Source organism: Methylosinus sp. DMC45, assembly GCF_056313885.1.
Genome location: NZ_JBQUZK010000046.1, coordinates 55,781 through 112,101, shown reverse-complemented (window position 1 = coordinate 112,101; position 56,321 = coordinate 55,781). Strand labels below are relative to the sequence as shown.

Below are 56,321 nucleotides of genomic sequence, written 5' to 3'. Positions count from 1 at the left end.
AGCGCCGCTTTCGCCGCATGGCGTGACGAACATGTGACGATGATGCGCTATCATGCCGAATGGGACTTCGCCCGCGCCCGCGTCGCAGCGGCGGATTTGAGAGCGTCGGTCGAGCCGCATTGGGGTGGTTGCTATATGGCTATGGAACAGCGATTTGCGGCTTTCGAGGCGGCTCCGCCGGCGAGGACTGGAGGCGCGCCCATTTGGAAGATGGACAGCAAATGACGGGCGCGACAGTGGAAAATGCAGATGAAGCGCGCAGGCTGCGCTATTGGCGGCGAATCGCGGAAGCGCATGAGCCGGGCGCCTATCAGGCGCTCGACGACGCCTATCGCCAGCCGCATCGCGCCTATCACAGCTGGGCGCATATAGACGAGCTGCTCACAGGGCTCGAGCGTTTCGATTCGCTCGCCACGCGGCCCGATCTCATCGCCGCCGCCATCTTCTGGCACGACGCCGTGCATCTGGCGCGCGACCCGGATGGCAAGACGCGGCTGGACCGGCAGAATGTGCGCGACAGCGTCGCCGCCTTCCGCCGCCACACAATTCTCGCGGGAAGCGAGGCGCAGGCCGTCGAAGATCTGGTGATGGCGACCTCCGATCACGCCGGCGCGCGCGCGACGACGGAGCATTACGCGGGCTTCTCCGGCGATCTCGATCTCTTCGTCGATCTCGATCTCAGCCCGCTCGCCGCGCCTTGGGAAATCTTCGCCGCCAACACGCAGAAAATTCGCTCGGAATCCATCGGCGTCGAGGAGGCCGAATTCGCCGCCAATCAAGCGAAGATGCTGGAGGGACTGGCGCAAGGCGACAGGCCGGTGTTTCGCCGCGCGGAGACGCGCGCCGCATGGGACGCGATCGCGCGCGTCAATCTCGCGCGCTGCATCGCCGGGCTGCGCGCGGCGGGACGCTGACGCGAGAGCCCCGTCGAGAGGCGCAAAAAAGAAAGCCCGGCTCGCGCCGGGCTTTCTTTTTTGCTTTCGAGGACACCCATCACACCGGATGCGGCTCCAGACCGTCGGCGTCCGGCTCTGGCGAGGGACGCGCGCCGGCCGTCGGCACGGGCGAGGGACGCGCGGGCGGCGCCGCCGGCGGCACATCCTCGCGCACGGGCGTCTTGCCTTGCAGCAGGCCGATCAGCTCGTCGCCGGTCAGCGTCTCGAACTCGAGCAGGCCATTGGCCAGAACGTCGAGATCGCCACGCTTCTCGGTGAGGATGCGCTTGGCGTCGTCATAGCCTTCCTGCACCAGGCGGCGCACTTCGGCGTCGATCGTCTGCTGCGTCGCCTCGGAGAGCGTCTGCGTGCGGCCCATGGAATAGCCGAGGAACTGCTCCTGCTGCGGCTCGGCGTACGCCACTGTGCCGAGCTTGTCGGAGAAGCCGAGCTGCGTCACCATCGCCCGCGCGATGCGCGTGCATTGCTGAATGTCGCTCGCCGCGCCCGACGTCACCTTATCGTGGCCGAAGACGAGCTCCTCCGCGACGCGTCCGCCCATCGCCAATGCGAGCATGGCTTTGAGCTGCTCATAGCTCTGCGAGATCTGATCGCGCTCCGGCAGGCCCTGCACCATGCCCAGCGCGCGGCCGCGCGGGATGATCGTCGCCTTATGGATCGGGATGGAGCCCGGCATGTTGAGCTGCACCAGCGCATGGCCGCCCTCGTGGAAGGCGGTGAGGCGCTTCTCCTCCTCCGTCATCACCAGAGTGCGACGCTCGGCGCCCATCATGATCTTGTCGCGCGAGTCCTCGAACTCCTGCCGCGTGACGATGCGCTTGCTGCGACGGGCCGCGAGCAGAGCCGCCTCGTTCACCAAGTTCATCAGATCGGCGCCGGAGAAGCCCGGGGTGCCGCGCGCGACGACCTTGAGGTCCACATCCGGCGCCAGCGGCACCTTGCGGGCGTGAACCTTGAGGATCTTCTCGCGGCCGATGAAGTCCGGGTTCGGCACGTTGATCTGACGATCGAAGCGGCCGGGACGCATCAGCGCCGGATCGAGCACGTCGGGACGGTTGGTCGCGGCGATGAGGATGATGCCCTCATTGGCCTCGAAGCCGTCCATCTCGACGAGAAGCTGGTTGAGCGTCTGCTCGCGCTCGTCATTGCCGCCCCCGAGCCCAGCGCCGCGGTGACGACCGACGGCGTCGATCTCATCGACGAAGATGATGCAGGGCGCGTTCTTCTTCGCCTGCTCGAACATGTCGCGCACGCGGGAGGCGCCGACGCCGACGAACATTTCGACGAAGTCCGAGCCCGATATGGTGAAGAAGGGGACGTTCGCCTCGCCGGCGATGGCGCGGGCGAGCAGCGTCTTGCCCGTGCCAGGCGGGCCGACGAGCAGCACGCCGCGCGGAATGCGGCCGCCGAGGCGCTGGAACTTCTGCGGATCGCGCAGAAACTCGACGATCTCCTGCAAATCTTCCTTGGCCTCGTCGACGCCGGCGACATCCTCGAAAGTGACGCGGCCTTGCGTTTCCGTCAGCAGCTTGGCCTTGGACTTGCCGAAGCCGAGCGCGCGGCCGCCGGCGCCGCCCTGCATCTGGCGGGCGAGGAAAATCCACACGCCGAGAAAGGCGATGAGCGGCAGCGCATTCAAGAACAAGGTCATCCACCAGCCGCCGCCGTCGCTCGCGGGACGCGCGCTGATGGCGACATTCTTCGCGGTCAGCCGCTGCACCAGCGACGGATCATTCGGCGCATAAGTGGTGAAGGAGCGATTATCCGCGAAATGCCCGCTGATCTCGTTGCCGGCGATGGTCACGTCATGGACGCGGCCGAGATCGATCTGCGCCAGCAATTCGCTGAAGTTGATGTCGCGTCCGGCGCTGCGCTGGTTGCGCTGATCGAACAGCATGGCCAGAGCGACGGCGAGCAGCGCGACTATCGCGAATATCATGAAGGGCTTGTAATTCACTTTCATCGACGACCTCCGACGGACCGTCAGCCGGCCGCGGGAGACACATTTCCCGCGTCGACGGCGCGTGTCGCTTTTATGACCTTACGACAGCATTCCCAAGTCGCCAAATTAAATGCAGTCATGCGCCATGGCGAGAAAACATGAGCGCGGCCCGATGGCCCGGCCACGCCTTCGCTGCAGCCGCTCCGCCCGCTCCCGAGACAAAAAGTCGCAGCGCCGCTCCGTCGCAGGCGCCTTTTCCCGAGCCTGCGCTCGGACAGATATGATTTGAAAAGGAGAGCGGCGGATGGAGGAGGCGAGCGTCGGCTCTGCGACACTCGGCTTTCGCGCGCGCGGGATGCATTGCCACGGCTGCGAGCGGGCCATCGAGCGCGCCGTCGGCGAGCTTCCCGGCGTCGCGAACGCGAAGGCCGATTATCCGACCGAGCGCGTGAGCGTGGCCTATGACCCCGCCGCGGTCACGCCGAAGGCGATCCGCGCGGCGGTCGAGCGCCAGGGCTATCGCGTTGTCCCCATGGAGGAGCCCGGCGGCGGCCGCCTCGGCAAGATTCTCGGCGTGCTGCTCGGCCTCGCCGGCGTCGCTCTGCTGATCTTCATCGACACGCATTGGATCGGCGAGGCCGGCGCGCCGGACATCGGCCGCCATATGAGCCTCGATCTGATTTTCCTGCTCGGCCTGCTCACCGGCTTTCATTGCATCGGCATGTGCGGCGGCTTGGTGCTGAGCTATGCGGCCGATGACGCGCGCCTGGGGCGTCCGTCCTATCGCTCGCATCTGCTCTATGGCGCGGGCAAGACGATCTCCTACACGGCGATCGGCGCCTTGTTCGGCCTCGTCGGCGCCTTCATCGCCTTCACGCCCATGCTGCGCGGCGTCGCCGGCGTCGCGGCCGGCGCTTTTCTGATCGTCTTCGGCCTCAACATGCTCGGCCTGTTCGCGCCGCTGCGGCGCTTTCGCTTCGCGCTCCCCGCGCCCTTGCAGCGCTCTGTCGATCGGCGCGCGGCGGGCTCGCATCGGCCTTTCGTCATCGGCCTCTTCAACGGGCTGATGATCGCCTGCGGGCCGCTGCAGGCGATGTATGTGATGGCGGCGGGAACCGGCAGCGCGCTCGAGGGCGCGAAAATGCTGCTCGCCTTCGGGCTCGGCACGCTGCCCGTCATGCTGAGCTTCGGCGCGCTGTCGACTCTCGTCTCCGCCTCGCTGACGCATCGCCTGCTGATGGCCTCGGGCGCGATCGTCGTCGCGCTCGGCGCGGTGATGATCAATCGCGGCATGATCCTCACCGGCTGGGGCTATGATCTGCAATCCATGATCGGAACATTGCGCGGCGCGGCCGAGCGCTCGATTCTCTCGCCCGCGCCTGCGCCCTCCCCTGCGCCGGCAGCCGCGCCCGCCGTGGGGCCGCAGGCTTCGGCGCCGCAGCCGCGCGGCGCCTATCAGACGATCGAGATGGATGTCGTGGCCACGGGCTTCTCGCCCAATCGCTTCTCGCTCATCGCGGGCGTCCCCGTGCATTGGGTGATCGACGGAAAAGAGATCACCAGCTGCAATCGCCGCATCGTCGTTCCCAGCCTCGATCTCCAATTCGACGTGAAGCCCGGCGTGCAGACGATCGAGTTCACGCCGCGCGCGGCCGGCGTCATTCATTGGAGCTGCTGGATGGGCATGCTGCGCGGCGAGTTCGACGTGCGGGACGCGCCCGCTCCGGCCGTCGCCGAGACGACGCCGTCGCCGCAAACGCCGGCGGGCGAAAGGCCGAGCGCGCGCTCCATCGCGCATGACGACCTCTATCGCATCGCCGCGGGCGACACGCTGCACGACATCGCCGTGAAGCTCTATGGCGACGGCGCGCGCTGGAAGGCGATTCTCGCCGCCAATCCGGGGCTCGATCCGCGGCGGCTGAAGCCCGGCGAGACGATAAGGGCGCCGCGCGACGCGCGCTGACCGCTCACGCCAAATATTTGGGCAGCTCGCGCTCGAATTCGGGAAAATACAGCGAGATCACGCTCACATCGAATTGCCCGAGAATCTGCTCCTTGGGCTCGCGTTCGAGCAGAAAGCGGAAGGCCGCGTCGAGACATTGCTCGGCGCTGGAGACGCCCCCGCCCAATCGCTCGGCGAGCACGCGCGACATGGTCACGCGATGGCGCGACTTGCTCGCGGCGTCGCGCACCACGACATCGAAGGTGAGGGTATTGGGAGCGCCATTGTCGCGGCGCGCAATATCGATCGCGATGGTCATGCAGCCTCCGCCAGAAGCGTCTCTATATCCGCTGCGATCGCCTGCGGCCGATCGGTCGGCGCATAGCGCTTCACGACGCGGCCCTTTCGATCGACGAGAAATTTGGTGAAATTCCATTTGATCGCCTGCGTGCCGAAAACTCCGGGCGCCTGCGCCTTCAAGAAACGATAGAGCGGATGCGCATTTTCGCCATTCACGTCGATCTTGGCGAAGAGCGGAAAGGTGACGTCATAGCTCGCCGAGCAGAAGGCGCCGATGGCGGCCTCATCGCCGGGCTCCTGATGGCCGAACTGGTTGCAGGGAAAGCCGAGCACGGCGAAGCCGCGGTCGCGATAGGCGCGCCACAGCGCCTCGAGCCCCTGATATTGCGGGGTGAAGCCGCATTTGCTCGCGACATTGACGATCAGCAGCGCCTGGCCGGCCCAATCGGCGAGGCTCGCGCTTTCGCCGTTCAGGCGACGCGCTTCGAAATCATGGACGCGATTCTCGCAGTCAGGGCTCATGGCCGAGGCGACCTCTGGACATATTCGCCTCGATCGCGGCGCGCGAGGGGCTCCCCGAAACCGCCGCTGAACGGCGGATCGGCGGAGCCACTCGGCCAATATGGCGCAGACTCGCGCTTTCGTCACCGCGCCCGCCGGCATCTAGAGCCGATTGCGGGCGCTTTCCGTCTCTCAGGCCTCGGCGAGCAGGGCGTGAATGTCGGGCTCCATCTGGCGCGGCGTGTTGGTGGCCTGGAAGCGCTTCACCACATTGCCCTTGCGGTCGATGAGGAATTTGGTGAAGTTCCACTTCACGTCTTCCGCCGGACCCGGGTCCTTCTCCTTCAGCAGCTTGTAGAGCGGGTGCTGATTCTCGCCATTCACCTCGATCTTGCTGAACAGCGGGAAGGTCACGATGAAGCGGGTGGAGCAGAAGGTCTTGATCTCCTCGTCCGTCCCCGGCTCCTGATTGCTGAACTGGTTGCAAGGGAAGCCGAGAATGACGAACCCCTTGTCGCGGTTCTCGTTCCAGATGGCCTCGAGGCCATTGTATTGCAGCGTGAAGCCGCATCGGCTCGCCACATTGACGATCAGGATCACCTTGCCGGCGTAGTCGCCGATCTTGACGGTTTCGCCGTCGATCGTGCGCGCTTCGATATCATAGAGCTCGGACATGACTGAGAAGGTCTCCGTTCTTCGCGCGGCGCCCGAGAGCGCGCGGCGCATTCTGGGGGGCAGAATGGCCGCGCGCGCTTTTTTGGGCAAGCCGGGAAACGCCTAAATTCGCGGCGCCTTCGCCTCTTCAGGCGGCGTCGACATTCTCGTCCATCTCCTCGCCGAGCCCGTACTCCTTCATTTTGCGGTAGAGCGTCGAGCGGCCTATGCCCAGACGACGCGCAATCTCCGACATCTGCCCGCGATAATGGACGAGGGCGAATTTGATGACCTCGGCCTCCAGCTCCTCGAGACGGCGCATGTCGCCGTGCGGACCGAGCAGCGCCATCACATTGGGATCGCGAATCTCGACGCGCACGATCTCCCGCTCCGGCGCGGGACCGGCCGAGACGGGCGCGGGCGCCGGCGGCACGCGGGCGGAAAACCCGTCCACATGGGCTGCGATCTGCGGGAACTCGTTGACCGTCAGCTCGTCGCCATCGGCCAGCACCACTGCGCGGAAGACGGCGTTCTCGAGCTGGCGGACATTGCCCGGCCAGTCGTAGCTGGCCAGCAGCGTCGTCGCCTCATGCGATATGCCGCGCAGGCGCTTGTTCTCCTCCGCCGCGAAGCGGATGGCGAAGCGGCGCGCCAGATCGCCGATATCGTCGCGGCGCGCGCGCAGCGGCGGAATGGTGATGGGGAAGACGTTGAGCCGGTAGAACAGATCCTCGCGGAACTGGCCGCGCTTCACCTGCTCGATCAGATTTTGATTCGTCGCCGAGATGAGGCGAATGTCGACCCGCACCGGACGCTTGGCGCCGACGGGATCGATCTCTCCCTCCTGCAGGGCGCGCAGCAGCTTCACCTGCGTCTCCAGCGGCAATTCGCCGATCTCGTCGAGGAAGAGCGTGCCGCCATTGGCCTCGAGGAATTTGCCCGCATGCTTCTCGGTCGCGCCGGTGAAGGCTCCCTTCTCATGGCCGAAGAGAATGGATTCGACGAGATTGGCCGGCAGCGCCCCGCAATTGACCGTGACGAAGGCCTTGCCGCGGCGATCCGAGCCGCCCTGAATGGCGCGCGCGACGATCTCCTTGCCGACGCCCGACTCGCCCTCGATGAGCACGGGAATGTTGGAATGGGCGGCGCGCTCGCCGAGGCGAATGACACGCGCCATCTCCTCGCTGCGCGAAACCAGATCGCGGAAGGTCAGCGCGCCGTCCCTGCGGCGATTGACGCGGCGCAATTCGCCCGCCAGCGCGTCGGCCGACAGCGCATTCTTGATGGAGACCTGCAGACGCTCGGCGCCGACCGGCTTCACGACGAAATCATGCGCGCCGGCGCGCATGGCCGAGATCACCGTCTCTATGGAGCCATTCGCCGTCTGCACGATGACGGGCACGTCGATCTTGAGGTCGCGCAGGCGCGTCAGCACGCCCATGCCGTCGAGATCGGGCATGACGAGATCGAGAATCAGCAGATCGACCGGCGTCGCGCCATTCTGCGTCAGCCGCGCCAGCGCCTGCTCGCCGCCCTCGACAGTCTCCACCTCATAGCCGAAGCGCCGCGCCGAAGCCTCGAGCAAGCGGCGCTGGACCGGATCGTCGTCGGCGATCAGAATCGTAGAAGTCATTGATCCTCTTGAAATCTCTTAGGCCTGCGCGGCGTGGGCTCGGGCGGATCGCGACGATCCGCGGCGTGCAATAGAGGATGTGGACGACGCCACCTTCCGGCCATGCTCGGAGATCAGGGTAAAGGCGTCGTTAACGTGAGCCTCGCCGTCGGGACGAATCCAAAGGCCGGGGACGAGAAAAGCTCCTGCGCGGCCTGCGACCAGGCGGCCTGCGACTTGCATTTTTTCCGTCCCGTGCCCGATATTCGGCGAAGCGCCCTTCATCCTCAACTCCCGGTTCGAACCATGCCGCATCTTCACGCCCGCGTCCAAGCCCCTCTTCGCGACGCCGTCTCCGAGGCACAGGCCGGCGGCCCCGGCCCCGCGCTCCCCGAATGGAATCTCGCCGATCTCTACGCCGCGCCGGATTCGCCGGCGCTGGCCGCCGACATTGCGGCGGCGGAGAAGGAGGCCTCGGCCTTCGCGGCCGCCTATCGCGGCCGCCTGAGCGAGATCGCGAGCGGCGCGACGGCGAGCGAGACGCTCGGCGAGGCCGTGCGGCGCTATGAGGCGCTACAGGACCTGTTGGGCCGAATCATGTCCTATGCGGGTCTGGTCTACGCCGGCGACACCACCGACCCCGCGCGCGCCAAATTCTATGGCGACATTCAGGACAAGATCACCGAAATTTCCACGCAGCTGCTGTTCTTCCAGCTCGAGCTGAACCGTATCGACGACGCAATTCTCGACGCCGCTGCGGCGAAGGCGCCGCTGGCGCATTGGAAGCCCTGGCTCGAAGATATTCGCATGGAGAAGCCCTATGAGCTCTCCGACGAGCTGGAGCGTCTCTTCCACGAGAAATCCGTCACCGGCCGCGCCGCCTGGAACCGCCTTTTCGACGAGACCATCGCCTCGCTGCGCTTTTCGATCGGCGGCAAGGAGCTGACGATCGAGCCTGCGCTCAATCTCATGCAGGATACGCGCGAGGAGGTGCGGCGCGAAGCCGCGCTCGCCGTCGGCGCGACGCTGAAGGCCAATCTGCGCACCTTCGCGCTCATCACCAACACGCTCGCCAAGGACAAGGAGATCGGCGATCGTTGGCGCGGCTTCGAGGATGTCGCCGACTCGCGCCATCTCTCCAACCGCGTCGAGCCGGAGGTGGTCGCGGCGCTGGTGGAGAGCGTGACGAAAGCGCATCCCAAGCTGTCGCATCGCTATTACAAGCTCAAGGCCAAATGGTTCGGCAAGGAGGCGCTGGACTATTGGGACCGCAACGCGCCGCTGCCCTCCGTCCCCTCGCATAATTACAGCTGGGACGAGGCGCGCGACATCGTTCTCACCGCCTATTCGGGCTTCGCGCCGCAAATGGCGGAGATCGCCGCGCGCTTCTTCGATAAGAGCTGGATCGACGCGCCGGTGCGGCCCGGCAAGGCGCCGGGCGCCTTCGCGCATCCGACCGTGCCGTCCGCGCATCCTTATGTGCTGGTCAATTTCCAGGGCAAGACGCGCGATGTGATGACGCTGGCCCATGAGCTCGGCCATGGCGTGCATCAGGTGCTGGCCTCGCGCCAAGGCGCGCTGATGGCGCCGACGCCGCTGACGCTCGCCGAGACTGCCTCCGTCTTCGGCGAGATGCTGACCTTCCGCTCGCTATTGGCGCAGACGACCGACGTCGAGAAGAAGCGCGCGCTGCTCGCCTCCAAGGTGGAGGACATGCTCAACACTGTGGTGCGGCAGATCGCTTTCTATTCCTTCGAGCGCAAGGTCCACACCGAGCGCAAGAAGGGCGAGCTGACCGCCGACAAGCTCTGCGAGCTGTGGATGAGCGTGCAGAGCGACAGTCTCGGCCCGGCCATTCGGCTCGGCGAAGGATATGAGTCCTTCTGGGCCTATATTCCGCATTTCGTGCATTCGCCCTTCTATGTCTACGCCTACGCCTTCGGCGATTGTCTCGTGAACTCGCTCTATGGCGTCTATCAAAAGGCGGAGACGGGTTTCGCCGAGCGCTATTTCGGCCTGCTCGAGGCGGGCGGCGCCAAGCCCTACAATGAGCTGCTCGCGCCTTTCGGTCTCGACGCGCGCGATCCCGCCTTTTGGGGCATAGGGCTCGAGATGATCGAGGGGCTGATCGCGGAGCTGGAGGCGATGGAGGGGGCGTGAGCCATCCTTCACAAACCACCAGCGAAACCAAGTTCATTTCTCTGTCATGAGCTGAATCTAAGCTTTAGCGCGCATTCGGACGGTTCAGGTCGGAATGCGCGCTAAGAATATTGGATTTCGCATGCCCTTTTCCGCAAACCGGTTCGGCGCCTTTCGCGAAAATGTTCCAGAGACATCGCTCGAGAAATTACCGATGGCGACCTTACGTGCTCTCGGCGCAGCCTTGATCATCGCTGTCGCCGCGACGACGAGCGTCGACGCAATGGAGCCGGCGCTCGCACCGCTTCTGCAACTGATGCGATCAGCGCGCCAGAATCCGGGGCCGCCGACCATCGACAGGGATAAATTCCAAAAATTTCTCTTCTCCGACACCTACAAGGGGCTCATCCGGCGAGCATTCGATTCCCTGCCGAATGGGAGCTTTCGGTCTTGTCGGACGCTCGCCTCCGAAAAGTCCAGCGTCGTTCTCCTCTCATCCATCTCCTTCGGCGCAGACGGCGTTCCGTCCTCGGGCGGTTGGCGCGGCGCCTTCCCGGTCAAGGGATGCGATCTCGATACGACGCTCAATTTCTTTTTCATTGTCGCCGCCGACGGAGTGAAGATCGAAACCATCGTCGCCATGCCGGGAGGGACGGTGGCCGATCCAATTCTTCAGCGCGATGCGATCAATTATGCGCGACTCGGCGCTTCTGTCGCGTCGAAGGACTGCAAGCAGTTCGAAGTGATCGATACGCGTTTCGAGGCCTTCGGCCTGAGCGAGCCCAAAACCGCGGATCCCGGCCCCAATGCGCGCTTTCGCCTATGGTGGGAGACGTGGACCTTGGCGGGCTGCGGGCGCAAATTCGACGTCCCGCTCAATTTCATCCCAGACGAACGCGGAACGACGATCACTCAGGCGCTCGCAGATGTGAAAAGCCGCTGAAACGCGAACCGACCTCACTCCACATTCTGCCCGATCCGCCACAACACGCCTGACGGATCGACCAATGTGAAATCGCGCATCCGCCATGGCTGGCGCTGCACATCCGAGACTTTAGCGCCATAGCGCGCGGCGATCCCGCTCTCGTCGACCTTCGCCCGCCACGCGTCGACATCCTCGACGAGCAGATGCAGCATCAGATTCTCGGCGAATTCCTTCACGTAGAAATTCTGCAGCAGAAATCTCGCAGTCTCGTGATGGAAATAGGCGACGCCGTCGCCGTCGGAGGCGAGCGTGAAGCCCAAATCCTGATAGAAGCGCTTGGAGAGCTCATAATCCTTCGCCGGCACGAAGGCCTTCAATTCGATCGTTCGCAAATTCGACATGAACGGCTCCCGAGAAACGGAACGCCGCTCATCCTCTCAGCTCTCGCTGTCCGGCCCGCCCCACAGCCAAGCCGCGCCGCGCACGCCGCCCGAGTCGCCATGCACATTGCGCAATATGCGCGTGTCTATGGCGTCCGAGAACGCCTGCTTCTCGACCAGATCGCGCAGACCCTCGTAAATAAAATCGATATTGGACACGCCGCCGCCGAGCACGATCACATCCGGATCGATGAGATTGACGATTGCCGCCAGCGCGCGCGACAAGCGGTCGCGATAGACTTCCAGCGCATGGCGCGCCGCCGCCTCGCCCGCCGCGGCGCGGGCGGCGATCTCCTCGCCATTCGCCTCGGCGCCGCTGCGCTGGCCGTAATCATAGGCGAGCGCCGGGCCGGAGAGATAGGTCTCCACGCAGCCGTAGTGGCCGCAATAGCAGAGCCGACCGGGAAATTCGTCCGGCGTCATCCAGGGCAGAGGCGTATGGCCCCATTCGCCCGCCACCTTGTTGACGCCCTGCAGAACCTTGCCGTCCACGACGATGCCGCCGCCGACGCCCGTCCCCAAAATCACGCCGAAGACCACGCGCGCCCCCGCCCCGGCTCCATCGACTGCCTCCGAAAGGGCGAAGCAATTGGCGTCATTCTCGAGCCGCACCGGACGCTCGAGCAGCGCCGCGAGGTCCTTGTCCAGCGGCTTGCCGTTGAGCCCTGTGGTGTTGGAGTTCTTCACGAGGCCGGTGCGCGGCGAGATGACGCCCGGCGTGCCGACGCCGACGCTGCCGCGCCCGCCGATCTCGCGCTCGAGATCGAGCACGAGGCCGCCGATGGTCGCCAGAACGGCGGCATAATCATGAGCGGGCGTCGGCGCGCGCCGGCGCGCCAGCGTCTCGCCCATGGGACCCATGGCGATCGCCTCGGTCTTGGTGCCGCCGAGATCGACGCCGATGCGGAAGGGTTCTCTTGTCATCGCCCTTCGTTCATCTATGGCGGCGGCGCGATCGGGCAGCCCCCGCCCCTATGGTCTTTCGCCTCGGCGCGTTTCCAAAGCTATTGCAGATAGGCGCGATCGAGATCGACCGCGCCCTTCAGCGTCGCGGCCGCGCCTCTGTCGATACGCACGGAATCGAGCGACAGGCCCTCGGCCTTCGTTCCCTCGAAGCGCGCGCCGGTGAAATCCGCGCCGGCGGCGTCGACATCCTTCAGCGAGGCCTTGTCGAAGATCGCGCCCGCCGCCCGCGCATAACGCATGTCGGCGCGGGAAAGATCGGCGCCGTCGAAATGCGCGCCGTCGAGCTTGGCGGAGCGCAGAACGGCGCGCATCAGCCCCATGGACTGGTTCTTCATATCGGCGGACATATCCGCGCCGCGGAAGGACGCGCCGCGCAGATCGGCCCCCGAGAGATCGGCGGCGAGGCGGCTCTTGGAGAAATCCGCCCCCTCGGCGCGGGCGCGCTGCAGCTGCGTCGCGAAGACATGCGCGCCACGCAGGCTGGCGCCGGAGAGGTCGGCCTCGAGCAGCCAGGCCTGATCGAGAATGGCGCCGTCGAGCTTGGCCCCGGCGAGCCGCGCCTTCACCAGCCGCGCGGCGCGCAGATTGACGCCGGAGAGATCGAGGCCGGAGAGATCGAGCCCGTTGAGGCTGCGCATGGAGAGATCGAGCGTCTCGCCCGGCTTGGTCGCCGCGAGGCGCGCCTCTATGTCGGCGCGCGTGAACTCGGACTGCGAATAGGCGGGCTGGGCGAGATCGACATTGCGCAGCATGTCCTGCGCCGACGCTTCCGCCGAAACGAGGCCGAGCAGCAGCGAGGCGCCGAGAAGTCCGATTCTCATTCGGCCTGCGCCCGTTCCGTCGCCGCGGCCAGCTCCTTGGCCTGCGCCACCCAGCGGCCGCGCTCGGGACGTCCGGGAACGGCGAGCGTCGCGCCGATCCAGGCGACATTCTCGGAGGACCAAGCGGCGATCTGATCGAAATGATAGACGCCGAGCCCGTGCAGCTTCTCGACGCTCTTGGGCCCGAGGCCCTTGATCTTGGCGAGATCGTCGGCGCGGCCGCCGCGCGGTCCCGGCAGCCCCTCCGGCCGCTGGCCCGGCGTCTTGCGCTCGCTCTCGGCGGGACGCGGCGCTCCGGCGCGACGGCGCGGCTCGGCGACCGGAGCCGGCGCCTCGGTGAGCGCGGTTTCCGGCGCGGGCGGCTCGGCTGCGGCGATCGGCTCGGGAGCGGGAGCCGGCGCATTTTCCGCCAGCGTCGCCGCGGCGCCGCGCAGCGCGACATGGGAGACATCCGCATGCGGCTTCCGCTTCGCCGGCGCGGCCGGAGCCGCGGCGCCGAACAGCAGCCTGACTCCGCCGCCGAAGGGCAGGCCGATCAGATAGGCCGTGGCGAGCAGCAGCCCCAATTCGAAGAGCAGGCCATTGCGGCCGGGAATGGTCTGCAGATTGGCGAGCAGAAAGCCGCCGGCGAGCGCGAAGGCCGAGGCCACCACGACGCCATGGCCGGCGAATATCGCGCCGGCCTCTTTTTTCGTCGTCCAAAAGCCGATGACGAGCCCCAGCGCGAGCGCGGCGGCGAGCCATTGCGTGGAGGCGGCGAGCAGATAGAGCATGGGCGTTCTCCCTCGAAAGCCCCGGATCACCGGATCGAGAATTCGATGCGACGGCCGCTCTCGTCGACCGCCGCAGCGCCCGAGGCGGAGAGTCGCGCCGCTTCGACGCCCGCCTCGATGAGATAATTGCGAACGGCCTCGGCGCGATGCAGGCCGATGGCCTCATTCTCCGCATTCGAGCCCGCGCCGGCGAACAGCCCGACGATATCGACGGCCGCGCCCGGACTGCGCAGCAGCACATAGGCGAGCGCGTCGACGACCGGGAGGGATGTTTCCGCGATCGAATTGTCCGCGCCGAAAGTGAGCCCTCGAGCCGCCGTCTCCGACAGAGCGGCGTAGAGGCGCGTCGGCGGAATTTCGTCCTTGGTCGCGAGGCCGAGCCGCGCGGCGTTCTCATAGCCTTCCGGCAGCTCGCGGAAGAGCCGGGCGCGAATGTCATATTGCGCCTTGGCGGTATAGGCCGCGCCTTCCAGCGCCAGCTTGCGGTCGGACAGCGCCGCGACGCCCGAGTCGAGCCGCGCCAGCGCCCGCAACGCCACGCTCGCCGCCTCGGCGAATCCCTTGGGCGCGCCATCGGCTATGGCGAGATCGACCTCCACCGCATCGCCGAAATCACGCTTCGCCTGCTCGGCGATGCGCGCGCGCGTCGCGGCGTCCGGCGCGAAGCCGGCGAGCGCCAGACCGCTCTCCTGCTTGCGCGCGGTGAAGACGAAAGGCGAGACCGCGCCCGCCGCCACGCTCACCTTGCCGAGGCCGAAGCTCTTCGGCAGCGCCGCGCGCAGGCTCGCCTCGACGGCCGAGGCGCCGACATTGGTCTTGCCCGCGCCCTCGATGGAGACGACGCCATCGGCGATGGAGGCCTTGCCGCTGGAGAGCTTGGCGAGCTCGCGCAGAGCGGCGCCGGCCGCCGCGGCGAAATCGCCGGGCGCGCCGCCGGCGACGCGCGTCTGATCGCTGGCCTTGCCGAGGCTGGCCGCCTCGGTGAAGAGCGCCTCGCGCGTCGTCTCGCTCGGCGCATAGCCGAACAGCGAGACGATCTCGCCGGCCTTGGCGGCGCTCCAGACGAAGGGCGAGACGCGCGGCGGCGCGATCTCCGCCTTCACCGCGACGCCCTCGGGCGGGGCTTTCAGCGCCGCCTCGGCGCGATCATAGCCATCGAAGCTGGCGGCGGCGCCGGCAACGGACAGCGAAGCGTCGCTGACCGTCACTCTGCCATCGCCTATGGCGTCCAGCAGAGCGACGCCATAGGCCGCGAGCGCGGCGTAATTCTTGGGCGCGCCCAGCGCCGAGACGGAGGCGTCGGAAAGCTCGAGGCCTCTGCCCGCGGCCGCGTCGCGAATCGCGACGCGCTCGCCGGGAACGGGCGCATTGCCGGAGAGCGCCAGCGTCTTGCCCTTGCGCTCGAGCGCGAAAGCGAAAGGCTTGGCGAGAGGCGGCGGCGTCGTGGCGTCCGCGACGGAGCGCACGCCCTCCTGCAATTCGACGCTGCGGACGGCCTCGGCGACGGCGGCGGGCGCGAGGGCGACGCCGGACAGGCGAATGTCGCGCCCGTCCACATCGACGCGCGCGCCTTCGATCGCGCCGGGGGATTTGTCGAGCGCCGCGCGCACGCGGTCGCCCAAATCTTTTTCGATCTTCTCGACGTCCGACGTCGCGACGATCGTGAACAAGGCGGCCAGCACGGGCAGGCCGATCCACCATTTCGTCGGCTGGATCATGGCTTCCGTCGCTCCCTGGGGCGAGAATCATTACGTAACCGGCACAGTTCTACCAGTCGAGAGGCCGCAGACCAACTCGAGGGAAGCGCGTTGCCGCGTCGCAGGAAGCCGATTCAGCCCTTTTTCTTGGACGGCTGCTCGCCCGGCTGAAGGGGCGGCGCGGGGTAGAGCTCGATCGCCCGATCGATCGTCCAGAAGCAATCCAGCGCGCCGGAGGGGCGCACGCACCACAGCGGGCCGTCGCGCTGATCGACGTCAACCTTCTGATCGCGCATGAGCTGCACGCATTGGCCGGCCTGGAGCTTGCCGCGGAAATAGGCGGGGTCGTCCTTGGCGGCCTTGTCCGAGGCCGGGCGAAAGGCGCGTTTTATGTCCGCTTGATCGCGGCAGGCGAGAACGGCGCCGCGCGCGGCCGCCGCCTGCGCCGCGGAGGCGAGGCCGAGCGTGGCGCAGAGGGTGGCGGCGACGAGGGCGCGACGGGCGTACATGTCGCGAATCTAACGCATTGGCGCGCGCTTTACCAGCCGTGCCGACGCTTGCCGAAAGGCGCTTTTCAGCGCCCTTTTAGGATTTTGCCGGGCCGGTTCGCCGCTCGATCTCGGTTTTCACCCTTTTCCACAGATCGATCGCGCGCGGCCTCGCCCATTCATAGCCCTCGATGGCCCGCGGACGCGCCCAATCATAGAGCGCGACGCTCCATTCGCCGAGCAGCCGGCCCGTGGCCTTGGCGAAATCGACGCCCTTGTCGAACCAGGGCAGGAATTGGCTGTCCGCCGGAATCTTGGCGCGCGCCCAGGCGACGGCGTCCGCGACGATCTGCGAGATCGCGCGCCAGAGCTGGCTCCAGGGCTCGTCCACGGGCGTGCTCGTCACCTTGTCGCGATAACGCGCGAAATCTCCCGCGAGAGACGCCTTGGCGCGGCGCTCGTCGTCCAGCTGGCGCTGCAGATCGGCGGCGCGCTTTTCGGCCTCTTGCGCCTTGCGGGCGTCGCCGTCGGCCTTTTGCGCATTGCGCCTGGCCTCGAGCTGGGCGTCGTCGATCTCGCGGGTCGACTCGTCCACCTGCACCGCCATCGCCTCATATTTGGAGAGCACGTCGTCGCGCTGCTCGATGACGCTGCGCAGAAGCGAGACGAGCGCGTCGCGCCCGAGCCTGTCATAATCCTCGCCGGCGGCGGGGGTCGCGGCCGCCACGGCGGCGCTTCGATTGCGATTGTCGGACAGTTCGGCCTCCATCGACTTTTCGCGCCGCGGCCTATGCGCCGGCGCTTCGCCGATGCGGTTAGATAAGAAGGCCGCGCCCGCCGACCAGCCATGCCTCGCAGCCATCGGCGGCGGCGAAACGCCTCACGGCGCGCGCTGGAACAGACCGAAGGTCAAGAGCGCGCCGATGATGACAACGATAATGCGCAGCCATTTGTCCGATATGTGATGCAGCATGCGCGCGCCGACGACGCCGCCTATGGTGGCGCCGAGCGAGGTGACGAGCGCCTGCGCGAGATGCAGATCCGGCGAGAACAGGAAGATCGCCACGGCGGAGGCGTTCATCACCGCGGCGAGCACGTTTTTGGTCGCGGCGGCGATGCGCACATTCTGCCCCGCCATGGTCAGCGCCGCGACCATCAGAAAGCCGATGCCGCCGCCGAAATAGCCGCCATAGACCGAGATGAGAAATTGCGCCACGCCGGCGCCGCGCGTCGAAAGATGCGCATCGGCCTCGCCCGGCTTGCGCAGAAAGCTGCCATAGGCGAACACCACGGTCGCGAACAGCACCAGCCAGGGAACGAGCTTGGCGAAGAAGGCCGGCGGCGTCAGCAGCAGGATGACCGCGCCCACCGCCCCGCCGACGATGCTGATGATGAACAGCGTGCGCAGGCCGAGGCCCGCCGCCCCGCGCGAGAGATCGCGGCCCGCCCAGCCGGTGGCGATCTGCGCGGGAAACAGCGCGACGCAGGAGGTGACATTGGCGGCGCGGGCGTCCATGCCGGTGAGCATGAGCGTCGGCAGAGTGAGAAAGGAGCCGCCGCCGGCCAGCGCATTTTGCGCGCCCGCCCACATCGCGACCAAAAAGAGCAGAAACAGCAGCATGGGTCGAGGCGCCTTTTAGCGCGCTTTCCGATCGAACGGAATCGTTCGATCGATCAGAATTCGCGCCCAGTGAGAGACGTTTGGAGCGCTATCCGATCCAATTGGATCGGATAGCGCTCTAAACTTCCCAAACCCGATATTTCAGGTCGGGCTCTGGAAGGCAAGCCATAGCTCGAAATCAATCTTTCCAGGCGTCTTCGCCCGGCCGCCGAATGGTCAATCCGCCCGCGAAGGCGCGCACCAGCCGCTCGAGCTCGCCCTCCAGCGCCGCCTCCGACATTGGCGCGAGCTTCTCCTCGAGGCCGAGCGAGACGACGCCATGCACGGCGGAGAACAAGGTGCGCGCCAGCAGCGCGCGCGCGGCCGCCGGCTCGTCCGGCAGCAGCCGCGCCAAGGGCGCCTCGACCAAAGCGAAGAGCCGGCCCTGATCCTCAAGATACCAGGCCGGCGCGGGACGGCCCCCGGCGAGCCTGTGCTCGAACAGCGCCCGCCACAGCGCCTTATTGGCGCGGGCGAAGGAGAGATAGAAGCGCGACAGGCGCAGCAGCTCCTCCGCCGGCTCCGGCGCGGGGCCGGGCGGCGCGGCGAGCCCCTGCTCCAGATGCGCCAGAGTGTCCGCGCCGATGCGCAGGATCAGATCGTCGAGATCGTCGAACACATTGTAGATGGCGCCAACGGCGCAGCCCGCGGCGGCGGCGAGATCGCGCGCCCTCAAATTCTGCAGCCCGCCCTCGGCGATCGCGGCGCGGCCCGCCGCCACCAGCCGCGCGCGCAGATCGGCGCGGCGCGTGGAGGTCTTGGACGCGGAGCGCTCCGCGGCGCTGGATTCAGTTTTTTGAACGTCGTTCATTTTTCTCTTGAGCGCTGTTCAGATCGTGCTATGGTCGCTTCTGAACGATGTTCATAGCAGGAGGCCGCGAATGTTCAAGCCGCCTTTTCGATAATGGCGAGCGCGCTCGCGCCCCCTCCCAGACCCTCCCCCGCTCTGCGGGAGAGAGGGGCAGATTGCGCGCGTCATGAAGATTTCGCGTAACGTTTGCCGCCTTCCCTCTCCCGCAAAGCGGGGGAGGGTGAGGGAGGGGGCCGCACGATCCTAAAATCTCATCGCCGCGGGCCTCTCTCGCGGCGTAATATGTGCGGGCGCGCAACGCCCGCCGACCAACCCATCCTTAAACAGAATCGGCGAAACCTCCATGTTCTCGCCGCGCGCCGACGGAATTTCTCACATGTCCGACAATCTGCTCCTCACCAAACGTTTCGCGCCTTTGTTCTGGTGCCAGTTCTTCGCCGCCTTCAACGATAATTTCCTCAAGAACGCGCTGGTTCTGCTCATATTGTTCAAGATCGGCGGACATGAGGGCGAGTCGCTCGTCACGCTGGCCGGCGCCATTTTCATCGCGCCCTATTTCGTTCTCTCGGCGCTCGGCGGACAGATCGCCGACAAATACGACAAGGCGCTGGTCGCGCGGCGCTTGAAATTCGTCGAGATGGGCGCGGCGCTGATCGCCGTCGCCGGCTTCGCGCTCTCTTCCGTTCCCGTGCTCTTCGCGGCGCTGTTTTCCTTCGGCGTGCTCGGCGCTCTGTTCGGCCCGGTGAAATACGGCATTCTTCCCGATCACCTGCGCCAGGAGGAATTGCCGGCCGGCAATGCGCTGGTGGAAGGCGCGACCTTCCTCGCCATACTCACCGGCACCATCGCCGGCGGCCTCGCCATGCATGGCGGCGGCGAGCCGATCATCACCACCATCGGCGTCACCGCCGCGGCCGTGGCCGCCTGGGGCGCCGCGCGGCTCATTCCCCCCACCGAGCGCGCCGCGCCCGATCTGCGCATCGACCCCAATGTGCTGCGCTCCACCGCCGTGCTGCTGCGTGAATTGTGGAAGGACAAGCGGCTGTGGCGCGTCGGCGTGGTGACGGGAATTTTCTGGCTCGTCGGCGTCATCGCAATGTCGCTGCTGGCGCCGCTGGTGACGCATGTCATGCATGGCTCGGAGCTGGTCGTCACTCTCTTCCTCGCCGTCTTCGCCATCGCCATCGCAGTGGGCTCCGGCCTCGCCTCCTTCCTGCTGGCGGGACGCATCGTGCTGCTGCCGGCGGCGATCGGCGCGGCGATCATCGCCGGCGCCTCGCTCGATCTCGGCTGGACTCTCGCGACGCTCGCGCCGCAGGAGGCGACGACGCCGCTCGAGATCGCCGAATTCTTCGAGCTCTCCGGCGCCTGGCGCGTGACCATCGATCTCGCTTCTCTCGCTATCGCCGGCGGGCTGATGATCGTGCCGAGCTTCGCCGCGCTGCAGGCCTATGCGCCGGCCCATGAGCGCTCGCGCATCATCGCCGCGGTCAATGTGCTCAACGCCGCCTTCATGGCCGGCGGCGCCTTCGCCGTCGCGCTGCTGCAGAGCAAGGGCGTCTCCGTGCCGGATCTCTTTCTCGGCATGGGCGGACTCATGGCGCTCGCCGCCATATGGATCTACAAAGCGGTCGTCGTCTCCCCTTTTCGTGACGCCCTGTCGATCATCTTCCGCGCCTTCTATCGGCTCGAGGTGAAAGGCTTCGCCAATTTCGCCAGGGCGGGCAAGAATCCGATCATCGCGCTCAATCATGTGAGCTTCCTCGACGCCGCGGCGATCCTCTGCGTGCTGCCGGTCGATCCCGTCTTTGCCATCGACTCGACCATCGCGACGAAATGGTGGGTGCGGCCCTTCCTGCGCTATGTGCGCGCCATTCCGCTCGATCCGACGCGTCCGCTCGGCACGCGCACGCTGGTCAATGCGGTTCGCAACGGCGATCCTCTGGTCATCTTCCCGGAGGGACGGCTCACCGTCACCGGCAGCCTGATGAAGGTCTATGACGGCGCCGGACTCATCGCGGAAAAATCCGGCGCCTGGGTCGTGCCCGTGCGCATCGAGGGGCCGGAAGCGACGATGTTCTCGCGCTTGACCCGCGAGCAGGCGCGCCGCCGCTTCTTCCCCAAATTCACGCTCACCGTGCTGGAGCCGACGCGGCTCGAGGTCGATCCCGCATTGCGCGGCAAGGCGCGGCGCATCGCCTCCGGCGCGGCGCTCTACGAGATCATGTCCGATCTCGTCTTCCGCACCAGCCCCATCGACCGCACGCTGCATCAGGCGCTCGTCGACGCGGCGCGCGAGCATGGCGCCGGCCGCGTCGCGATCCAGGACCCGATCGCCGGCGCGCTCACCTATAAGCGCATCATGATCGGCGCCCATGCGCTGGGCCGCAAGCTGCAGCGCATCTCGCAGACGGGCGAGGCGCTCGGCGTCATGCTGCCCAATTCCAACGCCGCCGGCGTCACCATCTTCGCCATCGTCGGCGCCGGGCGCGTCGCGGCCATGGTGAATTTCACCGCCGGCGCGGCGAACATCGCCTCCGGCCTCAAATCCGCGCAGGCGACAACGCTGCTGACCTCACGCGCCTTTGTGGAGAAGGGCAAGCTCGACGCGCTGATCGCCGCGCTCGATAAAGAGTTCCGCATCGTCTATCTCGAGGATGTGCGCGGCGAGATCACGCGCGCCGACAAGCTCTCCGCTTTGCTGCGCCACAAGCGGCCGCTGGAGAAGCGCAGCCCCGACGATGCGGCGGCCATTCTCTTCACCTCGGGCTCGGAAGGCGCCCCCAAGGGCGTGGTGCTCTCGCACAAAAACCTGCTCGCCAACGCCGCCCAGGCCGCCGCGCGCATCGACTTCGGCCGCACCGACAAATTGTTCAGCGTGCTGCCGGTGTTCCATTGCTTCGGCCTCAATGTCGGCTTCATCCTGCCGATCGTCTCCGGCGTGCCGGTCTATTTCTACCCCTCACCGCTGCACTATAAGATCGTGCCGGAGCTCGTCTACAACGCCAACGCCACAGTGCTGCTCGGCACGGACACATTCCTCAACGGCTATGCGCGCGTCGCGCATTCCTACGACTTCCGCTCGCTGCGCTATGTCATCGCCGGCGCCGAGCCGGTGAAGCAGGGAACGCGCGAGGTCTATCTCGAGAAATTCGGCATTCGCATTCTCGAGGGCTATGGCGTCACCGAGACGGCGCCGGCGCTAGCGCTCAACACGCCCATGTTCAACCGCTTCGGCAGCGTCGGCCGGCTGCTGCCGGGCATGGAGCTGCGCCTCGAGACCGTTCCCGGCGTCGCCGAGGGCGGCCGTCTCTTCGTGCGCGGCCCCAATGTGATGCTCGGCTATCTTCTGGCCGACGATCCCGGCGTGCTGAAGCCGCCGGCCGAGGGCTGGCACGACACCGGAGACATCGTCACCGTCGATGCGCAGGGCTATATAAAAATTCAGGGCCGCGCCAAGCGCTTCGCCAAGATCGGCGGCGAGATGATCTCGCTCGCCGCCGTGGAGACGCTCGCCGCGGAACTGTGGCCCAATTCGCTGTCGGCGGCGGCGCGCGAGCTCGATCCGCGCAAGGGCGAGCGCATCGTGCTGGTGACTCAGCAAAAGGATGCCACGCGTCCCGAATTCCTCGCCTTCGCCAAATCGAAAGGCGCGTCGGAGCTGATGGTCCCGGCCGAATTCATGATCGTCGACAAATTGCCGCTGCTCGGCTCCGGCAAGCTCGATTTCGCGGGCGTCGCCACAATGGTGCGCGACCGCAATCGTTATGTTCTGCCCAGCCCGCGCATTCCCAACGGCCTCGGCCGCATCGTCGGCGATGCGACGACGCAGAACGCCTGAAACGAAAGGTCGCAACGCAATGGATTATCGCAAATTGGGCCGCACTGATCTCAGCGTGTCGGCGATCATGCTCGGCACAATGACATGGGGCCAGCAGAACACCGAGGCCGAGGGACATGCGCAGCTCGACCATGCGCTCGATCGCGGCGTCAATTTCATCGACACGGCGGAAATCTATTCCATCCCGCCGCGCGCCGAGACGCAGGGCTCGACCGAGCGCATCATCGGCTCCTGGCTCGCGGCGCGAAAGAACCGCGACAGAGTGATATTGGCGACGAAAGTCTCGGGCCGCAGCGAAAGCCCCTATCTGCGTCCCGACGCCGAGGGAACCAGGCTCGATCGCAAGAACATAGAATATGCGATCGACGGATCGCTGAAGCGCCTGCAGACGGATTATGTCGATCTCTATCAGCTGCATTGGCCGGATCGCCCGCTGCCGCTGTTCGGCGCCGGCGGAACCATTTATCGCGCGCCGCCGAAGGTCGACGAAATCCCCATAGAGGAAACGCTGGAGGCGCTCGCTGACCTGGTGAAAGCCGGCAAGATTCGCCATGTCGCGCTCTCCAATGAGACGAGCTGGGGCGTCGCGCGCTTTTTGAGCGCGGCCGAGAAAGGCCATGGGCCGCGCGTCGTCTCGATCCAGAACGCCTACAACCTCATCAATCGCACTTTCGAGATCGGCCTCGCTGAATTCGCGACGCGCGAGGATGTCGGCCTGCTCGCTTATTCGCCATTGGCGCAGGGCTATCTCACCGGCAAATATCAAAATGGCGCGCGTCCCGCCGGCGCGCGCACCACTTTGTTCGAGCGCGGCCAGCGCTATGAGAAGCCCGGCGTCATGCAGGCGATCGACGCCTATCTCGCGCTGGCGAAGGAGATCGGCGTCTCGCCGGCGAAGCTCGCCCTCGCCTTCGTCACCTCGCGTCCCTTCGTGACCTCCAACATCATCGGCGCGACGACGATGGCGCAATTGCAGGAGGATTTGGATTCGCTCGAGGTGACGATCACGCCGGAAATCGAAGCGCGCATCGACGAGATTCATCAGCTGCACAGCAATCCCGCGCCGTGAGGCGCAAGAGGAAAGCGAGCCATGGATGTGAGACTGCGGCTGGCGCCGCTCGAGGAAAAGCGAGAGATCGCCGCGCTCTTGCGGCGCTATCTCGTCGAGCTCGGCCCCTGGGGCTATGACGAGCCGGACAATTATCCCTTTCTCGATTCCTATTGGCGCGAGCCGAGCCGCTCTCCTTATGTGATCGAGGCCGACGGCGCCTCCGCCGGCTTCACCCTCGTCAACGCCATCTCTATCTCCGGCTATCCGGTCGACGCCTCGATAGCGGAATTCTACGTGCTGCCGCATCTGCGCCGCGCCGGCTGCGGCGGCGAGGCGGCGATGCAGGCGTTTCACACGCGCGTTGGCTGGTGGGAGCTGTCCTTCCACCGCGACAACGCCGCCGCCCGCGCCTTCTGGCCGACGATCGCCGAACGCGCCGGCGGCAAGCGCATTCAGTTTTTCGACGTCGGCGAGAGCCGCATATTGCGCTTTCGCATTTCGCGCTAGCTTTCCCACGCGCGATTTGCGACGCTGACGCGCATTACGCGCCAGCGTCGAAGCTATCGATTTATCGCCATGTATTGGAAGAATTTCTCGAAAATCGTCGCCATATTCGCATTGCTCGGTCCGCTCGCCGGAACGGCGCCGATCTGGCTGCTTTTCTTCCTTGCGGAACCCGAGATCACGCGCCGAGTTCCCCTGCTGATCCCAGTCGTCGGGCTCACCGTCGGCTTCCCCTTCGCGCTTCTCACGGGGGTGAATTTCGCCGTTCTGGCCCTTTCTCGCGGCCACCGCCAAATGGCCGATGCTTGGCTCAGCACTTTGATCGCAGACCTCTGCGTCGTAGCGGCCTATTGCGCGACACTGGGCGTCGGGAGGATGGGGATCACAGGAGCAGCCGCAATGTGGATCGCATTTGCGATCCCCTCGCTGGCTGCGGCCACGATCTGCTGGCTCGTCGCAGATCGGTGGTGCGAGACGAGGCTGATCGTCATTGCACCGGAATGAGCAGATCGGTGATGAGCCCTTCCGGCGGCGCGTCATAGGGCGTGTTGCGATAGATCTCGAGCGCGGGGCGATCATCCGGCTCATGACCGCTCGTCGGCAGCCATTCGCCATAGAGCTTCTGAAAGGCGGCGGCGATGCCGCTATAAGGGCCGACATGCCGATAGGAGGCGTAGCGCCCGCCGACCATATCCACGATCGTCACCTCGCCCGAAGCGGCGACGCCCTCAGGAAAAACCAGGCCGGCGCAATAGCGAAAGCCGCAATCTTCTTCCGGGTCGCCATAGCAGACGCCGATCGGATAGAGCGCCCGCCCGGCGAGGCCCGCCTGCATATGCCAGCGCCACAGGCCCGCCCATGTCTCCGGTATCGAGGCCACCGGCCCCTTGTGCTCGAGGAGATGCGCGCGGATCGGCGCCAGCTCGACGATCTCGACATTCATGGCTGCGTCCTTTCTCGTGACGACGACGGGGGAAGGCAGAGTGAAATCGGAGGCGGCGCGATGCGTCGCGCGAAACTGCGTAGGGCTCACGGCGACGAAGCCGCGAAAGGCGCGCGCGAAGCTCTGCGCATTCTCATAGCCCGCCTCCAATGCGATATCGGCGACGCTGCGCGCGCTCGTCGCCAGCGCTCGCGCGGCGAGGGTGAGGCGGGCGCGGCGAATTGTGTCGGCGACGCTTTCGCCCTGCATGGCGCGATAGATGCGATGAAAATGAAACGGCGAGAAATTGGCGAGCGACGCCCACTCCTCCAGCGAGCGGGATCGCGCGGGATCGCGAAAAATCGCCTCGGTGACGCGCTCGATGCGCCGCGCATAATCATTGCGTGTCGTCTGCTTCATGGATTTCGAGCATAAAGGGACGCCGCGCCGGGCGCATTGCAGAGATTGCTCATTTTCGCCCTATGCGCGAAAATCGCAATGGTCGTCGAATTATCGCATTTGTCGCAATGATGGCGTCTTTGGGCCGGGGCGAGCGAGAAGGATTTTGAAAAATGCGTCTCATCGGAATGCTGGATTCGCCCTATGTCAGACGCGTCGCCGTATCGCTGAACGCATTCGGCCTGCCTTTCGTGCACGAGCCATTGTCGGTGTTTCGCGATTTCGACGCCTTCGCCGGAGTCAATCCGATCGTGAAGGCGCCGACGCTGGTCACCAATGAAGGCGTGACGCTGCTCGATTCGACTCTGATCCTCGAATATCTGGAGCGTCTCGTCCCCGCCGAGCGCAGGCTCACGCCGGAACGGCCGGAGCATTTCTTGCGCGCGCAACGAATCATCGGGCTGGCGCTGGCGGCGAATGAGAAGACCGTGCAGCTCGTCTATGAGTCGAAGCGGCCCGACGAGAAGCGGCATGCGCCCTGGGTCGAGCGCGTCGAAGGCCAGCTTTTGGCCGCCTATCGGCTGCTGGAGGCGGAGATCGCCGCGGCCGCGGACGGATTTCTGTTCGGCGCGCGCCCGCTGCAGGCGGACATAACCGCCGCCGTCGCTTGGCGCTTCACGCGCAGCGTCGCGGCGGATCGGCTCGCGGCCGCGGACTTTCCCGCGCTCGCGGAATTTTCGGCGCGGGCGGAGCGCCTGCCGGAGTTCGCAGCGGCGGATTTCGACTGACGCAAATCGGAGGGAGGACGAGGCTACGCGAGCCTGAAGGCTCGCGGTCCAACAGCGCGCCCTGGACCGCGAGCCTTCAGGCTCGCTTTTTCGTCCAAGGGCAGAGCAAAGATCAGCGCACGATCTTCCCCAGCAGCCAATCCAGCGCCTCGGGGAACACCAGCTCCTGCGTCGCGGCGATCTCCTCGGCGCTCCACCATTTCCAGCCGAGCACGTCGCTGCGCTCTATCTCGGTGAAGCCGCTGGTGTCGGGCGTGAACTCGCCCGTGCGAATAGCGTAGAAGCGCTCGTCGGCCTGGAACCAATCCTCGCCGAGCTGCATCGGAAACGCGCGCGAGAAGACGATGTCGCCGATCTCGACGTCGGTGAGCCCGGTCTCCTCGGCGAGCTCGCGGCGGGCCGCGGCGTCGAAGGTCTCGCCGGGCTCCAGGGCGCCGCCGATCGAGCCCCAGAAATGCGAATGTCCCTGCTCGACGAACACCGGCGACAGGCGCGTCGAATAGCGGAACAGAAGAACGCGATTCTGCTCGTCCAGCGGCAGCAGCCGCGCCGCCGGACGGCGCTCCAGCTTGCGCCCGTCATAGGGCATGACGACGCGCTCGCGCGCGCCCTCCTCCGCCCAGCGCTCGAGCGTCCAGCGACCGTCCTCATAGAAGAACCAATTGGGCGCGGCGTGCAGCACCGGCGGATCGCGCTTCTCGGAGAGGCCGAGGCCGGTGGCGAGGCGATAGCCTATGTCCAGCACGCCGGCATGGGCGATGACGAGCACTGTCTCGCCCGGATGCCGCGCCGCTATGGCGGTCAGCTCATCGCCGACGCGCGCGGCGAAAGCGGCGAGCGTCTCGCCGCCGGGAATGAGAAAATCCGCCTGTCGCTGACGATGCTTGGCGTGCTCGCTCGGAAAGGCGCGGTCGACATCGTCGAAGGTCATGCCGTGCCATTCGCCGTCGTCTTTCTCGCGCAGCGCGACGCTCGTCTCTATGGGCAGGCCGAGCCGGCGCGCCAGCGGCGTGACGGTCTGCACGGCGCGCTTGAGATCGCTGCTGTAGATGCGGTCGAAACGGGTGGAGCCGAGCTCGCGCGCCAGCGCCTCGGCCTGCGCCAGCCCTCTCACATTCAGGGGGATGTTCAGCTGCCCCTGAACGCGCCTCTCGAGATTCCAATTCGTTTCGCCGTGCCGTGCGAGACAGATGCGCGTGCGCGCCATTGACATTCTCCGGGATAGCCGCACGTCCTAACGATGAAACGCCGATCCGTCCAGCGGGACTGTGCGCCGCACAATGGCGGGCGACAAATCCTATGGGCGTCGACGGTTTCCCCGGCCGCCGCCCCGCGCGCGGGCGGCTGCGCCCGGGCAAGCGCGAAAGCTTCGTCTGGACAGCCGGCGTCACTCTAGAATTCTAGTGAATTAGTGATCCGCTGGCTGCGCAAAAAGCGCGGGCGGGGCGGCGGAACCCTTTCAGCGGCAGAAATTTTCTGCTCCGCGACGGATTCGATGCTGGCGTTTTCCTTCTTGCGTGATAGTCGATATATCTATTCTATCCGCTTCGTCGTCATGGGTTTCGGCGCGCTCCCCTCGCGTTTCGCCATCATGAAAACGCCTCGCTCGAGGCGCAGATCGCGAGAGAGCCCATGGGGTTTGCCGACTTGCCGGAGGCGAGGCTCGCGCTCACTGCGGCGCGCGGACGGGAGAGATTGCGAACCGATGCTGTCCAACAAAGCGAAATACGGGCTCAAGGCGCTGATCCATCTCGCCGGCGCCGAAGGGCAGTGCCTCGCCGGCGACATGGCGACGCAGAACAACATCCCGCGCAAGTTCCTCGACGCGATTCTGCTGGAATTGCGCAACGCCGGCATTCTCAACAGCAAGAAGGGCAAGGGCGGCGGCTATCACCTCGCCCGTCCGGCCGACAAGATCACCGTCGGCCAGATCATCCGCATTCTCGACGGCCCGCTCGCGCCCATCGCCTGCGCCAGCCGCACCGCCTATCAGCGCTGCAACGACTGCCCGGACGAGGACGCCTGCGCGATTCGCGATCTGATGCTGGACGTGCGCGACGCCATGGCGCTGATCCTCGATCGCACCAGCATCGCCTCGCTGCGCGGCAGGGGACGGCGGTCGGCGCAAATCCTGCGCTGATTTCAGCTTTTCCAGAGAGATTGGAGAAGGTTCGGCGGCCCGCGCCCGCCGCCGAGCGCGAGCGCATCCGCCGCGCCGAGCGCCTCTGTCAAAAAATCCTTGGCCGAGCGAATCGCCGGGACGAGCTCGGCGCCATGCGCGAGATTCGCCGCTATGGCGGAGGAGAGCGCGCAGCCCGTGCCGTGAAGATTGCGCGTCGCCACGCGCGCGCCGTGGAACGCGTGGACCTGCCCGCCCGCGACGAGAATGTCGAGCGGCTCGCCTGAAAGATGCCCGCCCTTCATCAGCACGGCGCGCGCGCCGCGCGCCGCCAGCGCCCGACCCTGCTCGGCCATCTCCTGCGGCGTGGCGGCCTCGCTCGCGCCGAGCAGGGCGGCGGCCTCCGGCAGATTGGGCGTGACCACAGCCGCGAGCGGAAACAGCCGCGCGATCATCGTCTCGATGAGCCCGGCGGCGGAGAGCGAATCCCCGCTCGTCGCGACCAGCACGGGGTCGAGGATTATGCGCCGCGCGCCGGCGCGGGCGAGCGATTCCGCCACGGCCTGCGCGATGGCGGGCTCGGCCAGCATGCCGATCTTGACCGCATCCGCCTCTATATCGGCGAAGATCGCGTCGATCTGCGCGGCGACGACCGGCGCCGGAACCGCATGAACTAGGCTGACGCCGCGCGTGTTCTGCGCGGTCAGCGCCGTGATCGCCGCCATGCCGTAGCAGCCCAGCGCCGAGAATGTCTTGAGATCGCCCTGCACGCCGGCGCCGCCGCTCGGATCGGAGCCGGCGATCGACAGAAGCTTGGGAATTTGGGCGGCCATCTCGCCTCCCGCTCTTTGCCCTATTTCTTCTTGCCCTATTTCTTCGGCAGCGTCAGCACGCCGGCCGCGCCATTCTCGGCGCCGACGAGCAGCCGCGTTCCCTTGGCGTCCCAGCTCAGAGCCGAAATGCGCGTGGGGGCCCCCGGTTCCGGCGCGCGCACCAGCAGCTCGGCGGCGTCGGTGAGGCGGCAGAGCATCACCATGCCATCCTCATAGCCGATCGCCACGGCGAGCGCGCTCGGATGGAAGGCGACGCGCGTCACCTTCACCTCCGCCCGCACGCCGCATTCGCGCGGCGCCTCGCCCATCGGCCCGTCCTTGGCTTGGAAGGGCCAGACGACGCAGGCGTCGGCGCCGGAGGTGGCGAGCCATTTGCCGTCATGCGACCAGGAGAGCGAGCGCGTCTTCGCCGGATAGCCGGCCATGCGCATATTCTTGCCGTCGGAGACGCGCCAGCCGTGCAGCATGTTCTCCTGCATGGAGGTGAGCACGAATTTGCCGTCCGGCGAGACGGCGGCGTCGAGATGCGAGCCCTTCCACTCCAGAAACTCCGGCGCGCCCGCATTGGGGAACCACAGCGAGACGCCATTGTAATGGGCGATGGCGAGCCGATAGCCCTTGGGAAAAAAGGCGATCCCGCGCGAGCTCGACGGCAGCGGCAGCGACTTGACCTCGCCCTTTGGCGTGCGCGCGCGCAGCTCGCGGCCGGCGGACCAGGCGAGCGTCCCATCGAAGCGCGCGGCGACGGCGTCGATCCATTTGCCCTTCTCATCGGCGATGATCTCGAGCCCGCCGGCGCTGTCGGACGCGATGACGAGGCCGTCGTCGCCGCCGGTGATCAGCCGCCGCCCGTCGCTCGCCGCGACCAATATGGCGCCGTCCGCATGGGCGACGACGTGACGAGGCGCATCGCCTTCGAGAAGGGCGAGCCGCCCGTCGGCGAGCGCCAGCACGGGCGTCTCGCCGAGAAAGGCGGCGGCGACGACCTCCGCGCCGGCGTCGAAGGGCGTGAAAGCGGAAGTGAGGGAGGGAGCAGCGCCAAAGGTCACGATCGGGAACGCCTCGGGGGAAAGGCCGCGGCGGCGCGGCGGCTTCTCTATAGCGGATTTGCGGGGCCGGGCTCAAATGGCGCCGCATGTGGCGCCGTTCTTTCATGCCGAAGGGATTCGAGCCGGCAGGGAGGAGCCCGATGCAGCAAAAGCCCGACAGCGACGATTATCTCGCTCTTTTCGGCCGCTACAAGGAGGATTTCGGGGACGTCTACATGGACCCGGAGGACGAGCGCTTCCGGCTGCTCTTCGACCAGATCTGCCGCATGCTCACGCAGCCTTCCTCTTTCAACCTCAGCCTGCCCGAGCAGTTTCGAACCACGGCCTCCCGCTATCTCGCGGGCGACGCTCACACGGTCGCCCATATGAAGACGATCGAGAACCGCCATTTCATGCTCAGCGATCTTTTCGACTACATTCATCTCGTGAAGACGATGGGCGGCTCCTGGGACCAGCGCGGCCGATAAAAGTCGAAGGCGCGCGGCTCCTCCGTTTCGTCAAGCGGCCGAGACCGCCGTCGGCGCCGGCGCAGCGGCGGCGGCCATCGCCAGAAAAGCGCCGAGCGGCATCGGCCGGCCGAACAGAAAGCCCTGCAGGCGCTGGCAGCCGGCGAGGCCGAGCACATAGGCCTGCTCCTCCGTCTCCACGCCCTCGGCGGTCACCGCCATGTCGAGCGCATTGGCCATGTGAATGGCGCCGGCGACGAGCACGCCGGTCGATTTCGAGATCGTCACCCGATCGACGAGCGATTTGTCCAGCTTGATGCGGTCGAAGCCGTATTTCTGCAGATAGGCGATGCTGGTGTAGCCGGCGCCGAAATCATCCAGCGCCACGGCGACGCCCAGCGTCTTCAGGAAGGAGATCACCGCCGCCGCCCGCTGCGGATGATCGATCAGATAGCCCTCCGTCACCTCGAGCTCGAGACGCGCGGTGGAAAAGCCGGTCTCCAGCAAGGTCCGCATCACCGCGCGCTCGAAATCGGGATCGCGGAACTGCGCGGGCGAGACATTGACGGCGACCTTGATCGCCTCGACATCGAGAAAATCCTCGCAGGCGCGACGCAGCACGAACAGGCCGAGCTGATTGATGAGCCCGCTGCGCTCGGCGATCGGAACGAACTGATCGGGCGTGAGCTCGCCCTCCGGCCGCCGCGGCCAGCGCACCAGAGCCTCGACGGCGACGACGCGATTTTCCATCGCGCCGACGATGGGCTGATAGACCACCTCGAGCTCATCGGCGCGCAGGGCGCGGCGCAGCTGATCCTCTATGTCCTGCTGGCGCTGGCGCTCGAGATCGAGATCGGGCGTGTAGATCCGCACGCCCGATTTGCCATTGGCCTTGACGTGATACATTGCGATATCGGCGCGGCGGAACAGCTCCTGCGCGTCGCAGCCATCCGCCTCCGTGCAGCAGACGCCGACGCTCGCGCCGATCTGCACCGCGCGATCGCCGATGCGGATCGGCCGCGCCAGAACCGCGAGCGCGCTGCTGGCGAAGGCGCGCGCCGCGCGCTCGGCCTCGGCGGCCGAGATCACCGCCGCGAACTCGTCGCCGCCGACGCGCGCCAGCATCGCGCCCTCCGGCAGAACGCGGAGGAGCTCCTTGGCCACTATGTCGATCAGCCGATCGCCGGTCGAATGTCCATAAGTGTCGTTGACGTCCTTGAAGCCGTCGAGATCAATATAGACGACGGCGGTGGGCGTCGCGCCAGCGCTACGGCTGCACTGGTCGAGCCTCGTCATCAGCGCGCGGCGATTGGGCAGGCCGCTCAGAGCGTCCATATTGGCGAGACGCGAATTCTCGTCGCTGAGCCGCTGCGTCTCCGCCTGCTTCTCCGCCAGCGAGCGGCGCGAGGCCACGAGATGCGCGAAATCGCGGTAATAGATCATCAATATCGCGATCATGCCGACGGCGGCGAGCGCCAGATTGACCGACGCCGCGCGAAAATGCCCATCGTCCGCGAAGAAGAAGAACAGGCTGAAAGGCGCGACGCCGACCAAGGTCACGTTGAGCGCCGCCGAGCGCAGATGCATCAGGCAGAAGTTGCAGCTGATCATCGTCAAGGCCAGGAAGAAGACGATCTGGGCCTTCGCATAGGCGTCGCCGTCGCCGAAGGTGTAGAGCGACAGGCCCCAGGCGGTGAAGGCCACGGCGATGACGAAAGCCAGCCTGTTGGTGCGCTGCATGTGGCGGATGGCGATGTCGTCCGGCACTCGAGAGCGCCCGATCCGCCACCAGGCGACGCCGCGCACAAGGCAGAGGCCGCAGAGCGCGCTCGGCGCATAGACGGAAAGCCAGGGATGACCAAATTTCGCGAAGATGAACATCACAGCGAGCGCATTGGTCGCCAGGATGAAATAGAGAAGCGGGATCTGCCGCGCGAATGCGCGAAACTGCGCGCGGACGAGCTCCAGGTCGTCGGTCGGAACGCTGAACAAAGAATGTAGTTTTCCGATGAGATTATTCTTCAAGATCAACGACCTTTCAGGCGCTCTTCACCCGCAAATCAAAAAATGGCCGCATCGGAAGCTTAGGCAAGAGCGGTGGCGATTTGGTTAAAATCGAGAAAATAATTACGCCGTGACGATGCGGCTCGCCGTCCGCGGCGGAGGCCTGGACGAAATGCGAAACGGACCAATGTCATGCGGGGGAACGGCTCCCCCGTCGGTGAGCCGTCGCCTCGCGGCATCGAAATTCCGAGGAGCCAAGCATGAGCACGAGCAGCGTATCCGGCGATCCGTTTCGCGGCAGCCCGTTCGATCTGAACAAGCTCGAAGCGAAAAACGCCATTCTCGCCCATAATTGGTGGGCCATCGGCCTGCGCGGCCTCGCGGCGATCATCTTCGGCCTCATCGCCGTGTTCCAGCCCGGCGTGACCATATTGTCGCTGGTGCTGGTCTTCGCGATCTTCGCCGCCGTGGACGGCATAGCGACGATCGTCGCCGCCGTGCGCGCCGCGCGGCAGGGCGAAGCTTGGCTGTTTCTCTTCCTCGCCGGTCTGGTGAAGATCGCCGCCGGCGCCTTCGCGGCCTTCTGGCCGGGCATCACCGCTCTCATCTTCGTGGCCGTGTTCGGCGCGGGCGAGGTCGTCGGCGGCGCGCTGACCTTCGGCTCGGCGCTCGATCTGAAGGAGGATCACGGCCGCTGGTGGCTGGCGCTGGGCGGCCTGCTGGCCGTGGTCTTCGGCCTGTTCCTGCTGCTGACGCCGGTCATCGGCGCTGTTGTGCTCACCTGGTGGCTCGGCATCTACGCCATAGCGCTCGGCATTGTGGAGCTGATCCTGGCCTTTCGGCTGCACGCCCGCCATGTCGAGCATCCGCCGCTGGCGCATCCGCAGGGCGCCTGATTCGCCGGATCGGACAAAAAAATCGGGGCGCCCGCAGCCACAGGCGCCCCGTCCCCCCTCTCCGCCCCCGCGGAAAGCTCGCGAAATCAGTCGATCGAGGAAATCTTGATCGGCGAATCGAGATCGGCGTGAACGACCTTGAGGCCCGCCTTGGCGACGGCGGCCTCGTCGGCGTACCAGGTCGACTCGTGATCGAGCCCGCCATATTTGTTGAAGACCATCACATATTTGGCCTTCAGATCCACCTCGCAGCGCAGCCCTTTGCCCGGCTGGCCGATGGGCCGCATCTTGCCGTCCCAATCGATGAAATAGCCCCCGGTCTCCTCGGACATTTCCTGTTCCCTTTCGGACATTTGTCTCCGTGACCGCGAGGAAGCAGTTTTTGGGCCACTATAGAGGGCCGAGCAACGCTCTTGATTCACCCTCGCGCCCCTGTAGAGTTCTCTCTCGCCTGGGATATTCGCTAGAGGAACAAAACTGTCACAGCTTCAGGGCCTTCGCCGCATACGGGCGCTTTTCTCGATCAAGAGGTCGCGCTTCTTCAACGCCAGCTGGTATCTCTACCGAAATCCGGACGTCCGTAAGACCGGCGCCGACCCGGCGCGCCATTATCTCGACTTCGGCGCGCGAGAAGGCCGCGATCCGAGCTGGTCCTTCTCGACCGTCGACTATCTCGCGCGCTATCCCGACGTCGCCGCCTCCGGCGAGAACCCGCTGCTGCATTTCATTCGCATCGGCGAGCGCCAAGGGCGCAAGCCGGATCGCGAGCTTCTGGCCGAGATCAAGCGCCCGCCGCCCTATCGGCCGGAGACGGACGTCGCCGCGGTCTTCGAGCGCCTGCGGAGCGAGCGCCGGCCGGCGCGCGTGCTGGAGGCGGGCACGCGGCAATCCGTGGCCGGCGTCGCGACTCATTCGCACGTGCTTTTTCCGTGGGTGCGCGACGAGAATTATCTGAAGATCGACGTGCGCGAGGGCCATGACGTGGACGTCGTCGCCGATCTCCATGCGCTGCCCGCGCAATGGACCGGCGCCTTCGACTGCTTCCTCGCCAACGCCGTGTTCGAGCATTTGGAGCGGCCCTGGATCGCGGCGAAGGAGATCGCCCGCGTGCTCGCGCCGGGCGGCCTGTTCTGGATCGGCACGCATCAGTGCTTCCCCATCCACGCCCATCCCAATGATTTCTTCCGTTTCAGCCGCGACGCCTTGCGCCTCATTTTCGAGGACGCCGGCCTGATCGTCGAGGCCTGCGATTACGAGGGCCGCTGCGCCATTCTGCCGCCGGGCGACATGGTCTTCCCCGCCAATGTCGACGTTTGGAACCTGACGGAGCCCTCCTTCATCGCCGTGCGCGCCGCCGGCCGAAAGCCGGGATGAAACAGAGCGCCCCGCGCCTATTGCGGAGGTCCGCCGCTTTCCCTAACTTCCGTCCATGACTCTCTCCCCCGCCCTTTCCATCACCCGCGATCTCCTTCGCTGCCCCTCCGTCACCCCGGCCGACGCCGGCGCGCTCGGCGTGCTCGAGCAGCGATTGAAGGAAGCGGGCTTCACCACGCATCGGCTGGTCTTCAAAGAGGAAGGCACGCCGGACATCGACAATCTCTTCGCCAAGATCGGCGAGGGCCGGCCGCATCTCGTCTTCGCCGGCCATACGGATGTGGTGCCGAGCGGCAATCCCGAGCGCTGGCGCTTCGATCCCTTTTCCGGCGAGATCGCCGACGGCAAGATTTTCGGCCGCGGCGCCTCCGATATGAAGGGCGGCATCGCCGCCTTCGCCGCCGCCGCCATCGACTATGTGAAGGAGCATGGCGCGCCCAAGGGCGCCATCGCCTTCCTCATCACCGGCGACGAGGAAGGACCCGCCGTCAATGGCACGGTGAAGATGCTCGATTGGGCGAAAGCCCATGGCGAGGTCTTCGACCATTGCATCGTCGGCGAGCCGACCAATGTCAAAGAGCTCGGCGACACGATCAAGATCGGGCGGCGCGGCTCGCTCAACGGGCGTCTCGTGGTGCGCGGCAAGCAGGGCCATTCCGCCCATCCGCATCGCGCCGAAAATCCGACGCCCGCCGTCGCGCGCATCGTCACCGCTCTATCGACTCATGTCTTCGACGAAGGGACGGAACATTTCGACCGCTCCAATCTCGAGGTGACGTCGATCGACATCGGCAATCAGGCCGCCAATGTCATTCCGGGCGAGGCGCGCGCGCGCTTCAACATCCGCTTCAACAATGTGTGGACGCTGGAGACGCTGCAGGCGGAAATCCGCCGCGTGATCGAGACCGCCGCGGCCGGCGCGAAAGTGGAGGTGGAGTTCCTGCCCTGCAATTCGCTGCCCTTCCTCACCGCGCCGGGCGACTTCAGCGCGTTGGTCGCGGGCGCGATCGAGGAGATGACGGGCCGCCGTCCGGGTCTTTCGACCAGCGGCGGAACCTCGGACGCGCGCTTCATCACGCGCGATTGTCCGGTGCTGGAGTTCGGCCTCCTCAACGAGTCGATCCATGCGGTGGACGAGCATGCCTGCGTTGCGGATGTCGATGGGCTGACGGCGATCTACAAGCGCATCATCGAGACGTATTTCGCGCGCTGAGACTCTCGGCCCTCGGAAATAGGCTCGCGCTCCCTTCTCCCGCGCAGGGGGAGAAGGTGGCCCGACGAAGTCGGGTCGGATGAGGGCCGCCGCGGTCCTCCGCGCTCTAGATTGCAGATCATGTCGTAGCTGGACGAGCCCTCATCCGACCCTCGCTGACGCGAGGGCCACCTTCTCCCACGAGCGGGAGAAGGAGAAGCGCGCCTTCACTCCGCCAGCGCCTGCGCCGCCGGCACGGCGAGCGTCCATTCGAAGCCGTCGGGCGGAAAGCCGATCGTCGCCTCGCCGCCGAGCGCCTGCGCGACGAGGCGCTTGATGACCTTATGGCCGAAGCCTTCGGACGGCGCCTCGGAAACAACCGGACCGCCGAACTCGCGCCACTCCACGACAAAGCGCCCGTCCTCGAGGCGCCAATGCAGCTCTATGCGTCCGTCCGGCTGCGCCAGCGAGCCATGCGTCAGCGCATTCACAGAGAGCTCGTGCAATGCGAGGCCGATGTTCTGAGCGGCCTCCGGCTTCAGCATCAGATCGGGGCCGCCGGCGCGCGTCTGCTCCTCGACGCAGCCGACGTCGAGGCAATAGGACAATTGCGCGCGCGCCAGCTCGACCATGGACGCGCCGCGCCAGTCCTGCGACACGAGCAGATCATGGGCCATCGAGAGCGCCTGCAGGCGCGCGGCGAACTTGCGCTGGAAATCGGCGAGCGAAGGCGCGCCCGCCGCCGTCTGCCGCGCCATCGCCTGCACGACGGCGAGAAGATTTTTGGAGCGATGCACCAGCTCGCGCAGCAGCACATGGACATGCTCCTCGCGCCGCTTGCGATCGGTGATGTCGCGCGCCGTGCCGATGATGCGCGCAGCGCGTCCGCCTTCGAAGAAAGTGCGGCCGCGCACCGCGATCCAGCGCTCGACGCCGTCGGTCTGGCCGATGACGCGATATTCCGCCTCGTAATCGCCGAGCGCGCCGGGATCGAGCGCGGCCTGAACGGCCTCGCTCGTCGGCGCCTTGTCGTCCTTGTGCTTGCCGTCCTTCGGCATCGCATTGCGGAAAATCTCGAAGCTGCCCGGCGCATCGTCCGGCAGCGCCCACAGCGCGCGCACGCGCGCGTCGAGATGCACCTCGCCGGTGACGAGATCCCAATCCCAAATTCCGGTGAGGCTCGCGTCGAGCGCCATGCGCATGCGCTCGAGCGCCAGAGCTTCGTCGCGATCGTCCCGCCGCTGCGGCGCGGACGCCTCGCTTCTCCCGTCGATGTCCGTCAAGCTCGACCTCTCGACGCCCGCCGCCCGCTTCGACTGGCGCGGACCTTAGCCCAATGGCGGTCGGCGGGCGAGAAAATCATTTCCAAATCACGCGTCGCCAATGCTCCATTGCACGAAACGGTAAACGTCGCCGCCCGGTCCGCGGTTCCCCGCGTCACACGTCCAATTCCGTGGCGAAAGCCGCGCGCTCCTGAATAAAGGCGAAGCGCGCCTCGGGCTTGGCGCCCATCAGACGCTCGACGCAATCGGCCGTCTCCTCGCGCTCCTCGCCGGCGATCACCACCTTGAGCAGAGTGCGCTTCCTGGCGTCCATCGTCGTTTCCTTGAGCTGCGCCGGCATCATCTCGCCGAGGCCTTTGAAGCGGCTCGTCTCGATCTTGCCCTTGCCGGTCAGCACTTTCTTCACCAGCTCGTCGCGATGCGCGTCGTCGCGCGCATAGACGGTCTTGGCGCCTTGCGTCAGCTTGTAGAGCGGCGGCACGGCGAGATAGAGATGGCCGCCGTCGATGAGCTTGGGCATTTGCCGAAAGAAGAAAGTGATGAGCAGCGACGCGATATGCGCGCCGTCGACATCGGCGTCGGTCATCACGATGATCTTGTCGTAGCGCAAATCCTCGTCGCGATAATGCGAGCCGATTCCGCAGCCGAGCGCCTGCACGAGATCGGCGAGCTGCTGATTGGCGGCGAGCTTCTCTCGGCCGGCGGATGCCACATTGAGAATCTTGCCGCGCAGAGGCAGCACGGCCTGGCTGGCGCGGTCGCGCGCCGCCTTGGCGGAGCCGCCGGCGGAATCGCCCTCGACGATGAAAATCTCCGAGCCCTGCGACGACGTGTTGGTGCAATCGGCGAGCTTGCCCGGCAGGCGCAATTTGCGCGTCGGAGACTTGCGCGCCTGCTCCTTCTCGGCGCGGCGGCGCAGGCGCTCCTCGGCGCGCTCCACCGCGAAATCGAGCAGCTTGGTCGCTTGCGACGGCGCGCCGGCGAGCCAATGGTCGAAAGCGTCGCGCACCGCGCCTTCGACGAGGCGCGAGGCTTCGACATTCATCAGCCGCGTCTTGTTCTGGCCCTGAAATTCCGGCTCGCGAATGAAGACGGAGATCATCGCCGCCGACTGGCCCATGAGATCATCCGCCGTCACATTGGCGGCGCGCTTGGCTTGGCCGATGCGCTCGGCGTGATCCTTCAAGCCGCGCAGCAGAGCGAGGCGAAAGCCCGCCTCATGCGTGCCGCCGTCCGGCGTCGGAATCGTGTTGCAATAGGAGTGCGAGAAGCCGTCCTCATTGGCGAACCAGGCGATGGCCCATTCCAGCGAGCCATGGCCGCCCTCGCGCTGCACCTTGCCGACGAAGGGCTGATCGGCGACCAGCTCCTTGCCCTCGGTCTCGCGCGCGAGATAATCGCGCAAGCCGCCGGGAAAGCGCAGCACGGCCTCGGCCGGCACATCCGAGCCCGGCTCGATCAGCTCCTTGGCGCAATGCCAGCGAATCTCGACGCCGCCGAAGAGATAGGCCTTGGAGCGCGCCATGCGGAACAGCCGCGCGGGGCGCCAATGCGTCGCCGGGCCGAAAATTTCGGCGTCCGGCTTGAAGCGCACCTTGGTGCCGCGGCGATTGGCGATGCGGCCCAATTGCTCGAGCTTTCCCTGCGGCAGGCCGCGCGAGAAGATCATGCGATAGAGCTGCTGGCCGGTCGCCACCTCCACCTCCAGCCGCTCGGCCAGCGCATTGACCACGGACACGCCGACGCCATGCAGGCCGCCGGAGGTCTGATAGGCGCCGGAGTCGAACTTGCCGCCGGCGTGCAGCATGGTCATGACCACTTCCAGCGCCGATTTCTTCGGGAATTTCGGATGCGGCCCGACCGGAATGCCTCGGCCATTGTCGACGACCGTCAGCCAACCATCGGGCTCGAGCGTCACCTCTATGAAGCTGGCGTGGCCGGCGACGGCCTCGTCCATGGCGTTGTCCAGCACCTCGGCGAAGAGGTGATGCATGGCGGCCTCGTCCTTGCCGCCGATATACATGCCCGGCCGCCGCCGGACCGGCTCCAGCCCCTCGAGCACCTCGATGGAGGCGGCGTCATATTCCGCCGGCGCCTTGGGCGCTTTCGCGGCGGGAGCGGCGGCCGGCTTGCGCGGAGCGCCGCCGAAGAGATCGTCGGATTTGGCCATGGAGGGGATTTTAGCGATTCGCGGGGGCGGACGCGAGGGGGCGGAAACGCGCTATGCGTTTCTCGCCAACCATCGGCTCTCACATCGAACGGAAGCCACTCCTAAACCTCCGCTATTTACTTAATAGCATTATTTATCGCAAGCTTTGATTGTTAGACGAAGTTTTCGATTACATAGTCTGCCAATATATCGTACTGTTTATCGATTTTCTTCATGAGCTCAATTTGATTTTGCGCCCATTTCCCCTTAGCGTAATTCTCTTGCGTTGGCCTCTCATCTTTGAGGTATTTAATTGGAACATTCTGCACTAAACTGTCTGGAGCCATAACGTTCATGTCTTCAATTTCAGCAGCAGGATCTGCATTCACAAAATCAGGTATCGCAGAATATGATTCAATTTGTTTGAGCTGACTGATTAGGCCGGAATCGATTGCTGTCCGAACTTTATCAAACTGTGCCTTGTCTGCACCAAGCTTTTTACCGTTTCTCGTATCGAAACCGTTAAATATCCATCCACCAAATTTTGGCTCTCCTTTTTTAGCAACAAAATTATCGGATGGATTTGACTTGCTATAGCGCCTAAGACCTTGCTTCCAGTCGTCAGCAAACGCCGGAAGCACTTGGCCAATAAGACCGACACAATATGCAGAAAATCGATCTGCCGTACACGGAACAATAAAATAGTCAGACGAATATAGAGCAGAGCGAACTATCGAGCTAAACGAAGGCGGCAAATCTATTAGAACATAGTCATACGATTTGCTAAGTTTGCTTGCAGCAGCCTCCGCTATCAATGCCGGCGTCAAAAATCTATACAACCCAGAACCGCCAATCACATCAGTTCCAACATTCAATACATCAGAAAATGTATTAAGCCAAAAATCTCCTGGAATAACATCAAAAGCATTTTCACATGTATATTTTGGATTACATATATATATGTCACCCTGCTTGCTCTGCTGGATAAATGGAAACACAAATGATCTAATAGTCTTTCCAAATGGAGCAGAATCTGTCGGATCAAGACAATCACTGAAACGATCATCACCCAAGCAGGCGATAGATAGATTGCACTGCGGATCAAAATCGATCAACAGAACGGATTTTTCCTTTTCTGCCAATGATGTAGCCAAATTCCAAATCGATGTCGTCTTTCCAACGCCACCCTTGTTGTTGAACATCGATATCGTAAGCGTCATTTTATTGTTCCTACTTCTTAGCCATGCTCGGACTGAGTACTCATCAAAGAGAGGCCCAGACGAAAGCTCCTGCACCGGAGGCGGAAAATCGTGGTGACGTCTTCTCCAGTTCCCAACAGCCGAAGCCGATACTTTTGCCATCTGGGCGATTTCGGCAATTCCAACCAACACGAGACAGCTCCTGGAGATTCGAAAGAAGTGTGCATGATTCGCACAGGCCCGTCAATAACCGTGTGCTCGATACGCACAGATTGCCGGAAGCTTTAATTCGGAAGCACTTGCCGTCCCTGGACCGTGGATTTTCGAGCACGCTTCAAAGGCCGCACTAGGACTCGAGCGGATCGAGCGGAAAGGCTGGCCAACGCCGGAACTCGAAGAGAATCGAGCAGGCTTCCAATCCTGAGAAGCCCGCGCAGCTGGCGTCTCCAAGGACGATGAAACCGTCAGCGCCGCCTTCTGGAACTCGCCCTCGTGCTTCGAGACGGCGGCAAAGCCGCCTCCTCAGCAAGAGGGCGCGGGCGATTGCCATTCCCGCCCCCGCCTCACCCAGCAATTTATCGAAAATCTTCCATCGGCGAAGGCGCTCGCGCAGCGCGTCGGGCGCACCTCATGCGATGCGGCGGAGGGAAAGGCGACGAGACGATCATAGGCCGGCGCTATGTCCACAAAGCCATCCGGCGAAAAGAGCCGCAGCGCGCCGCCTTCGAAACGCTGCGGCAGCGCGTGAAAATAATAGACGAGCGTGAGAACCCGCACGCTGTCGTGTCCGTCCGGCCGCGGCGGCGCATCGGCGTGGCGCTTGAAAAAGCCGCCGTCGCCATAGCGCACCATTTCGATCTCTTTTTTCGTTTCGGACGGCAGACAAACATTCAGCTCGCGCGTCAGATGCGCGAGCGCCGCATCGACAGATGCGGCGAAAGCCGCGCGCAGCGGGCCGAGCTCGAGAAGACGCGACGAATCGCGCACCGACGTATCGATGCGCGCCGCGCGCTCGGCCGTGTAGAAACGCGATTGCGAAAATTCGCTCTTATGCGCCAGCGCGAATTGCATCAGCTCGCCTGCGCGCGCCGCGCCGAGAAAGCCGTCGATGACGACATGCGCAGGCGTGGCGGCGGCGGTCATGGGCGCATCCATTGCGGCGACAGTAGCGCTCGATAGAGCACAGAAAGCCGCATCGGAAAAGCCGCGCCGCGCTCAGCCATGCAAGGCCGCGAAGCGCGCCTTTCGCTCGGCGAAACGCGGCGTCACCCATTCGACCAGCGCTTCGCCCGCCGTCTCCGGGCGCCCGCTGTCGAAGGGCGGCGCCGGCGCATATTCGATCGACAATTGGATCGCGCGCGCGAATTGCTCGCCGGCGATATCGGCCGCGAGCGTCAAGGCGAAATCAATGCCCGCCGTCACGCCGCCGCCGGTGACGACGCGCCCGTCGCGCACGACGCGCGCGGCGTCTGGAACGGCGCCGAACAAGGGCAGAAGATCGCGCCAGGCCCAATGGCAGGCCGCGCGTTTGCCGCGCAAAAGGCCGGCGGCGCCGAGCAGCAGCGAGCCGTTGCAGACCGAGGTCACATAGCGCGCGCCTTCCGCGAGCCGCGCGATCTGCTCCAGAAATTCGCGATCGACCGAGGCCGCCTCGACGCCGGGACCGCCGGGAACGCAGAGGAGATCGCAGCGCTCCACGCCGGCGAGCGCGCGCGTCGAGCCGAATTCGAGACCCGTGTCGGACGCGACGGCGCCGCCCTCGCGCGAGGCGACGACGACCTCGGCGCCGGGCAAGCGCGACAGCACCTCGAAAGGCCCGGTGAAATCGAGCTGGGTGAGCCGCGGAAAAATCGCGAAGACGATGCGCAGGCTTTGGTCGGACATTGCGAGCCTCCCCTTGTTGACGAAGACAGAGTAGCGCCGCTAGGCTCTGTCTCAAATGACGGTTTCCCCACTTTTTCGGACAGATCCATGCGCGCGCGGATCATCGCTCTGCTGATCTTCGACGACTTTCAGATTCTCGATGCGGCGGGACCGATCGCCTCTTTCGAGATCGCCGCGCGCATCGCGCCCGGAGCCTATGCGATACGAACGATCGCCGCCGCTTCCGGCCTCGTGCGCTCCTCTTCCGGCGTCGCCATGGCGGCGGTGAGCTTCGCTGCGGCGCGACGCTGCGACACGCTGCTGATCGCCGGCGGCCTCGGCACGCGCGGCGCCGCCACGGACAGAAGCACGCTGGCTTTCGTCGCCCGCGCAGCGACGCGCGCGCGACGCGTGGCGAGCGTATGCTCGGGCGCCTATGTGCTGGCGGCGGCCGGGCTGCTCGACGGCCGCAGAGCGACGACGCATTGGAGCCGCAGCGGCGATTTTCAGCAACGCTTTCCCAAGGTTCGGCTGGAGCCGGATTTGATCTTCGTGCGCGACGGGCCGATCTGGAGCTCCGCCGGAATCACCGCGGGCATAGATCTCGCCCTGGCGATGATCGGCGACGATCTCGGCGAGGATGTCGCGCGCGCCGTCGCGCGGCAGCTCGTGGTCTATCACCGGCGCCCGGGCGGGCAATCGCAATTTTCCGCGCTGCTGGAATTGGAGAGCAGGCAAGACAAATTCGCGACGCTGCTGCGCTGGGCGAGCGAGCGTCTACGCCAACGCCTCACCGTGGAGGAACTGGCCGCGCAGGCCGCGATGAGCCCACGCAATTTCGCGCGCGCCTTCTCCCGCGCGACCGGCGCGACGCCCGCCAAGGCGATCGAGCGCCTGCGCCTCGACAGAGCGAAGAGCGCGCTGGAGAGCGGCGCCGACACGATCGAGCAAATCGCGCGCGACAGCGGCTTTCGCGATCCAGAACGAATGCGACGCGCGTTTCTGCGCGTTTACGGGCAGCCGCCACAGGCGTTTCGGCGTGGGGGAAGGTTATAGCGGTCCGCGCTCCCTCCACTGCGGTCGCGAATAAAGAGCAATGTATCAGCTTGATTACTGCCATAGAGGCTCTCGAGCCGGCGATCCCTGGCGTAGAGCAATTGTGACGCGAGTCACGCTGGCTGCATCGCCACTATCATCTAGGGGGCGCCAATTGGCCGACTACTCCTCACCGTCATCCTTTTTCTTTTTTACCGCCTCCTGCTTTTCTCCCTTCGATCGATCGAGCAAGCTCCGAATTCTCTCGATCATACGATCTTCGTTTTCGTTATTCGCCATTTCGAGTGTACGCTGATGCTTGTCGATCAAGAAATTACGCTCGGTCGCATCGAGCCTCTCGATCAATTTCGAGAGCTTTTGTTTGTCCATGAATTGCAGGGCTGAAAGGAAAGCGGTATGCCTCGCATCGATATTCGTAGCTTCATTTGAAAAATAACGCATCAGCTCTAGTGCTTTAGACTGATAACGGAACATGATGAGCGCAAGAACCTCGCACAGAATGACGAACGCATAGGTCGGCCCATGTCTCAGCAACACCACCTCCCACTCGACATGCTGCTGTAGCAATTCTGGACTTTTCCAGTATTGATAATACGTACCGACCAATACAAATCCGAGCACCAGAAGACCTATAATTGCGAGATTCATTCCAGAACCACGAAACACTCTCGCCTGTCGCTCCGCCAAACTGGCATATTCGAGAGACCTGTTACGCATCTGCAAGAATCTATCACCACTGTCACGACGAATTTGATTTATTTTTGTTATATCATCTGATTGCTCCGCCAATATTTTGCCAATGGACTCTACTATGTTGTTCCCAAAAAGTTCATCAATTCTCGAAGACAACTCATACTTTATTAAATTGTCTGCCTTGTCAGCCCAGCCCGACACCGCGGAATCGACAACGATCCGTGCACGTTGTTCAAAATCTCTCGCCAAGGTATCGGCAGTCGACGCAACGTTTCGCTCTGCCGATGACAACGCTTCAGCATCCGCCAGGCTGACCGATTGTTTAATTTTGTCGCCATCAAATGATAGCGATACCGCAAAAAACGAAGAAGCAACCGCAATTAGACAAGCCACTATAAATGGAACATTATCAGCCGAGTTAATAATATTAAATACAACTCTTTTAAAAGATTCATCTATATAATACATTACATACAATGAGCTAGCAGTAAATATAGCTAGAGAGATACGCGCAACAATTGCCCTGTTACGGAGCAGCGAATTCCAAAATTTCTTAACAGGAGAGTTATGCTCGCGGTCAACCATCACGCAATACCTTTGCCAAATGCAGCTGTCGTTGCTTGATCCATATTCGGAGAATCAGTGGGCGCTATCACCAAGATTGTGCGGCATATGGCAATGTTCTTTTGATTACCGACTATTGGACCCAGGACTGGAACCGCGGCGTCACATGCGCGCACGGAAATACGGGTTGAACTGGCGGAAGGGGTGGGATTCGAACCCACGGTGAAGTTTCCCCCACGGCGGTTTTCAAGACCGCTGCCTTAAACCACTCGGCCACCCTTCCGAACCCGGAGCCGGACCGGACTCGCGGCGAAGCCTATCGCTTCTCTATGACCGCGCGTCAACCGGCCGCGCGCCTGGCGCGTCATCTTCTCCTCCGATTTCACGCTCGGCGCGAAACTGCTAAATACCGCAGTGAACGCGGCCGCCGCGTGAGCTTCGGCGCAGGAAAAACGACATGAGCCTCTCGGCCGAAGAAATCGAGCGCTACGCGCGCCATATCGTTCTGCGCGAGGTCGGCGGGCCGGGCCAGCAGCGACTGAAGAAAGCGCGCGTGCTCGTCGTCGGCGCGGGCGGGCTCGGCGCGCCTTTGCTGCAATATCTCGCGGCGGGCGGCGTCGGCGCGCTGGGCATTGTCGATGACGACGAGGTCTCGCTGTCCAATCTGCAGCGTCAGGTGATCCATCACACCACCGCCGTCGGGCGGCTGAAGGTGGACAGCGCCAAGGACGCCATCCATCGGCTCAACCCGCATGTGCATGTCGAGCCCCATGCGCTGCGCCTCGGCGAGCAGAATGCGCGGGCGCTGATCGCGGATTACGACATTATCGCCGACGGCTCCGATAATTTTGCGACGCGCTATCTCGTCTCGGACGCCTGCTTCTACGAAAAAAAGCCGCTGGTTACAGCGGCGGTCGGCGGCTTCGACGCCTCGCTGACGACGCTGCGTCCCTTCGAGAGCGACGCCGAGGGCCGGCCCAACCCGACCTATCGCTGCCTCTTCCCCGCGCCGCCTCCGGCGGGCGCCGTGCCGAGCTGCGAGGAGGCCGGCGTGCTCGGCGCGCTCACCGGAATCGTCGGCGCGATGATGGCGCTGGAAGTGATCCGCGAGATCGTCGGCTTCGGCGAGGGGCTGGTCGGGCGTCTGCTGCTGATGGACGCCCGCTCCATGCGCTTCGAGACCCTGCGCTACGGCTATGACCCCGACAATCCGCTGACCGGCGTCACAGCGCCGCGATAATTGCGATCTCGACCTTGTAATCCGGCGTCACGAGCTTCGCCTCGACAGTGGCGCGCGCCGGCGGATTGCTCTTGTCGACCCAGGCGTCCCACACCGAGTTCATCTCGGCGAAAGTGGCGATGTCGGCGAGATAGATCGTCGCCGAGAGAATCTTCGCCTTCTCGCTGCCGGCCTCCTGCAGAATCGTGTCGATGAGGCCGAGAATCTCGCGCGTCTGATCGGCGACCGCGCCGCCCTTGGCCGCCTCGGCCACCTGGCCCGCCGTATAGATCACGCCGCCATGAACGACGGCCTTGCTCATGCGCGCGCCGGCGCCGATCCGCTTGATGGACATTTTTGAGTTTCTCCGAAAGTTGCGAGTGGGCTCTGGGAGGAGCTGCGGCGGCGGGGAGCCGCTTCATAGGCTGGAGCTATCTATCGAGTGAAAAGCTCTATCGTAGCTCTACATACACAAAGAGCGGGGACGGCCCTTGCCTCTCCCCACTCTTTGGTACCCGTCCTTTGACCGGACTCGTCGTTTGGCGCCATCCGCGAGAATAGTGTGGAGCGTCTCGCGAGACGTGCAGAGTTCCGGCGTCCTCCCCGACTTGGACCTCAGCCAGCGATTGGTCGAACGCATTCTGCGTTCATATGTTTTTAGCCAGCTCGGCGAAGGGGACATTATGACAGCCGTGGCGTTTTGTCACCCAAAAAAGCCTGCCGCTGGAATGAATTTGTGCGGAGGGCGCCCGCCTTCGGGGCAGGCTGTTCTCCGCTCGAGCGAAAAGGCGCGCCGACCCACCCTGGAAGCCGGCGCGCCCACCTACCTGAAGGGATAGGTCAGAGCGGGATATTGTCGTGCTTCTTCCAGGGGTTTTCCAATTCCTTGTGGCGCAGCAGGGCGAGCGCGCGGGCGATGCGCTTGCGCGTCGCGCTCGGCATGATGACCTCGTCGATATAGCCGCGCTCGGCGGCGACGAAGGGCGACAGGAAGCGGTCCTCATATTCCTTGGTGCGCTGGGCGATCTTCTCCGCATCGCCGATATCGGCGCGGAAGATGATCTCGACCGCGCCCTTGGCGCCCATGACGGCGATCTGCGCCGAGGGCCAGGCGTAGTTGACGTCGCCGCGCAAATGCTTGGAGGCCATGACGTCATAGGCGCCGCCGAAGGCCTTGCGCGTGATGAGCGTCACTTTCGGCACAGTGGCCTCGGCATAGGCGAAGAGCAGCTTGGCGCCATGCTTGATGAGGCCGCCATATTCCTGCGCCGTGCCGGGCAGGAAGCCGGGAACGTCGACGAAGGTGACGATCGGAATATTGAAGCAGTCGCAGAAGCGCACGAAGCGCGCCGCCTTTTTGGAGGCGTCGATGTCGAGCACGCCGGCCAGCACCATGGGCTGATTGGCGACGAAGCCGACCGTGCGGCCCTCGATGCGGCCGAAGCCGACGACGATGTTCCTGGCGTGCGTCTCCTGAATCTCGAAGAAATCGCCTTCATCGGCGATCTTCGTGATCAGCTCCTTGATATCATAGGGCTTGTTCGGATTGTCGGGGACCAGAGTGTCGAGCGAGGCGTCCAGGCGCTCGGCCTCGTCGAAGCTCGGCCACTCCGGCGGCTCCTCCTTATTGGAGGAAGGCAGGAAATCGATGAGCCGGCGCATCTGCAGCAGCGCCTCGACATCGTTGTCGAAGGCCTTGTCGGCGATGGAGCTCTTGGTGGTATGCACCGAGGCGCCGCCGAGCTCTTCCGCCGTCACGGTCTCATTGGTGACGGTCTTCACGACGTCCGGGCCGGTGACGAACATATAGCTCGTGTCGCGCACCATGAAGATGAAGTCGGTCATGGCCGGCGAATAGACGTCGCCGCCGGCGCAAGGCCCCATGATGACGGAAATCTGCGGGATGACGCCCGAGGCCATCACATTGCGCTGGAACACCTCGCCATAGCCGCCGAGCGCCGCGACGCCCTCCTGAATGCGCGCGCCGCCGGCGTCGAACAGGCCGATGATCGGCGCCCGGTTCTTGAGCGCCATATCCTGCAGCTTGGTGATTTTCTGAGCGTGGGTCTCGGACAGCGAGCCGCCGAAGACGGTGAAGTCCTTGGCGAAGACGAAGACGGCGCGGCCATTGACCGTGCCCCAGCCGGTGACGACGCCGTCGCCGGAGATTTTCTCGCCCTTGTCCATGCCGAAATCGGCGCAGCGGTGCTCGACGAACATGTCGAACTCCTCGAAGGAGCCGTGATCGAGCAGCAGCTCGATGCGCTCGCGCGCCGTGAGCTTGCCGCGCGCATGCTGCGCGTCGATGCGCTTGACGCCGCCGCCGAGACGCGCCGAGGCGCGCCGCTGCTCGAGACCTTCGATGATATGTTTCATGGAACGACCGATCCTACAGGTTGAATGGATGCGCCGAGGAGTTCCCCGCTCGACGGCTCTTTTACAGCTTTGGCGAGCCGAGCCGCCAGCGGGCGATCTCGGCGGCGGAAAGAAGATGAACGCGATCCGGCGAGGTGCGCTCCGCCAGCGCGATGAGATCGCGGCTGACGCCCATGGAATCGCTGTAGCGGGTGAGCGTGCGGCGCATGCCGCCGTCGTCGTAGCGGCGCTCGCGCATCACCTCCCCGCTCGTCGGATCGACGCCATCGACATAATTGAACATGCGATGGACGCCGACGCGGCTCTGGCGCGGGATCACCCGCTTGCGGCCGCCCATCAGCGCATAGACGCAGGCGGAATAGCAGCGGCCGGAAACCAGCGCCCCGCTCGTCGGCTCGACGCGCGCGACGATCACCGCCATGCCCAGCCGGCGCAGCGCCTGGCCGAGCTGCATGGAGGCGAGCACGCGCCCACCGGGCGAGTCGAGCAGCACAATGCTGCGCAGCTCGGTCTCATGTCCCTGCTCGCGCAGAAAACCGACAAAGGCCTCGGCCGTGTCCTCGACGATCTCGCCCTCCGCCACGATGACGCGCGGGCAGTGGTCGGCGCAGCGGGCGCTCGCCGTCGTCGCGAGATGGAACGACATCTCCTCGGCGCGGGCCGGAGGCGCCGCGAGCAATACGGCCAAGGCGAGGAGAAGGACGAAATTTCGGCTCATGCTCTCGGCGCTGCGTCTCTCATCCCTTGCGGCCAATTCCCGCCCTCCCGCGCGCCCCGGCGCGGCCGAATGACGGGGCCTCTCCCGGAGCGCGGCGTGGTGGGCGGTGACGGACTCGAACCGCCGACCCTCTCGGTGTAAACGAGACGCTCTACCGACTGAGCTAACCGCCCGCGCGCCGACCGAGATCGACGCCGCATTGTTTACGGGAGGGCGCCCCCTCCGCGCAAGACGCGTCGCGCAGGCGTTTTGAAACGACAATGCCGCCGGCGACGTTCGCGCCCCGGCGGCGAGCCTGGAAATCGGTCGAAAGGGGAGATCGGCGCGACAGGCCAGCCTCGCTCGGCTCACTTGGTCTTGTTGAGCTCCGCTTTGAGCGTGGCGCCGGGCTTGAAGCGGGCGCTCGTGGAAGCGGGGATCTTGATCTCTTCGCCGGTCGCGGGATTACGGCCCTTGCCGGCCGCGCGCTTCTTGACCGAGAAGGTGCCGAAACCGACGAGCCGCACCTCTTCGCCCTTCTTGAGGGCCAAGGTGATGCCGTCGATCACCGCGTCGATGGCGGCGGCGGCGGCGGCCTTCGAGGTTTCGGTCGCCTCGGCGACATGCTCGACCAGTTCCAATTTATTGACCATGGTCTCATCCCTTCTGCTTCCGCCGGGAGCCGGTCGTCGACACGGGCTGAGCGCCGAAAATCGAGCGGCGTCGAATCGTTCGGACCCGGCACAGAGGAGTGATGTGCCGGAATGTCAGCAAAAGCAAGGGTTAGAACAACAGGCAGCGCCGGAATCCCTGGAATTCCGGGCGCCTATGGGCGAGATAATGGGAAAATCCCCGGCGAGCCGGGCTTCGAGCCGCCGAGCCCGAGGGCGACGGCCCCTCCCCCGCGGCAAAGCCGCAGTCGGAGGGGCCGGAGCCTTCAGTGGGCGCGCACGCCGGCTGCGTCGTCCTCGACGACCGTCTTGGCGATCTGAGCCGTAGGCTCCTCCCAGACGATCGGCGTCGGCTGACGCACGAGCGCGTGAGCGAGCACCTCGTCCATTCGCGAGACCGGCACGACCTCGAGGCCATTTTTCACCGAGTCGGGTATATCGGCGAGGTCCTTGGCGTTCTCTTCCGGGATCAGCACCTTCTTGAGGCCGCCGCGCAGAGCCGCGAGCAGCTTCTCCTTCAGGCCGCCGATCGGCAGCACGCGGCCACGCAGCGTGATCTCGCCGGTCATGGCGATGTCGCGGCGCACCGGAATGCCGGTGAGGATCGACACGATCGTCGTCGCCATCGCCGTGCCGGCCGAGGGGCCATCCTTGGGCGTCGCGCCTTCCGGCACATGCACATGGATGTCGCGACGGTCGAAGAGCGGCGGCTCGATGCCGAAATCGACGGCGCGGGAGCGCACGTAAGATGCGGCGGCGGAGATCGACTCCTTCATCACATCCTGCAGATTGCCGGTCACGGTCATCTTGCCCTTGCCGGGCATCATCACGCCTTCGATCGTCAGCAGCTCGCCGCCGACGCCGGTGACGGCGAGGCCGGTGACGACGCCCACCTGATCCTCGAGCTCCGCCTCGCCGTAGCGGAACTTATGCACGCCGAGATAATCGGTGATGTTGTCATTGGTGACATGGACCTTCTTGCCCTTCTCCTTGGAGAGCAGAATTTCCTTCACCGCCTTGCGGGCGAGATTGGAGATCTCGCGCTCGAGATTGCGCACGCCGGCTTCCCGCGTGTAGCGGCGCACCAGCGTCAGCAGCGCTTCGTCGTCGATCGACCATTCGTCGGCGGCGAGGCCGTGCTTCTTGACCGCATTCGGAATGAGATGCTTGCGCGCGATCTCGGCCTTCTCGTCCTCCGTGTAGCCGGCGATGCGGATGAGCTCCATGCGGTCCATCAGAGGCGCAGGGATGTTCAGCGTGTTCGACGTCGTCACGAACATGACATTGGACAGGTCGTAATCGACCTCGAGATAGTGATCCGCGAAAGTGGCGTTCTGCTCGGGATCGAGCACCTCGAGCAGAGCGGACGACGGATCGCCGCGGAAGTCCATGCCCATCTTGTCGATCTCGTCGAGCAGGAAGAGCGGGTTGGACGTCTTCGCCTTGCGCATCGACTGGATGATCTTGCCGGGCATGGAGCCGATATAGGTGCGGCGATGGCCGCGGATCTCCGCCTCGTCGCGCACGCCGCCGAGCGACATGCGCACGAACTCGCGGCCCGTGGCCTTGGCGATCGACTTGCCGAGCGAGGTCTTGCCGACGCCGGGCGGGCCGACGAGGCACAGGATCGGGCCGGTCAGCTTATTGGCGCGGCTCTGCACGGCGAGATATTCGAGAATGCGCTCCTTGACCTTCTCGAGGCCGAAATGATCGGCGTCGAGAACGCTCTGCGCAGCCTCGAGATCGCGCTTGATCTTGGACTTCTTGCCCCAGGGCAGCGCCAGCAGCCAGTCGAGATAATTGCGCACCACCGTCGCTTCCGCGGACATGGGCGACATTTGACGCAGCTTCTTGAACTCGGCGACGGCCTTGTCGCGCGCCTCCTTGGAGAGCTTGGTGTTCTTGATGCGCTCCTCGAGCTCGGCGAGATCGTCCTTGCCGTCCTCGTCGCCCAGCTCCTTCTGGATCGCCTTCATCTGCTCGTTGAGATAATACTCGCGCTGCGTCTTCTCCATCTGGCGCTTGACGCGCGTGCGGATGCGCTTCTCCACCTGCAGCACGGAGATCTCGCTCTCCATCAGCGCGAGGCATTTCTCCAGGCGCTTGGCGACGGCGATCGTCTCCAGCACATCCTGCTTCTCGGCGATCTTCACCGAGAGATGCGAGGCGACCGTGTCGGCGAGCTTGGAGAAATCGTCGATCTGCGTGACCGCCGCGGCGATCTCCGGCGAGACCTTCTTGTTGAGCTTCACATAAGAGTCGAACTCCGCGATGACGGAGCGGCCGAGCGCCTCCACCTCGACGGGCTGATCGATCTCGTCGCCGAGCGCCTCGGCGTCGGCCTCGTGATATTCATCGACGCGCGTGTAATTGCGCACCTTGGCGCGGCCGACGCCTTCCACCAGCACTTTGACAGTGCCGTCGGGCAGCTTCAGCAGCTGCAGCACGGAAGCGAGCGTGCCGATGGAGTAGATCGCGTCGGGAGCCGGATCGTCGTCGCCCGCATTCTTCTGCGTCGCGAGCAGAATGAGCCGCTCGGACTTCGTCACCTCTTCCAGCGCGCGGATAGACTTGTCGCGCGCGACGAAGAGCGGAACGATCATATGCGGAAAGACCACTATGTCGCGCAGCGGCAGAACCGGATAACTCTCGATTGCGCCGGGAACGATGGAATTGCGCTTTTCGTTCGTCATATCTTTTTTCCTGTTCCGTTTCGCTCCCCGCCGGGGAAGCGGGGCGAGGCGACGCTCTGACGCAAAGGGACGCTTCTGACGTTAAAGGGACGCTTGCAAGTTCCAGGCCCGACAATCCGGCGGAAATCCGCCTTTCGAGAGACCCGCTCACACGCGAACGGCGTCGAAGGCGATTACGCAACAAATGGGCCTAGCGGCAGAACGATTCAAGATACTGGAAAAACAGACGCATGCGGCAGAATGGGCGGGAGCTGCGAAAGAAGTCGCGCTCCCGCGCCTAAAAAAGCGTCAGGCGCTGGCGCCGCCGCTCTTTTCGTTACGCTCGGCGTAAATGTAGAGCGGACGCGCCTTGCCCTCGACGACCTCGGGTCCGATGACGACCTGCTCCACGCCCTCGAGGCCCGGCAGCTCGAACATGGTGTCGAGCAGAATGCCCTCCATGATGGAGCGCAGGCCGCGCGCGCCGGTGTGGCGCTCGATCGCCTTGCGGGCGACGGAGGAGAGCGCCTCGTCCTGGAAGGTGAGCTCGGTGCTCTCCATCTCGAACAGCCGCTGATACTGCTTGACCAGCGCGTTCTTCGGCTCGGTGAGGATGCGCTTCAGCGCCTCCTCGTCGAGATCCTCGAGCGTGGCGATCACCGGCAGACGGCCGACGAACTCCGGGATGAGGCCGAACTTGAGCAGATCCTCCGGCTGCACATGGCGGAAAATATCGCCGGTGCGGCGCTCGTCCGGCGCCTGCACATTGGCGCCGAAGCCGATGGAGGTGCCCCGACCGCGCGAGGAGATGATCTTCTCGAGGCCGGCGAAGGCGCCGCCGCAGATGAAGAGAATGTTGGTCGTGTCGACCTGCAGAAACTCCTGCTGCGGATGCTTGCGCCCGCCCTGCGGCGGCACGGAGGCGATGGTGCCTTCCATGATCTTCAGCAGCGCCTGCTGCACGCCCTCGCCCGACACGTCGCGCGTGATCGACGGATTGTCGGATTTGCGCGAGATCTTGTCGATCTCGTCGACATAGACGATGCCGCGCTGCGCGCGCTCGACATTGTAGTCGGAGGCCTGCAGCAGCTTGAGGATGATGTTCTCGACATCCTCGCCGACATAGCCCGCCTCGGTGAGCGTCGTGGCGTCGGCCATTGTGAAGGGCACATCGAGGATGCGCGCCAGCGTCTGCGCCAGCATCGTCTTGCCGACGCCCGTCGGGCCGATGAGCAGAATGTTGGATTTCGCCAGCTCGACGTCGCCATGCTTGGCGGCGTGATTGAGGCGCTTGTAGTGATTGTGCACGGCGACCGACAGCACGCGCTTGGCCTGCGCCTGGCCGATCACATAATCGTCGAGAACCTTGCAGATCTCGCGAGGCGTCGGAATGCCGTCGCGCTGCTTGACGATGGACTTGTTCTCCTCGCGGATGATGTCCATGCACAGCTCGACGCATTCGTCGCAGATGAAAACCGTCGGACCCGCGATGAGCTTGCGCACCTCATGCTGGCTCTTGCCACAAAATGAGCAGTAGAGCGTGTTCTTCGAATCGCTGCTGCCGACCTTGCTCATGTCTCGTCTCCTGACCGATCGGCCCGCTGTGGCGAATCGAACCAACCTCACTCGATATCAGCGAGGGCCTAACAAAAGGTGCAAGCAGGCTCGCCCCGCCGCTCTCCCCCGTCCCCCAGCCTCCGGCGTCTACCGCGGATGCCAGTCTATAAGTCCCGGCCCGCAATGCAACCACGACGCCCGCATATAAATCAAGCAAGAATCGCGCCTTGGGAAGAGGGCCTGCGCCTTTTCTCGGCGCCTCCCCCTTCTAAAGAGTAAATTCCCTGGAAATCAAGCTCTTGACCCAGGGCGTCGCCGAATGTGCGACAGTCTCGAGACGTTACGTTCTCAGTTTTTTGGCGACAGGATTCAAGCGGAGCCTGTACGCATCCGGCATTCCCGAGCCGAGCAGAGGACGCAGATAAAGCCGGAAGGCGTCAGTGACATCCGTGCCATCCGCTGTCAGAAACTCGGCCGGCATCACCTTGGTCTTGCCGGCGACCTCCACGAGCGGCGTGAGCCGATAATCCACAGAGTAGAATCCCGTGCGGTGAATCGTCACGGAGCCGTCGCGATCGCCCCATAGCGCGAACTGCACCGCCTTCTCGCCGACCTCGCGCGCCTCGCGCTGATCCACATCGGAGACACAGCCGACGAAGCTGCGCTGCACATAGCCGAAAGTGTCGGCGCGCACGCGCTTCAAGCCGAGCTTCGTCTTGACGAGCTCGGTCAGCATATCGGCGAGAGCGCCGCCGCCCAGATGCACATTGCCATGCGCGTCCTTCTCCACCTGCTCGGCGAGCTTGACCGCGATCGGCGTATGGTTCTCGTCGGAGATTCCCTCGGACACGGCGACGACGCAGCGCCCATATTTGTCCATCGTCGCCTTGACGTCGGCGAGGAAACGCTCCGTGTCGAAGACGCGCTCCGGCACATAGATGAGATGCGGCCCGTCGTCCGGGAATTTCTTGCCGAGCGCGGAAGCCGCGGTGAGAAAGCCGGCATGGCGGCCCATGACCACGGCGATATAGACGCCGGGCAGCGCCCAATTGTCGAGATTGGCGCCGGCGAAGGCCTGCGCGACCCAACGCGCCGCGGAGGGAAAGCCCGGCGTGTGGTCGTTGATCATCAGGTCATTGTCGATCGTCTTCGGAATATGGACGACGCGCAGCGGATAATCGGCCTTGATCGCCTCCTCGGAAACGATGCGCACCGTGTCGGAGCTGTCGTTTCCGCCGATATAGAAGAAGCAGCCGATCTCATGCGCGCGCAGCACCTCGAAGATCTCGTGGCAATATTTGAGATCGGGCTTGTCGCGCGTCGAGCCCAGCGCCGAGGAGGGCGTGCAGGCGACCATCTCGAGATTATGCGTCGTCTCCTGCGTCAGATCGACGAAGTCCTCATTCACGATTCCGCGCACGCCATGATAGGCGCCATAGACGCGATCCACTGCGCGGAACTTGCGCGACTCGAGCACGGCGCCGACCAGAGACTGATTGATGACGGCGGTCGGTCCGCCGCCTTGCGCGATGAGGACCTTGGAGAAATCGATCTTCGACACGAGGAATGCTCCGAGAGAGAGTAGTCAGTCGTGAGTGGCGAGCGACGACGAGCGAGCGTGAGAAACGCCGCTCGCCACGCCCGTCGCGTTTCTCACACCAATGCGCCGTGGCAGTGCTTGAACTTCTTGCCGGAGCCGCAGGGGCAGGCCTCGTTGCGGCCGACCTTGCCCCAGGTCGCGGGATTGGCGGGATCGCGCGCGGCCTCGGCCTCCGCCGCGCCGCCGCTCGTCGCCTGCGACGAAAAATCTGCGGCGGCGAGCCGGGCGTTGAGCTCGGCGAGCGCGTCTCCGCCGCCGCCCGCGGCGTTCGGGTCGGGATGCACATATTCCATGGGCGGCAATTCGGCCGGAGCCGGCGGCGCCTCGAAGGAGACCTCGACGCGCATCAGCTGCGAGGTGACGGTCTCGTCCCAATGCGTCATCAGGCTGCGGAACAGCTCCAGCGCCTCGGACTTGTATTCGTTGAGCGGATCGCGCTGCGCCATGCCGCGCCAGCCGATCACCTGGCGGAGATGATCGAGCACGACGAGATGGTCGCGCCACAGATGGTCGAGCGCCTGCAGCACCACCTGCTTCTCGATCATGCGCGAGAGCTGCTCGGTGTTGCGCTCGACGCGCTCGGCGTAGGACTGGTTCGCTGCGGCGAGCAGGCGCTCCTTGATCTCCTCGTCGGCGATGCCTTCTTCCTTCGCCCAATCCTCGATCGGCAGATCGAG

At 64.9% G+C, this 56,321-nt stretch carries 52 protein-coding genes and 2 tRNA genes (2 of these 54 running past the window's edge); 17 read left to right on the top strand and 37 right to left on the bottom strand.

Annotated features, from left to right (window positions below; genetic code table 11):
- On the top strand, positions 1-225 hold the 3' portion of the coding sequence (locus ACT53T_RS14435) for a CHASE2 domain-containing protein (RefSeq protein ID WP_476161726.1). It extends 2,007 nt beyond the left edge of the window; the window shows 225 of its 2,232 coding nt (coding positions 2,008-2,232); its start codon lies beyond the left edge, outside the window; it ends in the stop codon at positions 223-225.
- A complete protein-coding gene (locus ACT53T_RS14430) occupies positions 222-914 on the top strand; it encodes an HD domain-containing protein (protein ID WP_476161725.1) in 693 nt (230 codons plus the stop codon). The genes ACT53T_RS14435 and ACT53T_RS14430 overlap by 4 nt, the downstream gene beginning before the upstream one ends.
- A gap of 79 nt (positions 915-993) precedes the next feature.
- Here the strand turns inward: ACT53T_RS14430 and ftsH are convergent, their stop codons facing one another.
- Complete coding sequence (gene ftsH / locus ACT53T_RS14425; protein ID WP_400769525.1) at positions 994-2,919, bottom strand: ATP-dependent zinc metalloprotease FtsH; 1,926 nt, start codon at positions 2,917-2,919, stop codon at positions 994-996.
- Positions 2,920-3,202: 283 nt separating this feature from the next.
- Between ftsH and ACT53T_RS14420 the strand changes: the two genes are divergently transcribed.
- Entirely contained in the window at positions 3,203-4,861 is a 1,659-nt protein-coding gene (locus ACT53T_RS14420) for an urease accessory protein UreH domain-containing protein (RefSeq protein WP_476161724.1), read from the top strand.
- A 4-nt stretch (positions 4,862-4,865) separates the two neighbouring features.
- On the opposite strand, the gene ACT53T_RS14415 is transcribed toward ACT53T_RS14420, so the two are convergent.
- The 4 genes from ACT53T_RS14415 to ACT53T_RS14400 form a co-directional block, all read right to left on the bottom strand.
- A complete protein-coding gene (locus ACT53T_RS14415; protein WP_018266437.1) occupies positions 4,866-5,159 on the bottom strand; it encodes a hypothetical protein in 294 nt (97 codons plus the stop codon).
- The gene (locus ACT53T_RS14410) at positions 5,156-5,662 is read right to left on the bottom strand and encodes a glutathione peroxidase (protein ID WP_400769531.1); all 507 of its coding nucleotides are present in this window, start codon (positions 5,660-5,662) and stop codon (positions 5,156-5,158) included. Before ACT53T_RS14410 ends, ACT53T_RS14415 begins: the two co-directional genes overlap by 4 nt.
- Before the next feature lie 171 nt (positions 5,663-5,833).
- On the bottom strand, positions 5,834-6,316 hold the full coding sequence (locus ACT53T_RS14405; RefSeq protein WP_018266439.1) for a glutathione peroxidase: 483 nt from the start codon (positions 6,314-6,316) through the stop codon (positions 5,834-5,836).
- Between the two features lie 127 nt (positions 6,317-6,443).
- A complete protein-coding gene (locus ACT53T_RS14400; protein ID WP_400769534.1) occupies positions 6,444-7,928 on the bottom strand; it encodes a sigma-54-dependent transcriptional regulator in 1,485 nt (494 codons plus the stop codon).
- 285 nt (positions 7,929-8,213) lie between these two features.
- On the opposite strand from ACT53T_RS14400, the gene ACT53T_RS14395 reads away from it, so the two are divergent.
- Positions 8,214-10,067, top strand: a complete 1,854-nt coding sequence (locus ACT53T_RS14395; RefSeq protein WP_476161723.1) for a M3 family oligoendopeptidase — start codon at positions 8,214-8,216, stop codon at positions 10,065-10,067.
- Between the two features lie 193 nt (positions 10,068-10,260).
- Positions 10,261-10,989 carry a hypothetical protein gene (locus tag ACT53T_RS14390; protein ID WP_476161722.1) on the top strand — a complete coding sequence of 243 codons (729 nt, stop codon included), beginning with the start codon at positions 10,261-10,263 and terminating at the stop codon, positions 10,987-10,989.
- Positions 10,990-11,003: 14 nt separating this feature from the next.
- Here the strand turns inward: ACT53T_RS14390 and ACT53T_RS14385 are convergent, their stop codons facing one another.
- The 9 genes from ACT53T_RS14385 to ACT53T_RS14345 all read right to left on the bottom strand — a co-directional run bounded on the left by ACT53T_RS14385 (position 11,004) and on the right by ACT53T_RS14345 (position 18,627).
- Positions 11,004-11,372: a VOC family protein gene (locus tag ACT53T_RS14385; RefSeq protein WP_476161721.1), complete on the bottom strand. Its 369-nt coding sequence runs from the start codon at positions 11,370-11,372 to the stop codon at positions 11,004-11,006.
- 36 nt (positions 11,373-11,408) lie between these two features.
- The gene (locus ACT53T_RS14380) at positions 11,409-12,335 is read right to left on the bottom strand and encodes an ROK family protein (RefSeq protein ID WP_476161720.1); all 927 of its coding nucleotides are present in this window, start codon (positions 12,333-12,335) and stop codon (positions 11,409-11,411) included.
- Positions 12,336-12,415: 80 nt separating this feature from the next.
- Positions 12,416-13,198 (bottom strand): pentapeptide repeat-containing protein, encoded by a 783-nt coding sequence (locus tag ACT53T_RS14375; protein ID WP_476161719.1) that lies wholly within the window; start codon positions 13,196-13,198, stop codon positions 12,416-12,418.
- Positions 13,195-13,971, bottom strand: coding sequence for a hypothetical protein (locus tag ACT53T_RS14370; RefSeq protein WP_036292264.1), 777 nt, complete (start codon positions 13,969-13,971; stop codon positions 13,195-13,197). Before ACT53T_RS14370 ends, ACT53T_RS14375 begins: the two co-directional genes overlap by 4 nt.
- Positions 13,972-13,997: 26 nt before the next feature.
- On the bottom strand, positions 13,998-15,689 hold the full coding sequence (locus ACT53T_RS14365; RefSeq protein ID WP_476161718.1) for an OmpA family protein: 1,692 nt from the start codon (positions 15,687-15,689) through the stop codon (positions 13,998-14,000).
- 113 nt (positions 15,690-15,802) lie between these two features.
- On the bottom strand, positions 15,803-16,177 hold the full coding sequence (locus tag ACT53T_RS14360) for a hypothetical protein (RefSeq protein ID WP_018266447.1): 375 nt from the start codon (positions 16,175-16,177) through the stop codon (positions 15,803-15,805).
- Between the two features lie 76 nt (positions 16,178-16,253).
- Complete coding sequence (locus ACT53T_RS14355) at positions 16,254-16,925, bottom strand: hypothetical protein (RefSeq protein ID WP_476161717.1); 672 nt, start codon at positions 16,923-16,925, stop codon at positions 16,254-16,256.
- 111 nt (positions 16,926-17,036) lie between these two features.
- Positions 17,037-17,777, bottom strand: coding sequence for a sulfite exporter TauE/SafE family protein (locus tag ACT53T_RS14350; protein ID WP_476161716.1), 741 nt, complete (start codon positions 17,775-17,777; stop codon positions 17,037-17,039).
- Positions 17,778-17,955: 178 nt separating this feature from the next.
- The gene (locus tag ACT53T_RS14345) at positions 17,956-18,627 is read right to left on the bottom strand and encodes a TetR-like C-terminal domain-containing protein (RefSeq protein ID WP_476161715.1); all 672 of its coding nucleotides are present in this window, start codon (positions 18,625-18,627) and stop codon (positions 17,956-17,958) included.
- A 376-nt stretch (positions 18,628-19,003) separates the two neighbouring features.
- Between ACT53T_RS14345 and ACT53T_RS14340 the strand changes: the two genes are divergently transcribed.
- The 4 genes from ACT53T_RS14340 (at position 19,004) to ACT53T_RS14325 (ending at position 24,527) form a co-directional block, all read left to right on the top strand.
- The gene (locus ACT53T_RS14340) at positions 19,004-22,468 is read left to right on the top strand and encodes an acyl-[ACP]--phospholipid O-acyltransferase (protein ID WP_476161714.1); all 3,465 of its coding nucleotides are present in this window, start codon (positions 19,004-19,006) and stop codon (positions 22,466-22,468) included.
- Between the two features lie 19 nt (positions 22,469-22,487).
- A complete protein-coding gene (locus tag ACT53T_RS14335) occupies positions 22,488-23,537 on the top strand; it encodes an NADP(H)-dependent aldo-keto reductase (protein WP_476161713.1) in 1,050 nt (349 codons plus the stop codon).
- A 21-nt stretch (positions 23,538-23,558) separates the two neighbouring features.
- On the top strand, positions 23,559-24,026 hold the full coding sequence (locus ACT53T_RS14330) for a GNAT family N-acetyltransferase (RefSeq protein ID WP_476161712.1): 468 nt from the start codon (positions 23,559-23,561) through the stop codon (positions 24,024-24,026).
- Between the two features lie 69 nt (positions 24,027-24,095).
- Positions 24,096-24,527, top strand: a complete 432-nt coding sequence (locus ACT53T_RS14325; RefSeq protein WP_400769559.1) for a hypothetical protein — start codon at positions 24,096-24,098, stop codon at positions 24,525-24,527.
- Here the strand turns inward: ACT53T_RS14325 and ACT53T_RS14320 are convergent.
- Positions 24,511-25,365: an AraC family transcriptional regulator gene (locus ACT53T_RS14320; protein WP_476161711.1), complete on the bottom strand. Its 855-nt coding sequence runs from the start codon at positions 25,363-25,365 to the stop codon at positions 24,511-24,513. The genes ACT53T_RS14325 and ACT53T_RS14320 overlap by 17 nt on opposite strands.
- Before the next feature lie 152 nt (positions 25,366-25,517).
- Between ACT53T_RS14320 and ACT53T_RS14315 the strand changes: the two genes are divergently transcribed.
- Positions 25,518-26,132, top strand: a complete 615-nt coding sequence (locus tag ACT53T_RS14315) for a glutathione S-transferase (protein WP_476161710.1) — start codon at positions 25,518-25,520, stop codon at positions 26,130-26,132.
- A gap of 112 nt (positions 26,133-26,244) precedes the next feature.
- On the opposite strand, the gene ACT53T_RS14310 is transcribed toward ACT53T_RS14315, so the two are convergent.
- Entirely contained in the window at positions 26,245-27,339 is a 1,095-nt protein-coding gene (locus ACT53T_RS14310) for a histidine phosphatase family protein (protein ID WP_400769563.1), read from the bottom strand.
- Positions 27,340-27,837: 498 nt separating this feature from the next.
- On the opposite strand from ACT53T_RS14310, the gene ACT53T_RS14305 reads away from it, so the two are divergent.
- Complete coding sequence (locus tag ACT53T_RS14305; RefSeq protein WP_018266459.1) at positions 27,838-28,272, top strand: RrF2 family transcriptional regulator; 435 nt, start codon at positions 27,838-27,840, stop codon at positions 28,270-28,272.
- Positions 28,273-28,274: 2 nt separating this feature from the next.
- Here the strand turns inward: ACT53T_RS14305 and thiD are convergent, their stop codons facing one another.
- Together thiD and ACT53T_RS14295 are read right to left on the bottom strand one after the other, a co-directional pair.
- The gene (gene thiD / locus ACT53T_RS14300) at positions 28,275-29,084 is read right to left on the bottom strand and encodes a bifunctional hydroxymethylpyrimidine kinase/phosphomethylpyrimidine kinase (protein ID WP_476161709.1); all 810 of its coding nucleotides are present in this window, start codon (positions 29,082-29,084) and stop codon (positions 28,275-28,277) included.
- A 35-nt stretch (positions 29,085-29,119) separates the two neighbouring features.
- Positions 29,120-30,133 carry a WD40 repeat domain-containing protein gene (locus ACT53T_RS14295; protein WP_476161708.1) on the bottom strand — a complete coding sequence of 338 codons (1,014 nt, stop codon included), beginning with the start codon at positions 30,131-30,133 and terminating at the stop codon, positions 29,120-29,122.
- A gap of 140 nt (positions 30,134-30,273) precedes the next feature.
- Here ACT53T_RS14295 and ACT53T_RS14290 point away from each other — a divergent pair, with 140 nt between their 5' ends.
- On the top strand, positions 30,274-30,600 hold the full coding sequence (locus ACT53T_RS14290; protein WP_018266462.1) for a hypothetical protein: 327 nt from the start codon (positions 30,274-30,276) through the stop codon (positions 30,598-30,600).
- Between the two features lie 30 nt (positions 30,601-30,630).
- Here the strand turns inward: ACT53T_RS14290 and ACT53T_RS14285 are convergent, their stop codons facing one another.
- Complete coding sequence (locus tag ACT53T_RS14285) at positions 30,631-32,604, bottom strand: putative bifunctional diguanylate cyclase/phosphodiesterase (RefSeq protein WP_476161707.1); 1,974 nt, start codon at positions 32,602-32,604, stop codon at positions 30,631-30,633.
- 239 nt (positions 32,605-32,843) lie between these two features.
- Between ACT53T_RS14285 and ACT53T_RS14280 the strand changes: the two genes are divergently transcribed.
- On the top strand, positions 32,844-33,479 hold the full coding sequence (locus ACT53T_RS14280) for an HdeD family acid-resistance protein (protein WP_018266464.1): 636 nt from the start codon (positions 32,844-32,846) through the stop codon (positions 33,477-33,479).
- An 86-nt stretch (positions 33,480-33,565) separates the two neighbouring features.
- Here the strand turns inward: ACT53T_RS14280 and ACT53T_RS14275 are convergent, their stop codons facing one another.
- Together ACT53T_RS14275 and ACT53T_RS14270 are read right to left on the bottom strand one after the other, a co-directional pair.
- Positions 33,566-33,811: a hypothetical protein gene (locus ACT53T_RS14275; RefSeq protein WP_018266465.1), complete on the bottom strand. Its 246-nt coding sequence runs from the start codon at positions 33,809-33,811 to the stop codon at positions 33,566-33,568.
- Positions 33,812-33,959: 148 nt separating this feature from the next.
- Positions 33,960-34,391 (bottom strand): hypothetical protein, encoded by a 432-nt coding sequence (locus ACT53T_RS14270; protein ID WP_476161706.1) that lies wholly within the window; start codon positions 34,389-34,391, stop codon positions 33,960-33,962.
- 6 nt (positions 34,392-34,397) lie between these two features.
- Between ACT53T_RS14270 and ACT53T_RS14265 the strand changes: the two genes are divergently transcribed.
- Together ACT53T_RS14265 and dapE are read left to right on the top strand one after the other, a co-directional pair.
- A complete protein-coding gene (locus ACT53T_RS14265; RefSeq protein WP_476161705.1) occupies positions 34,398-34,853 on the top strand; it encodes a methyltransferase domain-containing protein in 456 nt (151 codons plus the stop codon).
- Positions 34,854-34,908: 55 nt separating this feature from the next.
- Entirely contained in the window at positions 34,909-36,066 is a 1,158-nt protein-coding gene (gene dapE / locus ACT53T_RS14260) for a succinyl-diaminopimelate desuccinylase (RefSeq protein ID WP_476161704.1), read from the top strand.
- 206 nt (positions 36,067-36,272) lie between these two features.
- Here dapE and ACT53T_RS14255 read toward each other — a convergent pair whose 3' ends face one another.
- The 5 genes from ACT53T_RS14255 to ACT53T_RS14235 form a co-directional block, all read right to left on the bottom strand.
- Positions 36,273-37,328, bottom strand: a complete 1,056-nt coding sequence (locus ACT53T_RS14255; RefSeq protein WP_476161703.1) for a sensor histidine kinase — start codon at positions 37,326-37,328, stop codon at positions 36,273-36,275.
- A 154-nt stretch (positions 37,329-37,482) separates the two neighbouring features.
- On the bottom strand, positions 37,483-39,498 hold the full coding sequence (parE, locus tag ACT53T_RS14250; protein ID WP_476161702.1) for a DNA topoisomerase IV subunit B: 2,016 nt from the start codon (positions 39,496-39,498) through the stop codon (positions 37,483-37,485).
- Between the two features lie 152 nt (positions 39,499-39,650).
- Complete coding sequence (locus ACT53T_RS14245; RefSeq protein ID WP_476161701.1) at positions 39,651-40,868, bottom strand: AAA family ATPase; 1,218 nt, start codon at positions 40,866-40,868, stop codon at positions 39,651-39,653.
- A 330-nt stretch (positions 40,869-41,198) separates the two neighbouring features.
- Complete coding sequence (locus tag ACT53T_RS14240) at positions 41,199-41,819, bottom strand: 2OG-Fe(II) oxygenase (protein ID WP_476161700.1); 621 nt, start codon at positions 41,817-41,819, stop codon at positions 41,199-41,201.
- Between the two features lie 72 nt (positions 41,820-41,891).
- Positions 41,892-42,560 (bottom strand): DJ-1/PfpI family protein, encoded by a 669-nt coding sequence (locus ACT53T_RS14235; protein WP_476161699.1) that lies wholly within the window; start codon positions 42,558-42,560, stop codon positions 41,892-41,894.
- Positions 42,561-42,659: 99 nt separating this feature from the next.
- Between ACT53T_RS14235 and ACT53T_RS14230 the strand changes: the two genes are divergently transcribed.
- The gene (locus ACT53T_RS14230) at positions 42,660-43,595 is read left to right on the top strand and encodes a GlxA family transcriptional regulator (protein WP_476161783.1); all 936 of its coding nucleotides are present in this window, start codon (positions 42,660-42,662) and stop codon (positions 43,593-43,595) included.
- Between the two features lie 162 nt (positions 43,596-43,757).
- Here the strand turns inward: ACT53T_RS14230 and ACT53T_RS14225 are convergent, their stop codons facing one another.
- Entirely contained in the window at positions 43,758-44,873 is a 1,116-nt protein-coding gene (locus tag ACT53T_RS14225) for a hypothetical protein (RefSeq protein ID WP_476161698.1), read from the bottom strand.
- A gap of 172 nt (positions 44,874-45,045) precedes the next feature.
- Positions 45,046-45,135, bottom strand: a tRNA-Ser gene (locus tag ACT53T_RS14220).
- A gap of 174 nt (positions 45,136-45,309) precedes the next feature.
- Here ACT53T_RS14220 and ACT53T_RS14215 point away from each other — a divergent pair.
- Positions 45,310-46,092: a HesA/MoeB/ThiF family protein gene (locus tag ACT53T_RS14215; RefSeq protein WP_476161697.1), complete on the top strand. Its 783-nt coding sequence runs from the start codon at positions 45,310-45,312 to the stop codon at positions 46,090-46,092.
- Here the strand turns inward: ACT53T_RS14215 and ACT53T_RS14210 are convergent.
- From ACT53T_RS14210 to secA, 9 genes are all read right to left on the bottom strand, one after another.
- Positions 46,076-46,426 (bottom strand): RidA family protein, encoded by a 351-nt coding sequence (locus tag ACT53T_RS14210; protein ID WP_476161696.1) that lies wholly within the window; start codon positions 46,424-46,426, stop codon positions 46,076-46,078. The two genes, ACT53T_RS14215 and ACT53T_RS14210, sit on opposite strands and share 17 nt — an antisense overlap.
- Before the next feature lie 485 nt (positions 46,427-46,911).
- Complete coding sequence (locus ACT53T_RS14205; protein ID WP_400769588.1) at positions 46,912-48,447, bottom strand: acyl-CoA carboxylase subunit beta; 1,536 nt, start codon at positions 48,445-48,447, stop codon at positions 46,912-46,914.
- A 61-nt stretch (positions 48,448-48,508) separates the two neighbouring features.
- Positions 48,509-49,165 carry a COG3904 family protein gene (locus ACT53T_RS14200; protein ID WP_476161695.1) on the bottom strand — a complete coding sequence of 219 codons (657 nt, stop codon included), beginning with the start codon at positions 49,163-49,165 and terminating at the stop codon, positions 48,509-48,511.
- Between the two features lie 97 nt (positions 49,166-49,262).
- Positions 49,263-49,338 (bottom strand) — tRNA-Val (locus tag ACT53T_RS14195).
- A gap of 174 nt (positions 49,339-49,512) precedes the next feature.
- A complete protein-coding gene (locus ACT53T_RS14190; RefSeq protein ID WP_018266554.1) occupies positions 49,513-49,797 on the bottom strand; it encodes an HU family DNA-binding protein in 285 nt (94 codons plus the stop codon).
- A 284-nt stretch (positions 49,798-50,081) separates the two neighbouring features.
- Positions 50,082-52,508, bottom strand: coding sequence for an endopeptidase La (lon, locus tag ACT53T_RS14185; protein ID WP_018266555.1), 2,427 nt, complete (start codon positions 52,506-52,508; stop codon positions 50,082-50,084).
- Positions 52,509-52,796: 288 nt separating this feature from the next.
- Positions 52,797-54,062 (bottom strand): ATP-dependent Clp protease ATP-binding subunit ClpX, encoded by a 1,266-nt coding sequence (gene clpX, locus ACT53T_RS14180; protein ID WP_018266556.1) that lies wholly within the window; start codon positions 54,060-54,062, stop codon positions 52,797-52,799.
- Between the two features lie 322 nt (positions 54,063-54,384).
- The gene (locus tag ACT53T_RS14175; protein ID WP_476161694.1) at positions 54,385-55,605 is read right to left on the bottom strand and encodes a 6-phosphofructokinase; all 1,221 of its coding nucleotides are present in this window, start codon (positions 55,603-55,605) and stop codon (positions 54,385-54,387) included.
- 92 nt (positions 55,606-55,697) lie between these two features.
- Positions 55,698-56,321, bottom strand: the 3' end of a protein-coding gene (secA, locus tag ACT53T_RS14170) for a preprotein translocase subunit SecA (RefSeq protein WP_476161693.1). 2,199 nt of this gene lie beyond the right edge of the window; only the last 624 of its 2,823 coding nucleotides appear in the window; its start codon lies off the right edge, out of view; the stop codon is at positions 55,698-55,700.

What these genes read in the sequence shown, in the direction of transcription:
- ACT53T_RS14410 (WP_400769531.1), bottom strand. Translation starts at nt 5,662, where the DNA reads ATGAGCCCTGACTGCGAGAATCGCGTCCATGATTTCGAAGCGCGTCGC.
- thiD (WP_476161709.1), bottom strand. Translation starts at nt 29,084, where the DNA reads ATGGCCGCCCAAATTCCCAAGCTTCTGTCGATCGCCGGCTCCGATCCG.
- ACT53T_RS14340 (WP_476161714.1), top strand. Translation starts at nt 19,004, where the DNA reads ATGTCCGACAATCTGCTCCTCACCAAACGTTTCGCGCCTTTGTTCTGG.
- ACT53T_RS14370 (WP_036292264.1), bottom strand. Translation starts at nt 13,971, where the DNA reads ATGCTCTATCTGCTCGCCGCCTCCACGCAATGGCTCGCCGCCGCGCTC.
- ACT53T_RS14355 (WP_476161717.1), bottom strand. Translation starts at nt 16,925, where the DNA reads ATGGAGGCCGAACTGTCCGACAATCGCAATCGAAGCGCCGCCGTGGCG.
- ACT53T_RS14290 (WP_018266462.1), top strand. Translation starts at nt 30,274, where the DNA reads ATGCAGCAAAAGCCCGACAGCGACGATTATCTCGCTCTTTTCGGCCGC.
- ACT53T_RS14420 (WP_476161724.1), top strand. Translation starts at nt 3,203, where the DNA reads ATGGAGGAGGCGAGCGTCGGCTCTGCGACACTCGGCTTTCGCGCGCGC.
- ACT53T_RS14330 (WP_476161712.1), top strand. Translation starts at nt 23,559, where the DNA reads ATGGATGTGAGACTGCGGCTGGCGCCGCTCGAGGAAAAGCGAGAGATC.
- ACT53T_RS14385 (WP_476161721.1), bottom strand. Translation starts at nt 11,372, where the DNA reads ATGTCGAATTTGCGAACGATCGAATTGAAGGCCTTCGTGCCGGCGAAG.
- ACT53T_RS14205 (WP_400769588.1), bottom strand. Translation starts at nt 48,447, where the DNA reads ATGAAACATATCATCGAAGGTCTCGAGCAGCGGCGCGCCTCGGCGCGT.
- clpX (WP_018266556.1), bottom strand. Translation starts at nt 54,062, where the DNA reads ATGAGCAAGGTCGGCAGCAGCGATTCGAAGAACACGCTCTACTGCTCA.
- ACT53T_RS14210 (WP_476161696.1), bottom strand. Translation starts at nt 46,426, where the DNA reads ATGTCCATCAAGCGGATCGGCGCCGGCGCGCGCATGAGCAAGGCCGTC.
- ACT53T_RS14335 (WP_476161713.1), top strand. Translation starts at nt 22,488, where the DNA reads ATGGATTATCGCAAATTGGGCCGCACTGATCTCAGCGTGTCGGCGATC.
- lon (WP_018266555.1), bottom strand. Translation starts at nt 52,508, where the DNA reads ATGACGAACGAAAAGCGCAATTCCATCGTTCCCGGCGCAATCGAGAGT.
- ACT53T_RS14275 (WP_018266465.1), bottom strand. Translation starts at nt 33,811, where the DNA reads ATGTCCGAGGAGACCGGGGGCTATTTCATCGATTGGGACGGCAAGATG.
- parE (WP_476161702.1), bottom strand. Translation starts at nt 39,498, where the DNA reads ATGGCCAAATCCGACGATCTCTTCGGCGGCGCTCCGCGCAAGCCGGCC.
- ACT53T_RS14375 (WP_476161719.1), bottom strand. Translation starts at nt 13,198, where the DNA reads ATGAGAATCGGACTTCTCGGCGCCTCGCTGCTGCTCGGCCTCGTTTCG.
- ACT53T_RS14360 (WP_018266447.1), bottom strand. Translation starts at nt 16,177, where the DNA reads ATGTACGCCCGTCGCGCCCTCGTCGCCGCCACCCTCTGCGCCACGCTC.
- ACT53T_RS14280 (WP_018266464.1), top strand. Translation starts at nt 32,844, where the DNA reads ATGAGCACGAGCAGCGTATCCGGCGATCCGTTTCGCGGCAGCCCGTTC.
- ACT53T_RS14310 (WP_400769563.1), bottom strand. Translation starts at nt 27,339, where the DNA reads ATGGCGCGCACGCGCATCTGTCTCGCACGGCACGGCGAAACGAATTGG.
- ACT53T_RS14315 (WP_476161710.1), top strand. Translation starts at nt 25,518, where the DNA reads ATGCGTCTCATCGGAATGCTGGATTCGCCCTATGTCAGACGCGTCGCC.
- ACT53T_RS14380 (WP_476161720.1), bottom strand. Translation starts at nt 12,335, where the DNA reads ATGACAAGAGAACCCTTCCGCATCGGCGTCGATCTCGGCGGCACCAAG.
- ACT53T_RS14345 (WP_476161715.1), bottom strand. Translation starts at nt 18,627, where the DNA reads ATGAACGACGTTCAAAAAACTGAATCCAGCGCCGCGGAGCGCTCCGCG.
- ACT53T_RS14365 (WP_476161718.1), bottom strand. Translation starts at nt 15,689, where the DNA reads ATGATCCAGCCGACGAAATGGTGGATCGGCCTGCCCGTGCTGGCCGCC.
- ACT53T_RS14320 (WP_476161711.1), bottom strand. Translation starts at nt 25,365, where the DNA reads ATGAAGCAGACGACACGCAATGATTATGCGCGGCGCATCGAGCGCGTC.
- ftsH (WP_400769525.1), bottom strand. Translation starts at nt 2,919, where the DNA reads ATGAAAGTGAATTACAAGCCCTTCATGATATTCGCGATAGTCGCGCTG.
- ACT53T_RS14400 (WP_400769534.1), bottom strand. Translation starts at nt 7,928, where the DNA reads ATGACTTCTACGATTCTGATCGCCGACGACGATCCGGTCCAGCGCCGC.
- ACT53T_RS14405 (WP_018266439.1), bottom strand. Translation starts at nt 6,316, where the DNA reads ATGTCCGAGCTCTATGATATCGAAGCGCGCACGATCGACGGCGAAACC.
- ACT53T_RS14270 (WP_476161706.1), bottom strand. Translation starts at nt 34,391, where the DNA reads ATGAGTCGCGACGCCGGCCACGGATTGCCGCGTGCCCGCCTCCAGCAC.
- ACT53T_RS14200 (WP_476161695.1), bottom strand. Translation starts at nt 49,165, where the DNA reads ATGAGCCGAAATTTCGTCCTTCTCCTCGCCTTGGCCGTATTGCTCGCG.
- ACT53T_RS14215 (WP_476161697.1), top strand. Translation starts at nt 45,310, where the DNA reads ATGAGCCTCTCGGCCGAAGAAATCGAGCGCTACGCGCGCCATATCGTT.
- ACT53T_RS14325 (WP_400769559.1), top strand. Translation starts at nt 24,096, where the DNA reads ATGTATTGGAAGAATTTCTCGAAAATCGTCGCCATATTCGCATTGCTC.
- dapE (WP_476161704.1), top strand. Translation starts at nt 34,909, where the DNA reads ATGACTCTCTCCCCCGCCCTTTCCATCACCCGCGATCTCCTTCGCTGC.
- ACT53T_RS14235 (WP_476161699.1), bottom strand. Translation starts at nt 42,560, where the DNA reads ATGTCCGACCAAAGCCTGCGCATCGTCTTCGCGATTTTTCCGCGGCTC.
- ACT53T_RS14390 (WP_476161722.1), top strand. Translation starts at nt 10,261, where the DNA reads ATGGCGACCTTACGTGCTCTCGGCGCAGCCTTGATCATCGCTGTCGCC.
- ACT53T_RS14395 (WP_476161723.1), top strand. Translation starts at nt 8,214, where the DNA reads ATGCCGCATCTTCACGCCCGCGTCCAAGCCCCTCTTCGCGACGCCGTC.
- ACT53T_RS14225 (WP_476161698.1), bottom strand. Translation starts at nt 44,873, where the DNA reads ATGGTTGACCGCGAGCATAACTCTCCTGTTAAGAAATTTTGGAATTCG.
- ACT53T_RS14430 (WP_476161725.1), top strand. Translation starts at nt 222, where the DNA reads ATGACGGGCGCGACAGTGGAAAATGCAGATGAAGCGCGCAGGCTGCGC.
- ACT53T_RS14350 (WP_476161716.1), bottom strand. Translation starts at nt 17,777, where the DNA reads ATGCTGCTGTTTCTGCTCTTTTTGGTCGCGATGTGGGCGGGCGCGCAA.
- ACT53T_RS14415 (WP_018266437.1), bottom strand. Translation starts at nt 5,159, where the DNA reads ATGACCATCGCGATCGATATTGCGCGCCGCGACAATGGCGCTCCCAAT.
- ACT53T_RS14305 (WP_018266459.1), top strand. Translation starts at nt 27,838, where the DNA reads ATGCTGTCCAACAAAGCGAAATACGGGCTCAAGGCGCTGATCCATCTC.
- ACT53T_RS14190 (WP_018266554.1), bottom strand. Translation starts at nt 49,797, where the DNA reads ATGGTCAATAAATTGGAACTGGTCGAGCATGTCGCCGAGGCGACCGAA.
- ACT53T_RS14240 (WP_476161700.1), bottom strand. Translation starts at nt 41,819, where the DNA reads ATGACCGCCGCCGCCACGCCTGCGCATGTCGTCATCGACGGCTTTCTC.